This window comes from Cupriavidus consociatus, assembly GCF_017814975.1.
Classification (GTDB): domain Bacteria; phylum Pseudomonadota; class Gammaproteobacteria; order Burkholderiales; family Burkholderiaceae; genus Cupriavidus; species Cupriavidus consociatus.
Genome location: NZ_JAGIQA010000004.1, coordinates 1 through 56309, shown reverse-complemented (window position 1 = coordinate 56309; position 56309 = coordinate 1). Strand labels below are relative to the sequence as shown.

Annotated in this window: 51 protein-coding genes and 1 pseudogene (1 of these 52 running past the window's edge); 24 read left to right on the top strand and 28 right to left on the bottom strand. The window is 67.5% G+C overall.

The window, feature by feature from the left end; genetic code table 11:
• Positions 1 to 337, bottom strand: partial view of a LysR family transcriptional regulator gene (locus J8I82_RS06975; protein ID WP_209755704.1) — the beginning only. The gene continues 623 nt to the left of window position 1, outside the view; the window shows 337 of its 960 coding nt (coding positions 1-337); it begins with the start codon at positions 335 to 337; its stop codon lies beyond the left edge, outside the window.
• A 930-nt stretch (positions 338 to 1267) separates the two neighbouring features.
• Between J8I82_RS06975 and J8I82_RS06970 the strand changes: the two genes are divergently transcribed.
• The 3 genes from J8I82_RS06970 (at position 1268) to J8I82_RS06960 (ending at position 3657) form a co-directional block, all read left to right on the top strand.
• Positions 1268 to 1558 (top strand): transposase, encoded by a 291-nt coding sequence (locus J8I82_RS06970; protein ID WP_158577668.1) that lies wholly within the window; start codon positions 1268 to 1270, stop codon positions 1556 to 1558.
• An 80-nt stretch (positions 1559 to 1638) separates the two neighbouring features.
• Entirely contained in the window at positions 1639 to 2028 is a 390-nt protein-coding gene (locus J8I82_RS06965) for a hypothetical protein (RefSeq protein WP_209755701.1), read from the top strand.
• 471 nt (positions 2029 to 2499) lie between these two features.
• Positions 2500 to 3657: an extracellular catalytic domain type 1 short-chain-length polyhydroxyalkanoate depolymerase gene (locus J8I82_RS06960; protein ID WP_209755699.1), complete on the top strand. Its 1158-nt coding sequence runs from the start codon at positions 2500 to 2502 to the stop codon at positions 3655 to 3657.
• An 83-nt stretch (positions 3658 to 3740) separates the two neighbouring features.
• On the opposite strand, the gene J8I82_RS06955 is transcribed toward J8I82_RS06960, so the two are convergent.
• Positions 3741 to 5051 (bottom strand): MFS transporter, encoded by a 1311-nt coding sequence (locus J8I82_RS06955; protein ID WP_209755697.1) that lies wholly within the window; start codon positions 5049 to 5051, stop codon positions 3741 to 3743.
• Between the two features lie 12 nt (positions 5052 to 5063).
• Here J8I82_RS06955 and J8I82_RS06950 point away from each other — a divergent pair, with 12 nt between their 5' ends.
• From J8I82_RS06950 to J8I82_RS06940, 3 genes are all read left to right on the top strand, one after another.
• The gene (locus tag J8I82_RS06950; RefSeq protein ID WP_209755695.1) at positions 5064 to 5228 is read left to right on the top strand and encodes a hypothetical protein; all 165 of its coding nucleotides are present in this window, start codon (positions 5064 to 5066) and stop codon (positions 5226 to 5228) included.
• A gap of 123 nt (positions 5229 to 5351) precedes the next feature.
• Positions 5352 to 9362 carry a DUF748 domain-containing protein gene (locus tag J8I82_RS06945; protein WP_209755693.1) on the top strand — a complete coding sequence of 1337 codons (4011 nt, stop codon included), beginning with the start codon at positions 5352 to 5354 and terminating at the stop codon, positions 9360 to 9362.
• 93 nt (positions 9363 to 9455) lie between these two features.
• The gene (locus J8I82_RS06940) at positions 9456 to 9650 is read left to right on the top strand and encodes a rubredoxin (protein WP_209755691.1); all 195 of its coding nucleotides are present in this window, start codon (positions 9456 to 9458) and stop codon (positions 9648 to 9650) included.
• Between the two features lie 34 nt (positions 9651 to 9684).
• On the opposite strand, the gene J8I82_RS06935 is transcribed toward J8I82_RS06940, so the two are convergent.
• Entirely contained in the window at positions 9685 to 9849 is a 165-nt protein-coding gene (locus J8I82_RS06935; RefSeq protein WP_209755689.1) for a hypothetical protein, read from the bottom strand.
• A gap of 69 nt (positions 9850 to 9918) precedes the next feature.
• On the bottom strand, positions 9919 to 10098 hold the full coding sequence (locus J8I82_RS06930; RefSeq protein WP_209755687.1) for a hypothetical protein: 180 nt from the start codon (positions 10096 to 10098) through the stop codon (positions 9919 to 9921).
• A 287-nt stretch (positions 10099 to 10385) separates the two neighbouring features.
• Here J8I82_RS06930 and J8I82_RS06925 point away from each other — a divergent pair, with 287 nt between their 5' ends.
• The 6 genes from J8I82_RS06925 to J8I82_RS06900 all read left to right on the top strand — a co-directional run bounded on the left by J8I82_RS06925 (position 10386) and on the right by J8I82_RS06900 (position 16090).
• Complete coding sequence (locus J8I82_RS06925; RefSeq protein ID WP_209755685.1) at positions 10386 to 10889, top strand: hypothetical protein; 504 nt, start codon at positions 10386 to 10388, stop codon at positions 10887 to 10889.
• 318 nt (positions 10890 to 11207) lie between these two features.
• On the top strand, positions 11208 to 12548 hold the full coding sequence (locus J8I82_RS06920; RefSeq protein WP_209755683.1) for a cytochrome c oxidase subunit II: 1341 nt from the start codon (positions 11208 to 11210) through the stop codon (positions 12546 to 12548).
• 10 nt (positions 12549 to 12558) lie between these two features.
• The gene (gene ctaD / locus J8I82_RS06915; protein WP_209755681.1) at positions 12559 to 14316 is read left to right on the top strand and encodes a cytochrome c oxidase subunit I; all 1758 of its coding nucleotides are present in this window, start codon (positions 12559 to 12561) and stop codon (positions 14314 to 14316) included.
• Positions 14313 to 14960, top strand: a complete 648-nt coding sequence (locus J8I82_RS06910; protein ID WP_209755678.1) for a cytochrome c oxidase subunit 3 family protein — start codon at positions 14313 to 14315, stop codon at positions 14958 to 14960. The genes ctaD and J8I82_RS06910 overlap by 4 nt, the downstream gene beginning before the upstream one ends.
• Before the next feature lie 33 nt (positions 14961 to 14993).
• On the top strand, positions 14994 to 15695 hold the full coding sequence (locus J8I82_RS06905) for a heme-copper oxidase subunit III family protein (protein WP_209755676.1): 702 nt from the start codon (positions 14994 to 14996) through the stop codon (positions 15693 to 15695).
• Positions 15696 to 15703: 8 nt separating this feature from the next.
• A complete protein-coding gene (locus J8I82_RS06900) occupies positions 15704 to 16090 on the top strand; it encodes a cytochrome C oxidase subunit IV family protein (protein WP_209755674.1) in 387 nt (128 codons plus the stop codon).
• 88 nt (positions 16091 to 16178) lie between these two features.
• Here J8I82_RS06900 and J8I82_RS06895 read toward each other — a convergent pair whose 3' ends face one another.
• Positions 16179 to 17618 carry an NAD-dependent succinate-semialdehyde dehydrogenase gene (locus J8I82_RS06895; protein ID WP_209755672.1) on the bottom strand — a complete coding sequence of 480 codons (1440 nt, stop codon included), beginning with the start codon at positions 17616 to 17618 and terminating at the stop codon, positions 16179 to 16181.
• Positions 17619 to 17841: 223 nt separating this feature from the next.
• On the bottom strand, positions 17842 to 18624 hold the full coding sequence (locus J8I82_RS06890) for an MHYT domain-containing protein (protein WP_209755670.1): 783 nt from the start codon (positions 18622 to 18624) through the stop codon (positions 17842 to 17844).
• A gap of 364 nt (positions 18625 to 18988) precedes the next feature.
• On the opposite strand from J8I82_RS06890, the gene J8I82_RS06885 reads away from it, so the two are divergent.
• The 4 genes from J8I82_RS06885 (at position 18989) to J8I82_RS06870 (ending at position 23465) form a co-directional block, all read left to right on the top strand.
• Complete coding sequence (locus J8I82_RS06885; RefSeq protein ID WP_209755668.1) at positions 18989 to 20440, top strand: MATE family efflux transporter; 1452 nt, start codon at positions 18989 to 18991, stop codon at positions 20438 to 20440.
• Positions 20441 to 20960: 520 nt separating this feature from the next.
• On the top strand, positions 20961 to 21422 hold the full coding sequence (locus J8I82_RS06880) for a tripartite tricarboxylate transporter TctB family protein (protein WP_209755666.1): 462 nt from the start codon (positions 20961 to 20963) through the stop codon (positions 21420 to 21422).
• Positions 21423 to 21435: 13 nt separating this feature from the next.
• Positions 21436 to 22938, top strand: coding sequence for a tripartite tricarboxylate transporter permease (locus tag J8I82_RS06875; protein WP_209755663.1), 1503 nt, complete (start codon positions 21436 to 21438; stop codon positions 22936 to 22938).
• A gap of 218 nt (positions 22939 to 23156) precedes the next feature.
• The gene (locus J8I82_RS06870; protein ID WP_209755662.1) at positions 23157 to 23465 is read left to right on the top strand and encodes a helix-turn-helix transcriptional regulator; all 309 of its coding nucleotides are present in this window, start codon (positions 23157 to 23159) and stop codon (positions 23463 to 23465) included.
• 3 nt (positions 23466 to 23468) lie between these two features.
• Here the strand turns inward: J8I82_RS06870 and J8I82_RS06865 are convergent, their stop codons facing one another.
• From J8I82_RS06865 to J8I82_RS06825, 9 genes are all read right to left on the bottom strand, one after another.
• On the bottom strand, positions 23469 to 23837 hold the full coding sequence (locus tag J8I82_RS06865; protein ID WP_209755661.1) for a VOC family protein: 369 nt from the start codon (positions 23835 to 23837) through the stop codon (positions 23469 to 23471).
• Positions 23838 to 24035: 198 nt separating this feature from the next.
• Positions 24036 to 24815, bottom strand: coding sequence for a DUF4397 domain-containing protein (locus J8I82_RS06860; protein WP_209755660.1), 780 nt, complete (start codon positions 24813 to 24815; stop codon positions 24036 to 24038).
• A 388-nt stretch (positions 24816 to 25203) separates the two neighbouring features.
• Complete coding sequence (locus tag J8I82_RS06855; RefSeq protein ID WP_209755659.1) at positions 25204 to 26220, bottom strand: diguanylate cyclase; 1017 nt, start codon at positions 26218 to 26220, stop codon at positions 25204 to 25206.
• Positions 26221 to 26284: 64 nt separating this feature from the next.
• Positions 26285 to 27316 (bottom strand): chemotaxis response regulator protein-glutamate methylesterase, encoded by a 1032-nt coding sequence (locus J8I82_RS06850; RefSeq protein ID WP_209755658.1) that lies wholly within the window; start codon positions 27314 to 27316, stop codon positions 26285 to 26287.
• Positions 27313 to 29640: a hybrid sensor histidine kinase/response regulator gene (locus J8I82_RS06845; RefSeq protein WP_209755657.1), complete on the bottom strand. Its 2328-nt coding sequence runs from the start codon at positions 29638 to 29640 to the stop codon at positions 27313 to 27315. The genes J8I82_RS06850 and J8I82_RS06845 overlap by 4 nt, the downstream gene beginning before the upstream one ends.
• The gene (locus tag J8I82_RS06840; protein ID WP_209755656.1) at positions 29637 to 30365 is read right to left on the bottom strand and encodes a chemotaxis protein CheW; all 729 of its coding nucleotides are present in this window, start codon (positions 30363 to 30365) and stop codon (positions 29637 to 29639) included. The genes J8I82_RS06845 and J8I82_RS06840 overlap by 4 nt, the downstream gene beginning before the upstream one ends.
• Positions 30358 to 31632, bottom strand: coding sequence for a CheR family methyltransferase (locus J8I82_RS06835; RefSeq protein WP_209755654.1), 1275 nt, complete (start codon positions 31630 to 31632; stop codon positions 30358 to 30360). The genes J8I82_RS06840 and J8I82_RS06835 overlap by 8 nt, the downstream gene beginning before the upstream one ends.
• A complete protein-coding gene (locus J8I82_RS06830; RefSeq protein ID WP_209755651.1) occupies positions 31629 to 32102 on the bottom strand; it encodes a chemotaxis protein CheW in 474 nt (157 codons plus the stop codon). The genes J8I82_RS06835 and J8I82_RS06830 overlap by 4 nt, the downstream gene beginning before the upstream one ends.
• Before the next feature lie 38 nt (positions 32103 to 32140).
• The gene (locus J8I82_RS06825) at positions 32141 to 33775 is read right to left on the bottom strand and encodes a methyl-accepting chemotaxis protein (RefSeq protein WP_245179512.1); all 1635 of its coding nucleotides are present in this window, start codon (positions 33773 to 33775) and stop codon (positions 32141 to 32143) included.
• A gap of 302 nt (positions 33776 to 34077) precedes the next feature.
• Here J8I82_RS06825 and J8I82_RS06820 point away from each other — a divergent pair, with 302 nt between their 5' ends.
• The 3 genes from J8I82_RS06820 (at position 34078) to J8I82_RS06810 (ending at position 39139) form a co-directional block, all read left to right on the top strand.
• On the top strand, positions 34078 to 35406 hold the full coding sequence (locus J8I82_RS06820; protein WP_209756176.1) for a putative bifunctional diguanylate cyclase/phosphodiesterase: 1329 nt from the start codon (positions 34078 to 34080) through the stop codon (positions 35404 to 35406).
• Positions 35407 to 35690: 284 nt separating this feature from the next.
• Positions 35691 to 38474: a DUF6600 domain-containing protein gene (locus J8I82_RS06815; protein ID WP_209755649.1), complete on the top strand. Its 2784-nt coding sequence runs from the start codon at positions 35691 to 35693 to the stop codon at positions 38472 to 38474.
• A 68-nt stretch (positions 38475 to 38542) separates the two neighbouring features.
• Positions 38543 to 39139, top strand: coding sequence for a J domain-containing protein (locus J8I82_RS06810; RefSeq protein ID WP_209755647.1), 597 nt, complete (start codon positions 38543 to 38545; stop codon positions 39137 to 39139).
• A gap of 17 nt (positions 39140 to 39156) precedes the next feature.
• On the opposite strand, the gene J8I82_RS06805 is transcribed toward J8I82_RS06810, so the two are convergent.
• From J8I82_RS06805 to J8I82_RS06750, 13 genes are all read right to left on the bottom strand, one after another.
• Positions 39157 to 39627: a DUF1801 domain-containing protein gene (locus J8I82_RS06805; RefSeq protein ID WP_209755646.1), complete on the bottom strand. Its 471-nt coding sequence runs from the start codon at positions 39625 to 39627 to the stop codon at positions 39157 to 39159.
• Positions 39628 to 39756: 129 nt separating this feature from the next.
• The gene (locus tag J8I82_RS06800; protein ID WP_209755644.1) at positions 39757 to 40929 is read right to left on the bottom strand and encodes an ABC transporter substrate-binding protein; all 1173 of its coding nucleotides are present in this window, start codon (positions 40927 to 40929) and stop codon (positions 39757 to 39759) included.
• Positions 40930 to 41148: 219 nt separating this feature from the next.
• Positions 41149 to 41856: an ABC transporter ATP-binding protein gene (locus tag J8I82_RS06795; protein WP_209755642.1), complete on the bottom strand. Its 708-nt coding sequence runs from the start codon at positions 41854 to 41856 to the stop codon at positions 41149 to 41151.
• Entirely contained in the window at positions 41843 to 42607 is a 765-nt protein-coding gene (locus tag J8I82_RS06790; RefSeq protein WP_012356559.1) for an ABC transporter ATP-binding protein, read from the bottom strand. Before J8I82_RS06790 ends, J8I82_RS06795 begins: the two co-directional genes overlap by 14 nt.
• Positions 42600 to 43634 (bottom strand): branched-chain amino acid ABC transporter permease, encoded by a 1035-nt coding sequence (locus tag J8I82_RS06785; protein ID WP_209755640.1) that lies wholly within the window; start codon positions 43632 to 43634, stop codon positions 42600 to 42602. The genes J8I82_RS06790 and J8I82_RS06785 overlap by 8 nt, the downstream gene beginning before the upstream one ends.
• Positions 43635 to 43644: 10 nt before the next feature.
• On the bottom strand, positions 43645 to 44508 hold the full coding sequence (locus tag J8I82_RS06780) for a branched-chain amino acid ABC transporter permease (RefSeq protein ID WP_209755638.1): 864 nt from the start codon (positions 44506 to 44508) through the stop codon (positions 43645 to 43647).
• 117 nt (positions 44509 to 44625) lie between these two features.
• Entirely contained in the window at positions 44626 to 44754 is a 129-nt protein-coding gene (locus J8I82_RS39045) for a hypothetical protein (protein ID WP_280906133.1), read from the bottom strand.
• Positions 44755 to 45191: 437 nt separating this feature from the next.
• Complete coding sequence (locus J8I82_RS06775) at positions 45192 to 46184, bottom strand: tripartite tricarboxylate transporter substrate binding protein (protein WP_209756174.1); 993 nt, start codon at positions 46182 to 46184, stop codon at positions 45192 to 45194.
• Positions 46185 to 46285: 101 nt separating this feature from the next.
• Positions 46286 to 49882 carry an indolepyruvate ferredoxin oxidoreductase family protein gene (locus J8I82_RS06770; RefSeq protein WP_209755636.1) on the bottom strand — a complete coding sequence of 1199 codons (3597 nt, stop codon included), beginning with the start codon at positions 49880 to 49882 and terminating at the stop codon, positions 46286 to 46288.
• Between the two features lie 90 nt (positions 49883 to 49972).
• Entirely contained in the window at positions 49973 to 51016 is a 1044-nt protein-coding gene (locus J8I82_RS06765; protein ID WP_209755633.1) for an Ldh family oxidoreductase, read from the bottom strand.
• Positions 51013 to 51717, bottom strand: coding sequence for a GntR family transcriptional regulator (locus J8I82_RS06760; RefSeq protein WP_209755631.1), 705 nt, complete (start codon positions 51715 to 51717; stop codon positions 51013 to 51015). The genes J8I82_RS06765 and J8I82_RS06760 overlap by 4 nt, the downstream gene beginning before the upstream one ends.
• Before the next feature lie 6 nt (positions 51718 to 51723).
• A complete protein-coding gene (locus tag J8I82_RS06755) occupies positions 51724 to 52878 on the bottom strand; it encodes a UxaA family hydrolase (protein WP_209755628.1) in 1155 nt (384 codons plus the stop codon).
• 5 nt (positions 52879 to 52883) lie between these two features.
• Positions 52884 to 53174 carry a UxaA family hydrolase gene (locus J8I82_RS06750; protein ID WP_209755625.1) on the bottom strand — a complete coding sequence of 97 codons (291 nt, stop codon included), beginning with the start codon at positions 53172 to 53174 and terminating at the stop codon, positions 52884 to 52886.
• A 218-nt stretch (positions 53175 to 53392) separates the two neighbouring features.
• Here J8I82_RS06750 and J8I82_RS06745 point away from each other — a divergent pair, with 218 nt between their 5' ends.
• From J8I82_RS06745 to J8I82_RS06725, 5 genes and pseudogenes are all read left to right on the top strand, one after another.
• Positions 53393 to 53854 carry a hypothetical protein gene (locus tag J8I82_RS06745; protein ID WP_209755623.1) on the top strand — a complete coding sequence of 154 codons (462 nt, stop codon included), beginning with the start codon at positions 53393 to 53395 and terminating at the stop codon, positions 53852 to 53854.
• Positions 53844 to 54209, top strand: coding sequence for a hypothetical protein (locus tag J8I82_RS06740; RefSeq protein WP_209755621.1), 366 nt, complete (start codon positions 53844 to 53846; stop codon positions 54207 to 54209). The genes J8I82_RS06745 and J8I82_RS06740 overlap by 11 nt, the downstream gene beginning before the upstream one ends.
• 55 nt (positions 54210 to 54264) lie before the next feature.
• Positions 54265 to 55236, top strand: a complete 972-nt coding sequence (locus J8I82_RS06735) for a zinc-binding dehydrogenase (RefSeq protein WP_209755617.1) — start codon at positions 54265 to 54267, stop codon at positions 55234 to 55236.
• A 26-nt stretch (positions 55237 to 55262) separates the two neighbouring features.
• Positions 55263 to 56057: a TauD/TfdA dioxygenase family protein gene (locus tag J8I82_RS06730; RefSeq protein WP_209756172.1), complete on the top strand. Its 795-nt coding sequence runs from the start codon at positions 55263 to 55265 to the stop codon at positions 56055 to 56057.
• A 91-nt stretch (positions 56058 to 56148) separates the two neighbouring features.
• Positions 56149 to 56309, top strand: a pseudogene (locus tag J8I82_RS06725) (NAD(P)(+) transhydrogenase (Re/Si-specific) subunit alpha); the annotation flags it as partial.

Below are 56309 nucleotides of genomic sequence, written 5' to 3'. Positions count from 1 at the left end.
TAATGACCGGGTCGCCGATCGACGACGAGAAACCGATGGAAATGCGCCTGCCGTCCGCGTGGCGCTGGCTGATGCCCGCTTCGCCCGGGCGCACCAGCTGGTTCCACTTGGCCAGGATCTGGCGCGCGGTCTGCTCCAGGCGCAAGGCGTGGGGCGTCGGTTCGAGCATGCCATTGCGCTTGACGAACAGCGGATCGCCCGTGATTTCGCGCAAGCGTGTCAGGCTGTAAGCGACGGTGGGCACGCGTCCCTGGGTACAGGCGGCGACCGCGTTGAGGTCGCGATACTCCATCACCAGGACGAAGACATGTAATAGCTTGGTGCTGACGTGACGCATTCTGGCTTCTCCCGATGCATGACTCTTTTTTTTTTGGTTTTTTGTCTGTCCGATGCGTACAACGCCGCGCGCAATGGAGCGCGCGGCAAAGCACGAAACGTGCTTATCCGACGGGGCGGCAATCTGCCGCCCATACTGCAAAGCCAGCTTGGAAAATGGCGCCCGTCGCTGTCAGCGCGGCAGACCGGCTCGGCCCGTGCCGTCCGGACAGGACACTTTGGATGACCATGCACGACTCCTAATTTTCCGACTTGCGTCGACAAATTGGCGCAGTGACTCCTCGATCCTTCAGGCCTGATATTTGCCGGCAACGTAGGGGCCGCGCACCGGTTCTCTTCACGGTGGCTGCGGGCTGCCGGGCCGCTTCCTGCTTGCGCCGCGTGGCGCATTGCGAAAGCGTGCGAAATTTAGTTGTGCCGAGGAATCTTAATACATGGTCTGCAAAAGTCCTAGAAACTTGATTTGTTGACAGACTTCTAATTTCGCTTTCATCGCCCTTATCCGGTGCGCTTACCCCGGGTTCCAGCCGCCGCCGGCGCAAGGCGGCGCGCGGTTTGACATGGCTTGCCAGGCCATTGCCACAATGCTGAAACAAAGTGGACTCCAAATTGGCTTAACAAAATATGGCCGTCGACAGCGGCCTCGCCGGCACGGCGGCACAGCCGGTGCGGCCACGGCAAGGCTTGCGGATCTTCTGAAAGACGAGGTGCCGGAAACGCGCGCGCGCCTGCTGCCAGGTGGCTTGCGCCGGCCATTTCCGCGGCGCCGCGAGCCAGTCCGCTCAGATAATTTTCTTAACTCGCCTTGCGAAGACACTGAATTGCCTTTTAGCGCGGCAGTGGGCTAACGTACGCCCAGAGTCGGCACGGTTGGCGGCACGGCCCGCGTTGCCCGCGCCAGCGCCGGCGCCGTTGTGGAGCGGAGAGATTCGTGAACAGACGGTATTCGGAAGAGCAGATCCGCAGCTACCTGGCCGAAGCGGCCAGCGGCGTGCCGGTGCGCGAGCTGTGCGCGCGCTATGGCTTCAGCGATGCCTCGTTCTATGGATGGCGCGCGCGCTACGGGGACCAAAGCCAGAACGATGCCCGCGACGGGCGCAAGCTGCGCGAACTGCAAGAGGAGAATGCGCGGCTCAAGAGTATGCTTGCGGACGCACTGCTCAAGCTTGAGCTGCTGCGCAACCGTACCGGCCGCCGCCAGGGCAACGGCAAGGATCGCTGAAGGCACGGCTGGTTTTCTGCAACGCAATGCCGCGTACCATGGCTGCCGCCATGTGCTGCGCAGGCCCTGGAGTACTGGTTTTGAAGAAGTTTGTTTGCAAGTGCGGCCTGCTGACGGCCGCCATGGTGGTCATTTCCCTGCACGCCACATCGTGGGCAGCGAGTCCTGCCGCATCCGCAGCCGCCGCCGCCGGCGGTACGCCGATGGTGGCGCCGCCGCCGCCGCGGATGCTGGACGAGGGCACCGCCGTGGTCGAAGGCCCCGGTGGCACATTGTCCGCATCGCAGCGTCAGCACTGCCAGGCCTTGCTGGACCAGGTCAATGCGCTGCCGAAGGGTCCCCAGTGGTCAGAAGGCCAGTCGTCAGTGACCACAGCGGACGGCCGCACGCATCCGACACTGGAACGCCAGCCGGATCGCAAGCGGCTGGAAGAGGCGTATCGGCAGGAGTGCACGCAGCAACGTCGCTGAGTGCGCAACCCGGGGCTGGACGCTGGCCAGCCGCTGCGGGGCTTTCATCGATCCCACGGCAACCAGCAGCACGCGCTCGCGCTCGGCATTGCATGACCGTCAGCGCGGCGGCTCAGGCCGCAGGCGCATGCCGGGAGGCGCCGGGGGTGGGGGTCGTCGCGGCTACGCCACAGACGGCATGGAAAAGGCATAGCGAACAGGCTGGGGCGCCGTGATCCGGCATGGCCATCCTGGCGCGAGGGCAATCGACAAGCCAGTATAAAGCGACGACATCGCCGGTCAACTTGCGCGATCTTCATTCTTTCGATCCAAGTGTTCAATATTTTCGCCATGTCAGGCGAGGCCAGAACCGGACCGTGCAGTAGTCTGTGTGCCATATCCGCCTCACGGCCCGTCCATCGCGGTGTGGTATGCTGCAACGCACAACAAAGGCACCCCGGGGGAGATTCCGTCATATGAGCAGGAGTCCTCATGACCAAGAGCCTAGCCGCTGACTGGCACGCACAACTCCGGCGCCTGAGCCGGGTGCAGGCCCGAACTGAAACGCAGGTGAAGTCCTGGCTGCAACGCCTGGATTCACTGAACCCGCTGACACCGTCACGTTCGCAGGACGCGCCGGCCCGGCCACGACGCTCGGCTGTTGCGCCCCTGACGACGCACGCCACGCCGCTCGCGAGGTCACCCGCGAGGTCGCCCGCCATCTCACCCATCGCGCCGGATGAACTTCCCGGTATTTGGCAGGCACACCGGCTGCGCCTGGCGGCGCTGCCCGGCGAACTGGTGCCGCAGCTGTCCTATCACCTCTATATCCCGTCCAAACGCCACCGCGGCCCATTGCCGGTGGTGGTGCTGCTGCATGGTTGCCGGCAGACGCCCGATGCCATCAGCGCCGGCACGCGCATGAACGCGCTGGCCGAACAGGAAGGTTTTATCGTCGCTTACCCGCAACAGCCGCTGCGGCGGCAGGTCCAGCGCTGCTGGCAGTGGTTCGACCTGAGCGCCGCGGAAGGCGGGCGCGAGGCGCAGGCCCTGGCGGCACTGCTCGATGCGCTGGCCGCGCGCCACGATGTGCGCGAGCGCGAGATCTACCTGGCCGGCATGTCCGCCGGTGCGGCCATGGCCGCGGTGGTGGCGCTGCGCTACCCCGGCAAGGTGGCGGCGGTGGCCATGCATTCCGGTGTCGTGATCGGCGCTGCCGATACGCCGCACGCCGGCCTGCACGCCATGCGGCACGGCGCCACGGCCGAGCCGGCGTGGCTGCTCGACGCCGCCGGCGTCACGCCAGGCGGGCCCGAGATGCCGGCGCTGGTGATCCACGGCCTCGCCGACGATGCGGTGCATCCGGTCAACGGCAGGCTGCTGGCGCGCCAGTTTCTCGCGTACAACGAGTTGGAAGACCGGCTTGCTGCTATTCCGGACGCAGCGCCGGACGCGGCGCCGGGTGAAGAACCCGGCCGTTGCCGCGAATACCGCTTCGGCCGCTGGAGCCGCGACCTGGTCGCGCTGGTGGAGGTGGAAGGACTGGACCACGCCTGGAGCGGCGGCGACGCCAGCTACGGCTTCCACAGCGACATCGGCCCCGATGCCAGCGCGATGATGTGGGATTTCCTGCGGCAGCACCGGCGTTGAGCCGCGACCGCGCGCGCATGACGCGCGCATGAAAAAGGGAGGGCAACTGCCCTCCCTTCCATTGCGTATGAGGCCAACGCGCTTCAGCCGCGCGAGCGGTCCTTGACGAACAGCGCCGTCACCATGCCCAGCACGCACAGTGCGACCACGTAGTGCGCGGGTGCCAGCTTGTCCTGCTTGAGCATCAGCGTGACGATCATTGGCGTCAGGCCGCCAAAGATGGCGTACGCCACGTTATACGAGAACGACAGGCCCGAGAATCGCACCTGCGCCGGGAACGCATTGACCAGCACGAACGGCACCGCGCCGATGGTGCCAACCAGGAAGCCCGCCAGCGCATACAGCGGCAGCAGCAGGTCCGGACGGGTGAAGATGGTGGTGTAGAAGGCGTAGGCGGCGACCGCCAGCAGCAATCCGCCGAAGAACAGCGTGCGGCGCGCGCCGATGCGGTCGGCCAGCGCGCCCGACACCACGCAGCCAAGAGTCAGGCATAGCGTGGCGACGCTGTTGGCCACCAGCGCGGTGCGCGCATCGAACCCGTACAGCTTCTGCAGGAAGGTTGGCGTCATCAGGATCACCACGACGATGCCGGCCGACAGCATCCAGGTCAGCAGCATCGACACCGCCACGCTGCCGCCGTGGTCGCGCACCACCGACTTGAGCGGCATTTCCGCCGCCAGCGCCTTGCGCTGCTGCAGCTCGGCAAAGACCGGTGTCTCATGCAGCCAGCGGCGCAGGTACATCGAGGCAATGCCGAACACGCCCCCGATCAGGAATGGCACGCGCCAGCCGTAGTCGGCCAGCTCGGCCGGGGTGAAGACACTGTTGATGCCCGTGGCTACCAGCGAACCCAGCAGGATCCCGGCGGTCAGCCCCGCGGTCAGCGTGCCGCAGGCGTAGCCGACGTGGCGCGCCGGCACATGCTCCGACACGAACACCCAGGCGCCGGGCACTTCGCCGCCGACCGCCGCGCCTTGCAGGATGCGCAGCACCAGCAGCAGCACCGGCGCGGCCAGGCCGATCGAGGCGTAGGTCGGCAGCAGGCCCATCAGCAGCGTCGGCACCGACATCAGCAGGATCGACAGCGTGAACATCTTCTTGCGGCCAAGCAGGTCGCCGAAGTGCGCCATGATGATGCCGCCCAGCGGACGCGCCAGGTAGCCGGCGGCGAAGATGCCGAAGGTCTGCAGCTGGCGCAGCCAGTCCGGCACGGACGGCGGGAAGAACAGCTGGCCGATCACCGTCGCGAAAAAGACGAAGATGATGAAATCGTAGAACTCGAGCGCGCCGCCCAAGGCGGCAAGGGAGAGGGTCTTGTAATCCTGGCCGGTCAGGGCGCGCGCACGGAACTGTGTTGCGCCCGCGCCGGTTGCGGTACTGGTGGTGCTGGACATGAATGGACTCGCATGGAAGAGATCGCATGCGAAGCGCGCAACACGGAATACGTGGAGGATTTGGCCGGAGGATACAGCGCGGGTGAGGCAGGCACGTTGTGGCGGGTAAGCCGCAGGCTTGCGACGAAACGCTTCGCAAAGGCCGTAAAGATACCAGATCGTCAATTCTGGCGTTGACTGCGCAATTCTGATGTCTTTGCTTTGTCTGAATCCGTTGCCATAATGACGACAAAAAAGTGAAATCCGGGGCACAAACAAGCATGCCACGCCGGAATACGGGGTCAGATCTTCTGAGACGACATGGAATTCAAGCAATCCATTCAGGCAGTGGCTGCGACGCCGCGCGGCCGGCTTGCGACCCGCGTTGCCGGCGGCGTGGCTGCCGCGCTCGCGGTGTTCGGGCTGGCGGGCTATTTCGGCGGACCGCCGCTGCTCAAATACCTGATCGAAAAGAACGCGACAGAAGCACTGGGGCGCAAGGTCACGCTGGGCAAGGCGCATGTGCGGCCGTTCGAACTGGCCGCCACGCTGTCTGACCTGACGATCTACGAGCGCGACGGCAAGACCCCTGCGCTGACGCTGGGCGAGGCCGAGGCCAATACTTCGCTGGCATCGCTGTGGCACCTGGCCCCGGTGGTGGACAACCTGCACGTCGACCGCCTTGCCGTGCGCGTGGCGCGCGGCGCCGACGGCCGCATGAGCTTTGCCGATGTCCAGGAAAAGGTCGCGGCAATGCCGCCCAAGCCGGCCGATGCCAAGCCGGCGCGCTTCTCGGTCAACAATATTGCCGTGACCGGCAGCAGCTTCAGCTATGACGACAGGCTGCTCGACACCAGCCTGCGCGTCGACCACCTGACGCTGACGCTGCCGTTCCTGTCCAACCTGCCGCATGACGTCGAGATCGTGACGCGGCCGACGCTGAGCGCGCAGGTCAACGGCACGCCGCTGGCGCTCGACGGCGAGGTGCTGCCCTTCGCCGATTCGCGCCAGACCCGGCTTAATGTCAACTTCGACGGGCTCGACGTGACGCGCTTCATGGCCTTCGCGCCGCCGCTGCGCGATGCCGAGGTCAAGTCCGGCAAGCTCGATACGCGCCTGACGGTGGCGTTCCGCCAGCAGAAGGACACGCAGGAAATGCTGCTGATCGGCACCGCCGCGCTGCGCGATGCGGATATCCGCACGCGCGCGGGCCAGCCGCTGGTGAAGAGCGGCCGGCTGGCGCTGGACATCGCCCGGCTCGAGCCGCTGGCGCACCGGGCCCAGCTGCGCAGCGTGGAAATAGAAGGGCTGGGCGTGCAGGCCGTGCGGCGCGCCGACGGCACGCTGAACCTGGCGACGGCGTTCCTGCCGCAGGGGGCAAGCAAATCGACCGACGGCGTGGCGCCGGCTCCGGCTCCGGCAGCGTCCGCGCCCGCCGCGCCGCCTTCCGCTTCCTCCGCGCAAGCTGCCCCGGCCGCCCCGGCGCCCAAGGACCAGCCCTGGCGCTATGCGGTCGACCGCATCGTGGTGAAGCAGGCCAACCTCGGGTTTGAGGACGCGCTGGCGCCCTCAGGCCCGGGCAAGCTCTCGCTCGGCCCGCTCGACGCCGAGGTCAAGGGTTTTGCCGGCACCGAAGGCGACAAGCCGGCGCGTATCGACGCCACCCTGACCGTGGCCGACGGCCAGACGCTGCACCATACCGGCGACCTGCTGCTGCGCGATGGCACGCTGGCTGGCACGCTGGAAACCACGGGGCTGCGGCCGCAAGGCTTTGCCGCGTGGTGGCCGCGCGAACTGCGTAGCCAGTTCGGCGAGACTGCGGTCAATGCCGAACTGCACTACCGCATGTCGTGGGCGGCGCCGCAGTTCCAGTTCGTACTGGAAAAGTCCCGGCTGGAACTGGCGCCGCTCTATGTCGCCACGCGCGATCCGGTGGTGGTGCCGGCCGCCCCCGCCGCTAGCGCCGCCACGGCGAACGCCGCGAAGGAAGCGGCGACGCAGGCTCCGGCGCGCGCGAGCCGCCGTGCGCGCGAACGCGCCGAGGCCGACCGTGCCGGCGCAAACCTGCCGCTGCTGCGCGCCGAGAAGCTGGTACTCGATGATATCCAGCTAGACCTCGCGCGACAGACCTTTGCGACCAGCCAGGTGACGCTGGCGCAGCCGCAGATCTCGGCCACGCGCGACCACAGCGGCCAACTGCTCGAAATGGCGCGGCTGTGGGCCAGCGAATCGGCGCAGCAGGCTCGCGCCACGCCGCGCAAGGCACCGGCCCCCGCCGCGAATGCCACGAACTCCACGAATGGCGCCAATGGCGCCAATGGCAAGAACGGCAGTGCCGCCGCAGGTGTCTGGCAAGCCAGGATCGGCAAGATCGCCCTCGACGGCGGCAGCGCGCGCGTGGCCGACTACCAGCCGGCCCAAGCCAACCGCGGCCGCCCGGTGATCCACGAGTTCCGCAATATCGAGCTCGGCACCGGCGCCATTGTTTGGCCACTGACGCCGGCGGCGGTGCCGGTGAAGCTGCATGCCGAAGCCGGCCGGCGCGGCGTGATCGGCATCGACGGCACCGTATTGCCCGCCATGCCGGCGAGCCGCCTGCAGCTGGACCTGCGCCAGGTGGAAATGGGGCCGCTGCAGCCGTACCTGGCCGACCGCCTCAACGCGGCATTGCGCAGCGGCACGCTGACCGTCAAGGGCAAGCTCAATGTCGATGCCCCCACCGGCAAGCCGATCGCCGCGCAGTTTGCGGGCAACGTGCTGGCCGGCAACGTGCGCACGGTCGACCGCGTCAGCGGTGAAGATTTCCTGCGCTGGCGCTCGCTTGCGTTGTCAGGCATCGACTTCGCGATGGACGAGAGCAAGGGGCCGATGCGCGTCAGCCTGGGCAATATCGCGCTGTCCGATTTCTACGCGCGCGTGATCCTGAACGCCAACGGCCGCCTGAACCTGCAGGACGTGCTGGCCGCCGGCGCGGCCAAGGGCGAGGCGGCGCCGTCCACCAGCCTGACGCAGGCCAACCCGGCCTCGGCGCCGGCAGCGCCGCCGGTGCAGGCCGGCGACACGCGCACCGCGCAGGTCGAGCAGAAGCCGGGCGGGCCCAAGCCGCAGATCCGCATCGGCGGCGTGTCGGTGAGCCAGGGCAACATCAATTTCTCGGATTTCTTCGTCAAGCCCAACTACACCGCCAACCTGACCGGCATGAAGGGTTCAGTGTCCAAGGTGTCATCCGGCGATCCCGCGCCTGCCGACCTGGTGCTCGACGGCCGCATCGACGATGACGCGCCGGTCACCATCAGCGGCAAGATCAATCCGCTGGGCGAGCAGCTGTTCCTCGACATCGCCGCCAAGGCATCGGGGGTCGAGCTGACGCGGCTGACGCCGTACGCGGCCAAGTACGCCGGCTACCCGATCACCAAGGGCAAGCTGACCGTCGATGTCGCCTACAAGATCGAGAATGGCAAGCTGGATGCGCGCAACCACCTGTTCCTCGACCAGCTTACCTTCGGCGAGCGCGTCGACAGCCCGGACGCGACCAAGCTGCCGGTGCTGCTGGCGGTGTCGCTGCTGAAGGACCGAAATGGCGTGATCGACGTGAACCTGCCAGTCTCGGGCTCGCTGTCGGACCCGGAGTTCAGCATCGGCGGCGTGATCGTGCGCGTGATCGTCAATCTGCTGACCAAGGCGATCACTTCGCCATTCTCGCTGATCGCCTCGGCCTTCGGCGGCAGTGGCGGCGAAGAACTCGGTTATGTCGAATTCGCGCCCGGCACGTCGACGCTGACGCCGGCGGCGAAGGAGAAGATCGGCAAGCTCGGCCAGGCGCTCAATGACCGGCCTTCGCTGCGGCTGGAAATCAGCGGCCGCATCGACCCGGCCACCGACGAGGCTGGCGCGCGCCGCGCGTGGCTGGATGCGCGCGTGGCCGAACAGAAGCGGCGCGACCTGCGCAACAGCGCGCAGGCCGGCACCGAGGCCGGCGATGACGAGTCGGGCGAGCAGGGCGCCGAAATCAAGGTGTCGAAGCAGGAATACCCGAAGTACCTCGAAGAGGTCTACAAGCGCACCTCGATGAAGAAGCCGCGCAATTTCGTCGGCTTTGCCAAGTCGTTGCCGCCGGAGGAAATGGAGAAGCTGCTGATGGCCAACGCCACTGTCTCCGAGGCCGACCTGAAGCGTCTTGCCGAGCAGCGCGCGCTGGTGGTCAAGCAGTCGCTGGAGCGCGAGGGCAAGGTGCCCGAGAGCCGTCTGTTCCTGACCGCGCCCAGGCTCACGGCCGAGGGAATCAAGGACAAGGGGGCGCCGAACCGGGTGGATTTCTCGATCCGGCAGTAGCCGGAGCGGCCGGCGGCGCCGTCACGGCGCCGCCGGCAAAAGACGGTATGATTCGGCCCGGACAATCTGTCATGACCGAATCTGGAGAATGTTTTGCAGGATCAACTTGAAGCGGCCGTTGCCTACAAGACCTGGGTGTGCGTGATCTGCGGCTGGGTCTACGACGAAGAACAAGGCTTGCCCGAAGACGGCATCGCCCCCGGCACGCGCTGGGAAGACATCCCCGACGACTGGCGCTGCCCGGAATGCGACGTCGGCAAGGGCGAGTTCGCGATGATCGAGCTGTAATGCAAGCGGCGCTTTGCAGCGCCGTCATGCCTTACTAGCCATGCCGCCGCAACGGCGGCCGGCACAGACTGGCGTGTTGCCGTTGCGCCGTGCAACGCCGGTAGCGCATCCGATACGGGTGAACGCAACGCCACAGGGCGCGCAGCACGGTAACAAGCAGCAGCGCCGCCATAGTGGCGGCCAGCAGGCCGATCGACATGGCGGCCTCCCCTTTCCCGGATCGTAGGGATCGTTTGGATCGTTGCCAGCCCGGCCTCCCGGGCCGGGATCAGATCAGCATCGGCAGCGCTTCCAGCACCAGCACCGCGACCAGCGCGCCGATCAGCGCCCCCAGGGTCCGGCAACTGATACGCAGGTACTTGGCGGTCACCGGTATCGAACCCATGGCGATCACGCCCACCAGCGCCATCGGAATCAGGAATACAAGATCATGCGCGGTGAAGTGCATGGCGGTCTCCTGTCTCTCTCTTTTGTGATTCCAGTATAGGCAGTGTGTGCCGCGCGCACGGCAGCGCGCATCGGGATTGTCCCGTAGGGCGCACAGCGGGCGCGGGCCACAGGTATCGCCAGCCGCACTCCTGCTCAGCAGGCGTTGCGCCACGCACGCACCCGACGTGTTTTTCGCCATGCGGGCAGCCTCATGGGAACCGCGTGTCCTATGCTGATCAGAGATGCGGGACCCGATGCCTTCCATGTCGAACGTCCCGCCGATTCGAGAGAGAGATGGAGGTGGCTATGGAACTTCACATGCGATCGCACCATTACGTGCGTCGCCTGCCTGACTGGACCGCGGCAGCGGTGTCGGGGCTGGCTGCGGGCGCGCTGCTGCTGGTGCTGGAACTGTTCTGGTCGTCGATGGTGTCGGGCGTCAATCCGTGGGTGGCCACACGCATGATCGCGGCGATCGTGATGGGCCCGGACGAGCTGCAGACATCGCTGTTCAGCATTGCCACGGTGACCGCGGCACTGGTGATCCACTTTATCCTGGGCGCGATACTCGGCATGATCCTGGCAGCGATCATCGCGCCGTTCACGCTGGACTCGAGCCTCGGCATGGCAATGCTTGCCGGCGCCGTGTTCGGGCTGGTCGTCTACTTCTTCAATTTCTATGTGATGACGCGCGCGTTCCCCTGGTTTGTCGAGGTGCGTGGCTGGCATACGTTCATCGGCCACCTGATCTTCGGCATGACGGCGGCAGCGTGCTACTGGAAGCTGGAAAGCAAGGACGTGTCGCACTGAGGTGACGCATTTAGATTTAGCCGCAGCGCTCAGCGGCCGAATCGAGGTTTTTTTAACCCGGGGATCGTGCCCGAACGGCACGGCAAGACGCATGCACGTTTCCAGCGCGCTTTGGCCGCTACGCGGATCCGCGCGCGAACATGGCGGCGGCAGGGAACCGAGGGTTCCTTGCCGCCGCTTTTTCTCGGCGGGCCGCTTGTGCATGGCGGCACGCATTGGCCCGCCATGTCGCCTTGCAGTGACCTGACGGCATGCACTAGTCTTATCTAACCTGCGTGACTTCCGCATCCCTCGCCGCGCGCGAGGAGGAGGGTGGTTATGGCGTTGGCCATTGCACTCGTCGTCATCGTCGTCGCTTCGGTGCTCTTCCATTTCCTGAGCCCGTGGTGGGCGACCCCGCTGGCGTCCAACTGGAAGCAGATGGACGACACGCTGACCATTACCCTCGTCATCACCGGGATATTCTTCGTCGTCATCAACCTGTTCGTCGGCTACATCGTCTGGCGCTACCGGCACAATGCGCCGCATCCCAATGGCGGTACCGGCCACCGCGCCGCTTATGAGCCCGAAAACCCCAAGCTCGAGTGGTGGCTGATCGGCGGCACGACGCTTGGCGTGGTGGCGTTGCTGGCGCCGGGCCTGTTCGTCTACGCCGACTATGTGCGCCCGCCGCGCGAGGCGATGGTGCTGGAGGTGGTTGGCCAGCAATGGTCGTGGGCGTTCCGCTTTCCCGGCAAGAGCGGCGAGCTGGGTGCCACCGACCCGCGCTTCATCACCGGTGCCAATCCGCTGGGACTTGACCCGGACGACCCGCGCGGACAGGACAACATCGTCATCGTGGGGCCGGAGGTACACCTGCCGCTGAACAAGCCGGTGAAAGTGCTGCTGCGCTCCAAGGACGTGCTGCATGACTTCTACGTGCCGCAGTTCCGCGCGCGCATGAACATGGTGCCGGGCATGGTGACGTCGTTCTGGTTCACACCGACGCAAACGGGACGCTTTGAAGTCCTGTGCGCGCAGTTGTGCGGCGTGGGGCACTACAACATGCGCGGCATCGTGGTGGTGGACGAACCCGCCGCGTACGAAGCCTGGCTGGCGAAGCAGCAGACCTTTGCGATGGCGCTGGCGAAGGCCGCGGCCCCGCCGGCGGCGATGGCCGCCGCAGCGCCGGGCGCCGCCGGCGACGCCGGCATGGTGGAAAAGGGCCGCGCGCTGGCGCAAAGCAAGGGCTGCACCGCGTGCCACAGCATCGACGGCAATCCCAGCGTGGGCCCGACCTGGAAGGGCCTGTACGGCAAGACCGAGTCCTTTGCCGACGGCAGCAGCGCGCCGGTCGACGACGCCTTCCTGCACAAGGAGATCACGGACCCGCAAGCGCGCCTAGTGAAGGGCTTCGGTCCGGTGATGCCCAAGCTGCCGATGAGCGAGGACGAGACCACTGCGCTGATTGCATATATCAAGTCGGCAGGGACCACCGGTGCCCCTGCACCGGAGGCCGCGGCGCCAGGCGCGCCCGCTGCCGCCACCAGTGCCGCCACGACCGCAGCAGCCGGCACGGCCGCGCCCGCGCCATCCCCTGGCGCTGCCTCAGGCACCTATACGACCTCGACCGCGGTGGCCGTGCCGCCTGGCGCGGCGCCCGCGCCGCCACGCAAGTGAGGAGACCCGCATGGCTTACGCCGACGATGCCGCCCATCACGCGCCGCAGAGCTTCTGGACCCGCTATGTCTGGAGCCAGGACCACAAGGTGATCGCCGTGCAGTACACCATCGTGGCGATCGTGGTCGGGCTGGTGGGCGTGGCGTTGTCCAACCTGATGCGGATGCAGCTGGGTTTCCCGGGGCGCTTCGAGTTTATCGACGTCAACCGCTACTACCAGTTCGTCACCATGCACGGAATGATCATGGTGATCTACCTGCTGACCGCGCTGTTCCTGGGCGGTTTCGGCAACTACCTGATCCCGCTGATGGTAGGCGCGCGCGACATGGTGTTTCCCTTCCTCAACATGCTCAGCTTCTGGGTCTACCTGCTGTCGGTGATCGTGCTGCTGGCCAGTTTCTTCGTGCCGGGCGGGCCCACCGGCGCGGGCTGGACGCTGTACCCGCCGCAGGCCATCCTGCCCGGCACGCCGGGGCATGACTGGGGCATCATCCTGATGCTGGTGTCGCTGGCGATCTTTATCGTCGCGGCGACGATGGGCGGCCTGAACTACGTCACCACCGTGCTGCAGGCACGCACCGAGGGCATGACGCTGCTGCGCATGCCGCTGTCGGTGTGGGGCATCTTCATGGCCACCATCCTGGCGCTGCTGGCGTTCCCGGCGCTGTTCGTGTCCGCGGTGATGATGCTGCTGGACAAGACCCTGGGCACCAGCTTTTTCATGCCCGCGATGGTGTCGATGGGCCAGCAGCTCAACTACAAGGGCGGCAGCCCGCTGCTGTTCCAGCACCTGTTCTGGTTCTTCGGCCACCCCGAGGTGTATATCGTCGCGCTGCCGGCCTTCGGCATCGTCTCCGACCTGGTCAGCGTGCATGCGCGCAAGAGCATCTTCGGCTATCGCACCATGGTGTGGGCGATCCTGGCGATCGGCGTGCTGTCGGTGGTGGTGTGGGCGCACCATATGTTCGTCAGCGGCATGAATCCGTACTTCGGCTTCTTCTTTGCCACCACCACGCTGATCATCGCCGTGCCCACCGCGATCAAGGTCTACAACTGGGTCATCACGCTATGGCGCGGCGACATCCATTTCTCGGTGCCGATGCTGTTCGCGATCGCATTCATCAGCACCTTTGTCATCGGCGGGCTGACCGGGCTGTTCCTGGGCAATGTCAGCGTGGATATCCCGCTGTCGAACACGTACTTCGTGGTGGCGCACTTTCACATGGTGATGGGCGTGTCGCCGATCCTGGTGGTGTTCGGCGGCATCTACCACTGGTATCCCAAGGTGACGGGCCGCATGCTCAATGACACCATGGGCCGCGTGCATTTCTGGATCACCTTCATCGGCACCTACGCCATCTTCTTCCCGATGCACTATCTCGGCGTGCTGGGCATGCCCCGGCGCTACTACGCATGGGAGAACTATGCCTTCATCCCCGAATCCGCGCATGTGATGAACATGTACATCTCGGTGGCGGCCTTCGTGGTCGCCACGGCACAGCTGCTCTTTGTCTATAACCTGGTGTGGAGCCTGCGCCGTGGCCAGAAGACCGACGGCAACCCGTGGCGCGCGGCCTCGCTGGAGTGGCAGACGCCGCAGACGCCGCCGGTGCACGGCAACTGGGGCCCGCACCTGCCGGTGGTGTACCGCTGGGCCTATGCCTACAGCGTGCCGGGTGCGCCGGAGGACTTCATCGCGCAGAACGCGCCGCCCGAAGCGGGCGGGTCGGAGCCTGAACCCCACGCCAGACGCGGAGCCGTAGCATGAACGCCGACGCCGTCTACAAGGTCAGCCGCGACGACTTCGGCGGCAATCCCTCCGGCGAGAATGCCGCGCACCGCCACCCGCAGCGGCGGTCGCCGGCAAGCATCGGCCTGTGGGTGTTCATGGGCGTGGTCACATCGCTGTTTGCGCTGTTCCTGACCGCTTATGCGCTGCGCATGGACAGCCCGGACTGGCACCGCATCGCGCTGCCGTGGCAGGTGTGGCTGTCCACGGCACTGCTGGCCGCCGGCAGCGTGGCGATGGAGGTGGCGTCGCGCGCGGCGCGCCGCGGCAGCATGGGCGTGGCCCGGCTGGCGCTGCGGCTGGGCGGCCTCGGCGCGGCCGCCTTCGTGGTTTCGCAGCTGTGGGCATGGCAGGCGCTGGGCGCGATGCAGGTCATGCCGGCGGGCAATCCCGCGGGCAGCTTCTTCTACCTGCTGACGGCCATGCACGGCCTGCACGTGCTGGGCGGGCTTGTGGGCTGGGGCTTCGCGGTTGCCGCGCGCGGCAGTGGCGAAAGGGCCGTGCTGCGCATGCGGCTGTGCGCACGTTACTGGCATTTCCTGCTGGCGGTATGGGTGGTGCTGCTGGCGGCGCTGGGCTGGCTCACGCCCGAGCTGGTGCGCTATCTCTGCGGCACGGCCTAGACGGGCACGCACGCAGAAGAGGAGGTGAGCGGCATGTCAACGCAACTGTCTTCACCATCGGCCACGCCTCCTGCGGCCTCGCCGCCAGGCGGCATGCGCGGCCTGCTGGCGGACTGGTCGTCGGACCAGCAGGCCTTCAAGGTGTCGTGGGGCAAGACCATGATGTGGATCTTCCTGCTGTCCGACACCTTTGTCTTCAGCTGCTTCCTGACCGGCTATATGTCGGTGCGCATGGCGACCACGGTGCCGTGGCCGAATCCCAGCGAGGTGTTCGCGCTGCACGTAGGCGGCGCCGATATTCCGTTGCTGCTGATTGCCATCATGACCTTCGTGCTGATTACCAGCAGCGGCACCATGGCGATGGCGGTCAACTTCGCCTACCGGCGCGCGCGCCGGGAATGCGCGCTGCTGATGCTGGTGACCGCGCTGTTCGGCATGCTGTTCGTCGGCATGCAGGCGTTCGAATGGACCAAGCTGATCGTCGACGAGGGCGTGCGGCCATGGAGCAACCCGATGGGCGCGGCGCAGTTCGGCTCGACTTTCTTCATGATCACCGGCTTTCACGGCCTGCACGTGTCGTGCGGCGTGATCTACCTGCTGGTGGTGGCCACGCGTGTACTGCGCGGGCGCTACGAAGCCACCGGCAACTACCAGATCGTCGAGATCGCCGGGTTGTACTGGCACTTCGTTGACCTGGTCTGGGTATTCATCTTTGCGTTGTTCTATCTCTGGTGAGGGCGGCCATGGCATCGACTCCCGCATCCCCCGCAGGCTCTACGACGCCCACGCCGCCGGCCGCGCACGAGCCCGGCCATGCCGGCGCGCATAGCGGCCAGCAGCATCCCATCGGGCTGTACCTGAAGATCTGGCTGTTGCTGTTCGTGCTGTCGACGCTGTCCTACCTGGTCGACTATTTCCATGTCACCGGCTACCTGCGCTGGACGCTGATCCTGGTGTTCATGGCGCTGAAGGCGGGGCTGATCGTGGCGGTGTTCATGCATATGGCATGGGAACGCATGGCGCTGATCTGCGCCATCCTGGTCCCGCCGCTGTGCCTGCTGGTGCTGGTCTGGCTGATGGCGGAAGAAGCGAACTATACGTTCCTGACGCGCGGCATCTTCTTCCGCTGACGGGGAGGGCGCCGCCGGCTCCCGGGAGGAAGCCGGCGGCAGGCCGCCTCAGTGGCTGTTGCCGCCGTGCTGTTACCGCCCTTTGGCTTCAGACCTGGGTGATGAACTTGGTCACCAGGTAGCCGTCGAACGTCTCCAGGCCACCCTCGCTGCCGATGCCCGAGTCCTTGATGCCGCCGAACGGCGTCTCGGCCAGCGCCATGCCGAAGTGGTTGATGTTGACCATGCCCGCTTCCAGCCCGTTGGAAACCTCAGTCGCCGTCTTCAGCGAATTGGTGAACACATAGGAGGCCAGGCCGAAGGGCAGGCTGTTGGCGCGGCGCAGCACCTCGGCGGTGTCCTTGAAGCGCGTGACCGGCGCCACCGGGCCGAACGGCTCGTCGGTCATCAGGCGCGAATCGTCGGGCAGGTCGGTCACCACGGTCGGCGCGAAGAAATAGCCCTTGTCGTTGCCGAGGGCGCTGATGCGCGAGCCACCGGCCACCACCTTGCCGCCGCGCTGGCTGGCATCGTCCAGGAACTGCTCCATCGACAGCACGCGGCGTTCATGCGCCAGCGGGCCCATCTGGGTGCCGTCGTCCAGGCCGTTGCCGACCTTGATCGAGCCGATCACCTCGGTGAAGCGCGCCAGGAACTTGTCATAGGCTTTTTCCTGGACGTAGAAGCGCGTCGGCGACACGCACACCTGGCCGGCATTGCGCAGCTTGAAGCGCGCCAGCATCTCGGCGGCGGGCTCGATGTCGGCGTCGTCGAACACCAGCACCGGCGAATGTCCGCCCAGTTCCATGGTCACGCGCTTCATGTGCGCGCCGGCCAGCGCTGCCAGCTGCTTGCCCACCGGCACCGAGCCGGTGAACGAGATCTTGCGCACGATCGGCGATTCGATCAGGTAGGTCGATACTTCGCTGGGCACGCCCCAGACGATGTTCAGGACCCCCGGCGGCAGGCCGGCGTCATGGAACAGCTGGGCCAGCGCCACCACCGCGCTGGGCGAGTCCTCCGGACCCTTCAGGATCAGCGTGCAGCCCGCGCCTACCGCGGCGACGATCTTGCGGATCGCCTGGTTGAACGGAAAGTTCCACGGCGTAAACGCGGCGCAGACCCCGATCGGTTCGCGCACCACAATCTGCCGCACATTGGGCTGGCGCGGCGGAATCACGCGGCCGTAGATGCGCCGGCATTCCTCGGCGTGCCAGTCGGCATGCTCGGCGCAGACCATGATCTCGCCGATGGCTTCGGCCAGCGGCTTGCCCTGGTCCAGCGTGATATTGCGGCCGATCTCCTTCGCGCGCTCGCGGGCCAGCTCGCCCACGCGGCGCAGGATCTTGCCGCGTTCCAGCGGCGAGGACTTCTTCCACGTCTCGAACGCGCGCTGCGCCGCGGCGAGCGCGCGGTCCAGGTCGGCGCGGCTTGCGTGCGGCAGCTTGCCCAGCACTTCCTCGGTGGCCGGATTGATGACGTCCTGCTCGCGCCTGTCGCCTCCCTTGATGAATTCACCGTCGATATAGAGGGCGAGATCCTGGTACATGCGTGTTCTCCTTGGTGGCGTTCGATGGGCGAAGGTCAAGGCCGCGGCGGCGGGCAATCCCGCGGCCGCGGCCGTCAGTGAAAAACGCAAGCTTACCGCGACTGCGGCGATCATGCAGTGGACGCTGCGCCCGGGAGCGGGCGCAGCAGGGACGAAAGTGCGGCACCCGTCCTTCGCCAACGCCAAGGAGGATGCGGGCTGGAACGGGCCGCGCCCGCGGTCCTCAGGCCAGGTCGCGCGGGCGGGCCGCCGCGGGGGCGCCGGTGCGGGTGGCTTCCACCACCAGGATCACCAGCAGCGTGATCAGCGTCAGGCCGAACACCGCATAGCCGATGCTGTCGCCCTCGATGGCGAACAGGCTGGGCGCATAGGTGGGGCTGGTGCAGACCATGGTGCCGGCGGACATGCCGGTGTAGTGCATGCCGCAGACCGCCACGCCCATCACCACCGCCGCGGCCAGCTGCTTGCCGCGCGTCTTCACCGTGGTGGCCAGCCACAGCGCCACCACCGACACCACGACGGCAATCACCGCCGACAGTGCGATCACGCCCAGGTCCCAGTCGAAGCGCGTATTGGAGCGAATCGCCGCCATGCCGGTGTAGTGCATCGCCACCACGCCCAGCCCGGTCAGCACGCCGCCCTTCACCACATTGTCGGTGCGGCTGCCGCGCGGGCGCGAGGCCAGCGCCAGGCCGGCGCCGACCAGCAGCATGACCGCGGCCAGCGAAGCCAGCGTCATGAACAGGCCGAACTCGCGGTGCGTCGGCGTCTGGTACGCGACCATGCCGATAAAATGCATCGACCAGACCGCACCGCCACCCAGCGCCACGCTGGCGCACAGCAGCCGGTCAACATCAAGCCGCCCGTCGGGCAGCCGTATGCGCCGCGACCAGCGCAGGCCCACGTAGGCACCGCAAACCGAGATCAGGAACGACAGGACCACCATGGGCCAGTCATAGGCGAACGGCACCACGGTGCCGGGAACGGGCTGGAAACCGACAAACATGACCCTATCTCCTCGAAGGTACCGCGACTGAGAGCGCGCGTACGCCGGTACGCGCGGTTTGCTGCCGGACTGACTTGCGGGAGAGAAAACTGCCGGCGGCGCATGCAGCCTCTATGGGCCGATCCGTGACGCGCCAGCAAGGCGCACCGCCTGCGCGAGGCGCTGCCCCGCGCCGAGTATGCGGCAGCGACCGTCGCACCGGAATAACTCATTCAGGTAGAAGTGCAGGGCTGCGCGTTTCGGCACGCGCTTGTGACACCTGCTTCGCGGCGATAGACTGCCCGGATTGCCAGCCGCTCCGCTCCTACCCTATCGCCGGTGCCCGTGCGCAGCGCATGCTGCTTGCCGCACCGCGCCAGACCTCATGAAGCCAGACGCCAGACTGACCACAGGCCCGATCGGCCGCACGCTGCTGCTGTTCTCGCTGCCGGTGCTCGGCAGCAATATCCTGCAATCGCTGAACGCCTCGATCAACTCGGTCTGGGTCGGGCGCTTCCTCGGCGAAGCCGCGCTGACGGCGACCTCCAACGCCAACATCATCCTGTTCTTCCTGCTGGGCGTGGTGTTCGGCATCAGCATGGCCAACACCATCATGATCGGCCAGGCCGTGGGCGCGCGCGACCTGGACGAGGCGCGGCGCGTGGTCGGGACCAGCACTACGTTCTTCGTGGCGCTGTCGGTGCTGGCATCGGTGCTCGGCTTTGCCTATACGCCCGACATCCTGGCGGCGATGCATACGCCGGAAGATGCCGCGCCGCTCGCGGTGAGCTACCTGCGCATCATCTTCCTCGCGCTGCCGTTCATGTACTTCTACAACTTCGTGATGATGACTCTGCGCGGCGCGGGGGATTCGCGTACGCCGTTCTGGTTCATGTTGTTGTCGGTGGTGCTGGACGTGGCGCTTAACCCGGTGCTGATCTTCGGTGCCGGACCGCTGCCGGCGATGGGGATTGCCGGGTCGGCGCTGGCGACGCTGATTGCGCAGCTGGCCAGCCTGGCGGCGATGATGGTGCTGCTCTATCGGCGTCGCCATTTCCTGCTGCTGCACCGCGGCCAGCTTGCGCTGCTGCGCCCGGATCCGGCGATCCTGCGTGCGCTGGCATTGAAGGGATTGCCGATGGGTTTGCAGATGGTGGTGATCTCGTCGTCGGCGATCGTGATGATGGCGCTGGTCAATGCTTATGGCTCGCAGACGACAGCGGCCTATGGGGTGGCGTCGCAGCTATGGACGTATGTGCAGATGCCGGCGTTGGCGGTGGGCGCCAGCGTGTCGTCCATGGTCGCGCAGAACGTCGGGGCCGGGCTGTGGCAACGGGTGTCGCGTATCACGCGCGTGGGGCTGCTTTTCAATGTTGCGATGACGGGAGCGCTGGTCGGATTGATTTACCTGTTCAACCGGAATTCGCTCGGCATCTTTCTTGGCGGCGACAGCGTCGCGATTGGCATCGCCCAGCATATCAATGTAGTGGTGCTGTGGTCGTTCATTCTGTTTGGCTTCACGATCGTGATCTTTGGTACGGTGCGTGCTACGGGCGCGGTAATGGCGCCACTGGTGATTTTGTTCTTGTCGATGTGGGCGATCAGGTTGCCGTTTGCCTGGCTGCTTGGCGAGCGTATCGGCGCGGATGCGATCTGGTGGAGCTTTCCTGTGGGTTCGTTAGTGTCGTTGGTGCTGGCGGTGGGGTATTACCAATCGGGCGGCTGGCGGCGTAGCCATATTCTTCCTGCTGGTGGGCATCCTGGGGAGGCGGTGGGGCAGGCGCCGGATACGAGTATGGGGACGCCTTGTGAGGATGTTGTTGAGCAGGTTCGGTGAGGTTTTTTTTAGTTCTGTGCTGCGGCTGGACCTATCCGCATATCAAATATCCGGCAGATGCCAAGCCGCAGCGCCAAGGAAAATAATCCCCCTGAAAGCCATTCGAAAGATCAACCTGTCATCCTGCCACCGCTGGCACTCCCTCCCAGCACACGCGCTCGCACAATCTAGCGCGTCTTAACGGCCGCGCCTTGCCCTGATGCAAGCGCGCGCGCCGTCTTATTCGGCAGGCCAAAAGTATCCTCATACCGCCTGCGCCGGCCACCATTTCCCCTACAAAAAGCAACGCGAACAAATACATCACATCGTGATGTATTCAACAACTTATTCCATCAAAAAACCCCTTATTTCAAGGTGCATCGGTAAATACCCGTAAACCAGGACAAATGAAAGGGCGCTGAAAGATCACCTCTTTAAGGTTCGTTCCAACGGTCGGGAACCATGCCCCTGGCATGCCGCGTTGCGCCAGAGCCCGCGCACGTCCCCTCCACGCATTTCATGAACTTTGAGGAGAATCGTTTTGCGCATACGCAGCCAAAAGGACTTTGCCTCCGGCCTGATGTTTATCCTGGTCGGTCTGGGCTTTTCCTGGGTCGCACGCGGCTATTCCATGGGAACGGCGGCGAAGATGGGACCCGGATATTTCCCCTTCCTGCTGGGCCTGGTGCTCGCCGTGCTGGGCGCGGTCGTGCTGCTGGGCTCGCTCTCGTCCAGGGGCGAGGAAGACCACCTTGCCCGCTGGGACCTGAAGACCCTGCTGTGGATCCTGGGTTCGGTCGTGCTGTTCGGCCTGCTGCTCAAGCCGCTCGGCATGGTGCTGTCGGTATTCGTGCTGGTGCTGGTGTCCTCGATGGCGAGCCACGAGTTCAGCTGGAAGGGCGCGTTGCTTAACGGCGTAGTGCTGGTGCTGATCAGCCTCGGTGCCTTCGTCTATGGCATCAACCTGCAGATGCCGGTTTGGCCGGCTTTCCTGGCCACCTGAGGAGTCGCACACCATGGAATTGTTTGACCATCTTGCGCTGGGCTTTTCCACGGCCTTGTCGCTGCAGAACCTGGCCTACGCCTTCCTCGGCTGCGTGCTGGGTACCCTGATCGGCGTGCTGCCGGGCCTGGGGCCGCTGGCCACCATCGCCATGCTGCTGCCGATCACCTACACGCTGCCGCCGGTGGCCGCGCTGATCATGCTGGCCGGCATCTACTACGGCGCGCAGTACGGCGGTTCGACCACCGCCATCCTGGTGAACCTGCCGGGCGAATCGTCGTCGGTGGTGACAACCATTGATGGCTACCAGATGGCAAGACGAGGGCGAGCGGGCGTGGCACTGGCCACCGCCGGGCTGGGTTCGTTCTTCGCCGGTTGCGTTGCCACGCTGATCCTGGCCGCGTTTGCCACGCCGTTGTCGGAAATCGCGTTCAAGTTCGGTCCCGCCGAGTACTTCTCGCTGATGGTGCTGGGCCTGATCGGTGCCGTGGTGCTGGCGTCGGGCTCGCTGCCCAAGGCGATCTCGATGATCGTGCTGGGCCTGCTGCTGGGCCTGATCGGCACCGACGTGAATTCGGGCGCCGCACGCTTCTCGTTCGACGTGCCGGAACTGACGGACGGTATCGACTTCGTGGCTCTGGCCATGGGCATGTTCGGCTTCGCGGAAATCATTGCCAACCTGGAGCAGAAGGAAGCCCGCGAGACCTTCACCAACAAGGTCACCAACCTGTTCCCGACGAGGGACGACTTCAGGCGCATGATTCCCGCGGTGCTGCGCGGCACGGCGCTGGGCTCGGCGCTGGGCATCCTGCCGGGCGGCGGTGCGGCGCTGGCATCGTTCGCGGCCTACTCGCTGGAGAAGAAGACCTCCAGGTTTGCGCACGAGTTCGGCAAGGGCGCGATCGAAGGCGTGGCGGGTCCGGAATCGGCCAACAATGCCGCGGCGCAGACCTCGTTCATCCCGCTGCTGACGCTGGGCATTCCGCCCAATGCGGTGATGGCGCTGATGGTTGGCGCAATGACGATCCACAACATCCAGCCCGGTCCGCAGGTGATGACCAGCAACCCGTCGCTGTTCTGGGGCCTGATCGCCTCGATGTGGATCGGCAACCTGATGCTGATCATCCTGAACCTGCCGATGATCGGTATCTGGGTGAAGCTGCTGACCGTGCCGTATCGCTTCCTGTACCCGGCCATCCTGACGTTTTGCTGCATTGGCGTCTACTCGGTCAACAACCAGACCTTCGACGTGTTCATGGCTGCCGGCTTCGGCATCATCGGCTACCTGTTCCTGAAGCTCAAGTGCGAGCCCGCGCCGCTGCTGCTGGGCTTCGTGCTGGGGCCGATGATGGAGGAGAACTTCCGCCGCTCGCTGCTGCTGTCGCGTGGTGACTTCAGCGTGTTCGTGACGCGCCCGCTGTCGGTCGGCCTGCTGATCGCGGCTGCCGCACTGGTGGCGGTGGTGGCCCTGCCGTCGATCAAGGCCAAGCGCGAAGAGGCGTTCCAGGAAGAATAGCGCCGCACATGCTCCCCGGGAATGCGCCGTCGGAACGGTTCATCCCGGGCGGCGCATCACAACGCAAGCGTTTCGGGGTGCCTTTGTGCACCCCGTTCTTCATTGGCGCTGGCCGCGCGGCCCGCCATCACGACAAGAGAGTGCCCGACTGCGGCAGCAGTCATGGGCTGCGCATGATGATCATGTTTCCCGCACCATCGGGTGCGCCGACTGCGCCCATGAAACCGCCAACCCTTGACCGTTTCTTTTCACGTATCTACGTCCTCAAGCTCGTGCAGTCGAGTCCTTCGACGGTGCTGAGCCTGGTCGAACGCCTGCGCGAACGGGGCATCGACAAGAACATCCGCTCGCTGCGGCCGGTGTTGCGCAGCCTGATGATGGCGCGTGCCATTACCGCCGAGCTGGTCGAAGGCAGCGGCCGCGTGTACTGCATCACGGAGCGCGGGCGTGCCGAACTGGAGCAGTACATCTCGCACCTTGCGGTGCTGAAGGCTGAGTTGGCGCCGGACGAGAGCGAGCAGGCCTGAACGTCATTCCCTGGTGAAGATCTCCAGGAAATGCTTGCTCGGATCCTCGAAATAGATCCGGCGGCCGCCATCGTCGGTGCTGACCTCTTCTGGGCGGCGGCGGTATGGGTCAGCCCAGTACATCAGGTTGCGCGCACGTATGCGGGCAAAGCTCTGGTCGAACTCGGCGTCGCTGAGCAGGAAGGCATAGTGCTGCAGGGCAACATCGCCTTCGGCGTCCATGAAGTCCAGGGTGACGCTGTTGTCGAGCCGGACGGCGAGAAATGGCCCGAACGGCACTGCCGCGGGGCGCCCCAGAATCTCGCAGAGGAAGTCCGCCGACACCTTCTTGTCATGGGAAAACACGATGGTGTGATTGAGCTGGATAGCCATGTCCGCAATCTCCCAAAGCTGTGTGCAGGGACCAGCGCGTCGGCGTGCCGTGACGGATATGGACGCCACGCGCGTCCCACGTCGATAGCGTACAGGTTTTGGCGCCTCAATGTCGCCTGAAAAAAAACAGGCCGGTCCAATGGACCGGCCTGCGGCGCCTGTCCGTGCGCCTGGCACGACAGGATCATGCTTGTCGCGTTATTGCGATACCAGCTCCAGGCCGGCTTGCGACTCGTCATCGCCGCGTGCCACCAGCACCTTGATCTTGTTCGGCACGGTCGCGCCGATGCCGTCAGTCGGAATGGTGGAGATCAGCCAGTCGGCGTTGTTGGCCAGCGTCAGCGTGCCCGAATCAAAGATCACGGTCTTGGTGCCCGCAGTGGTAATACGCAGGCGATAGGTGCCGCCGTCCATGTCGACCGAGTCCGACCCGGAAGCCGGCGAGGCCTGCTTGTAGCCCACGTTGCTGAAGTTCGGGCCGACCGAATTGAGGTCGATCGCCGGCATGGTCAGATAGAAGTCGACGTTCTGCGCATTGAACGACGCATTCAGCGTGCGCACGCGCGCCTTGTTCGACAGCAGGCCCTTTTCGAACGGATCGTCGATCTGCAGCACTTCGGCGCCGGTCGAGCCCGGCAGTGCGACCACGGTGTACTTGTGGCCGGTGGCGGCCACAATGGTGGCGCGGCCGAGTTCGGTCTGCGTGCCGGTAGTGTTGAACGAGATCAGCTGGTTGCCGGTTTCGACGTTGAAGTAGGTCGAGACGAACTTGTACGGCTTGTTGGTGAAGCTGGTCAGCACGCCGTTCTGGCGGATGTCGACGTTGGGGCCGCCGGTGATCGCATGGATCGCGCGGATGCTCGGCTTGCTCAGGCCGATGCGATCGTCGATACCGTCATCGCCGCCGCCACAGGCCGACAGGACTGCCGTTGCGGCCAGCATGAGGCCGAGGATAAGACTGGTCTTGGATCGGAACATGGGTCACCTCTTACCGTTGGAATCAGAGACGAGCTGGCCCATGCCGCGGGCGGGGTTGCCGGTAGCGTGGCCAGTTGGCCGTCTGCACTGTGCAGGCGCGGCGAGCGCGCGTGCCATGGATGCAGCTGCCGTGATGCAACGATAGGTATGAAGGTAGGTAGGAGACAGGCGCGCGGCTCCGAATTCCCTGTCGGAGGAATCCCACAGGCACAGTGCCCACAATGCGTCCGAAATACGGCAACGCGTGACCGGGTATAGATTGGCGGCGGTTGGCCCGACGCGCCGACTTGTGCGGGCCAGCGGCAATTACTGTGTAACCGGTTGTTGCAACCGGTATGTCGCCGCCATTGACGCCGTCATTAAGGCAAAGGTTTTGGCGCGATCGGGCTCATCCCTGAGGCAGAGACATCATGACCTGGTTGCGCCCGTTGCGCTTGGCCTGGTACAGCCCCGCATCAGCGACTTCCACCAGCCGGCTCGACGGCTCGCCGGCCTGCGGCACCAGCAGCGCGCCGCCGATGCTGACGGTCACGCAGCGGCTGGTGGGCGAGCCGCTGTGGGCGATGGCAAGGTCCTGCACCGCGCGCCGCACTTTCTCGGCGAGCAGCCGCACGCCGCCGGGCGAGGTGCCCGGCAGCACCATCGCGAACTCTTCGCCGCCGAAGCGCGCGGGCAGGTCCGACGCTCGCGTGCAGTTGTCCTTGATTACCGCGGCCACGCGCCGCAGCACGTCGTCGCCGGCGACGTGGCCGTAGGTATCGTTGTAGGCCTTGAAGGCGTCGACATCGATCATCACCAGCGCCAGCTGCGTCTGCTCGCGCTGCGCGCGGCGCCATTCCGCGCCAAGGTATTCGTCGAAGTAGCGGCGGTTGGACAGCCCGGTGAGGCCGTCCGAGTTGGTCAGCCGCTGCAGTTCCAGGTTGGTCTCGAGCAGCTGCTGCTGGCTTTGCCGCAGCGCGCGGTAGGCTTCGTCGCGCTGCAGCAGGTTCAGGTACGAGCGCGAGTGGTAGCGGATGCGCGCGATCAGCTCGATGCTGTCGGGCAGCTTGACCAGGTAGTCATTGGCGCCGGCGCCGAAAGCCGCGCTCTTCATCGACGCCTCTTCCTTGGTCGACAGCACGATGATCGGGATATCGCGCGTGGCGGCGTTCTCGCGGTAATGGCGGACCAGCGTCAGGCCGTCGACGCCCGGCATGACCAGGTCCTGCAGGATCACCGTGGGTCTGGTGCGCTGCGCCACGGCGACGGCTTCGTCGGGCTGCGAGCAATAGTGGAAATCGATGTCGGGCTCGGTGGACAGCGCGCGGCGTACCGCTTCGCCGACCATGGCCTGGTCGTCCACCAGCAGCACCATGACCTGGTAGTCCGATGCGTTAGAGGCGAGGGCAGGGTGTTGCGAGTTCATGCTGTCATCCTGGGGTGTTGCGCTTCCGGGCCTGGCCCGGACGTGTTCTGCAGTATGGCGGTGCTCACGGCAGCGGTGCGGCCATGCCGGTGCGGCCGCATGCCTGCACCAGCCGTGGCGCGATGCGGTTCAGCGGCAGGATCTCGGCCGCCGCGCCGAGTGCGGCCGCCGCCTTCGGCATGCCGTACACGGCGCTGGTGGCGCGGTCTTGTGCGATGGTCAGGAAGCCGCGGTCGTGCATCGCCTTCAGGCCGAGCGCGCCGTCGCGGCCCATGCCGGTCAGCAGCACGCCGACCACGTCGCCGCGCCAGTGTTCGACCACGCTTTCAAAAAAAACATCGATGGAGGGCCGGTACAGGTAGTCGCACGGTTGTTCGGTATAGACCATGTGCGTCGGGCTGGCCAGGCGCAGGTGGTCATTGGTGCCGGCCAGCAGCACCGTGCCGGCCTGCGGCGTGTCGCCGGCGCGGGCGATGCGCACCGGCAGCGCGCATTGTCCGTCAAGCCATTCGGCCATGCCCGCGGCGAAGGCCTCGTCGACGTGTTGCACGGCCACTACCGCCGCGCCGAAGTCGGCCGGCAGCGCGCCCAGCAGTGCCGCCAGCGCAGCGGGGCCGCCGGCGGAGGCGCCGATCGCCACCAGGCGCGGCGCGGCCACGGCGCGCGGCGCGGCCCGCAGATTGTGCTGCGGGGCCACGCGGCCAGCCAGCAGCCGGCCGATATTGCGCATCTTGCGCAGCAGCGGGCCGGCAGCGAGCTGTGCGTCGGCTTCGGTCAGCGTGGGCGTATCGACCGCGTCGATGGCGCCGTATCCCATCGCGTCGAACACCTGCGCCGCATTGCGGCCGAGATCCATGGTGACCACCACGATCGCGCAGGGCGTGGCCGCCATGATCCGGCGTGTGGCTTCCACGCCGTCCATCACCGGCATCAGCAGATCCATCAGGATCAGGTCCGGCGTGCGGGCCGCGGCCATCTGCACGGCCTGTTCGCCGTCGACGGCGACCCAGGCGAGCTCGAAGGCCGGGTCCAGCGCGATGGCCCGGCGCAGCGCGGCGACGGCGAGCGGGGAGTCGTTGACGATGCCGACTTTCATGAACGTGCCTCACCGATCAGGTCCTGCACCGCGTCGAGCAGCGCGGCGTCGTGGAAACTGCCCTTCGCCAGATAATAGTCCGCGCCGGCTTCCAGGCCGCGCTGGCGGTCCTGCTCGCGGTCCTTGTACGAGACCACCATCACCGGCAGCTGGCGCAGCGCGGCGTCATGGCGGATCCGGCTCACCAGTTCGATGCCGTCCATGCGCGGCATGTCGATATCGGTGATGACCAGGTCGAAGGGCTCGGCGCGCAGCACGTTCCAGCCGTCCATGCCATCGACCGCCACCGCGACATCGTAGCCGCGACCGGCCAGCAGCTTGCGCTGCAGCTCGCGCACGGTGAGCGAATCGTCGACCACCAGCACGCGCCGCGCGCGCGACTGCACGCTGGCTTGGGCAGCGTGGCGCACGACTTCGATGCGGCCTTCGGAGACCAGCTTCTCGACCGAGCGCAGCAGGTCTTCCACGTCGAAGATCAGTACCGGCGTGCCGTCGTCTGTCAGGCTGCCGGCGGCGATGTCCTTCACCTTGCCCAGCGCGGCGGGCAGGGGCTGCACCACCAGCAGCCGCTCGCCCAGCATGCGGTCGACCGCGATGCCGTAGGTGCGCTCGCCCTCGCCGACGATGATCACCTGCACGTCGTTGTGCTCGTGCGCAAGGCTCTCCGGCCGCTGCATCACCTGCGCCGCGCTGACCAGGCCGATGGCGCGGCCCTCATGGCGGAAATGCTGGTGGCCTTCGGTCTGTTCGATCTGCGCGCGCGCGACCGCGGCGGCGCGCAGCACGTGTCCGAGCGGGAAGGCATAGGCCTCGCCCGCGACTTCCACCAGCAGCGTGCGCACCACCGACAGCGTCAGCGGCAGCTCGAGGTGGAAGTGCAGGCCCTGCCCGGGCTGCTGCGTCAGGCGCAGGTTGCCGCGCACGCGCCGCACCATTTCCTGGACCGCGTCCAGGCCTACGCCGCGCCCGGACACTTCCGACACCTTGTCGCGCAGGCTGAAGCCGGGCAGCAGCAGGAAGTCGAGCAGTTCCGCCTGCGACAACCGCCCCGCGGTCTCTTCCGAGGCCAGGTTGCGCCGCACGATCCCGCGCCGCAATGCGTCCAGGTTGACGCCGGCGCCGTCGTCGAAGATTTCGATCACCAGCCGGCCGGCGTTGTGGCGGGCCTGCAGCGTGACCCGGCCTTCGGCCGGCTTGCCCTGTGCCTGGCGCACCGCGGGCGGCTCGATGCCGTGGTCCACCGCGTTGCGCAGCAAGTGCGCGAGCGGGGCGTCGAGCGCTTCCAGGATGTCGCGGTCGACCTGCGTGCCGGCGCCGACCAGCTCCAGGTGCACGGACTTGCCGAGCGCGCGTCCCAGGTCGCGGACCATGCGCGCGTAGCCGGTCAGCCCATCCGCCAGCGGGCGCATGCGCGAGCCCAGCGCGCTGTCGTAGAGCCGGCGCGCCAGGCGCGTGGCGCGGTGGTCGTACTGGTCGAATTCATCAGCCCGCCGCGACAGCTCGCCATATCCGTCGTCGAGCAGTTGCCGCAATTCGGCCAGCGCCGTGCGCGCGCCGGCGTTGTCCGCGAGGGTATCCTGCAGCGCGTCCTGCAGCGCATCGGCGGCGCGCAGCGCGCGCGCCTGCTGGCGCCTGGCCTTCTGCAGCGACTGGCCGAATGGCCGCAGCCAGTGCGATTCGACCATGGCCTCGCCGGATAGGGCCAGCAACTGGTCGAGGGCATCGGCGTTGACGCGCAGCATGCGCTCCTGCGGCTCGCCGGAAACGGTTGGCTGTGGCCCCGCTGCCTGGGGCTGCGGGATGGGGGCGGCTGGCGCTGGTTGTACAGCAGGTGCATCGTCTGCCGGCCCTGTCGGGGGTGCGGCCAGCCGATGCGCGAGCGGATGCGCCGGCAAAGCCGCGGAGTGCGGCAAGGCCAGGTCGCCATCCAGCGTGCCCAGCCGCTGCACCACCGCATCGATCTCGGCGCGGCCGGCACCATCGGCCCAGCCTGGATCGCCGCCGGGCGGATGGCCGAGGCGCAGCAGCAGGTCGGTGCCCTGCAGCAGCGCATCGATATGCACGGCCGTCAGCGGCATGCCGCCTTGCGCGGCAACCAGGCAGTCTTCCATCGCGTGCGCCATGCGCACGCCGGCGTCGAGCCCGACGATGCGTGCCGCGCCCTTGAGCGAATGCGCCGCGCGCATGCACGCCTCCAGGTGCTCGGCGGCGGCCGGGTTGCGCTCCAGCGCCAGCAGTCCGGCGTTGAGGATTTCGGCCTGCGATTCGGCTTCGAGCGCGAACAGCTCGAGCAGCGAGGCGTCGCGCAACTGTTCGGGGTTCATGCCAGGCTCCGTGCCAGTGCCTGGCGCAGCAGGGCCGCGTCGAGCAGGCCGATGCTGCGGCCCTGGTCCATGAACAGCGCCTGCGTATAGCGTGCCGACGCGCGGCCCAGCGTGGCCGGCAGCGGCTGCAATGCGGCTCCGGGCATGCGCACCACGCCGGAAACTTCGGCCACCGGCAGCGCAAGCGCGGCGCGGCCCTGTCCCAGGATCAGGAAGCGGCTGCCATCCGCCTCGACGGCGTCGCCGCTGGCGGGCGGCGTGGGCGTGGAGCTGCCAGAGCCGAACAGCCGTGCCAGCGACAGGCACACCAGCAGGTTGCCGCGCACGGCCGCCAGGCCCAGCACGGCGGCATCGCGGCGGTGCGGCAGCGAATGCACCGGACACGGCGCAGTGACTTCGCCCAGTGCCGCGGTCGGCAACGCCAGCCATTCTTCGCCGATGCGGAAGACCAGGCAAGACAGCGCGGTCCCGTGCCCGGCATACGGGTCGTCTGCTTCCACGGCGAGGGTTGCCGCGTCGGGCAGTGCATCGGCGACCTGGTCCAGCTGCTGCGCATCCAGCAGCCTGGCCGCGGCCTGCGCGTACGTCGGACAGTTGCGGCAGTGCGCATGCTCGGCCAGCGCCGGGCAGGAGCCGTCGCCGCGCACGCCGATGCGGCGCCAGCAATCGTCCACCGCCACGGTGGCCGCGCAGGTTCCGCGGAAGATGCCTTGCGGTTCAGCCATGGTGCTTGCCGATGTGGCGCTGCGCGCGCTGGCGCAGGCGCATGGCGCCGTCGTGGTCGCCCTCTGTGTCGAGCAGCGCGGCCAGGTGGTACAGGCTTTCCTGGTGCGCCGGGTCCAGGTACAGCGCCTTGCGGTAGGCGGCATGCGCCTGCGCGGTGCGGCCGGCGGCGTCGTGCAACACGCCCTGCATGCACCAGGCACCGGCGGCGCCGGCATCGGCGCCGATACGGTCGAGCAGTGCCTGGCAGGCGGCGGCAGCGGCCTCCAGTTCGCCACGGTCGGCCATGCCGGCGATGCGGGCCAGTTCGCTGGCGTGCGCATGGCCGGGCATGACGGGAGCGGCCGGCGCGCCGGCCGCGGGGACTGGCCGCACGGGCATCGGCCTGGCCGGCACCGGCGAGCGCGGCAGGCGCGGCGGCGCAGCCATCCTTGCCACCTGCGGCGGGTGCGCGACAGCAGCCAGTGTGGCGCGCGGCGAGGGTTGGCGGAAGGCAAAGGTCAGCGGCAGGCCGAGCGGCACCAGCCCCTGTGCGCTCATCAGGCTGGCCTCGGCCGGGCCGACGAAAAGCAGGCCGTCGGCCATCGTCAGCCGCGCCAGCGTCTGCACCGCGCGCCGCTGGTCGGGCGCATCGAAATAGATCAGCAGGTTGCGGCAGAACACGAAATCATAGGGCGGTTCGCCGGCAAGCAGGTTGGGATCGACCAGGTTGCCCTGCAGCAGCCGCACCTGTGCACGCACACGCGGGTCCAGCGCGTAGCCGGCGGGGCCCGCGGTGAAATAGCGGTCGCGGAAATCCAGCGGGCCGCCGCGGAAGGCGTTGGCGCCATACGTGCCCTGGCGCGCGCGCGCCAGCGCACGGGCGCTGATGTCGACGGCGTCGATGCGGAAGCGCGCCGCCGGCACGCCCGCATCGAGCAGGGCCATGGCGATCGAATAGGGTTCTTCGCCGGTGGAGCAAGGCAGGCTCAGCACGCGCAGCATGCGCGTGCCGTCGGCCAAGGCGCGCTCGGCGGCAAAGCGGCCCAGCGCCAGCAGCGCTTCGCGATGCCGGAAGAACCAGGTCTCGGGCACCACCACTGCCTCGATCAGCGCCTGGAACTCGCCGGCGGTGCCGTGCAGCAGGTTCCAGTACGCCTGCGTATCCGCCGCCTGCACTGCCTCGCTGCGCTCGCGCACCGCGCGTTGCACCGCGCCGCTGCCAATGGCATCGGCATCCAGGCCGATGCGGGCCTTGAGCAGGGCCTCGATGTGCGTGGCAGTGCTCATGCTGGATCTCCGGACGTGTCGGCGAACAGCATCGCATGGATTTCGTCTGGCAGCAGGGCGTCGACGCGCACCCACTGCACCAGTCCGCGCGCGTCATGGCGCACCGGCCCCAGGTATCGCGGGCTGGCGCCCGCGATACCGCCATCGACGAAGGATTCGGCCGGGCAGCGCAGCATCTGCGTGGCGGACTCGAGCCGCAGGCCGAGCAGCCGCGGCGCCGCGGTGCCGCGATGGCGGTAATGGACCAGCACCGTGCGCGTGCTGGTGCGCAGCGCCGCCGGCACGCCGGTGGCCAGCGCAGGCAGGTCTATCACCGGCACCGGCTGGCCGCGGCGCTCCATCATGCCGGCCACCCAGGCGGGCGCGCCGGGCACCTGCTTCAGGCGCGTCAGCGGCAGCACCTCGGCGACCTCGGCCGCATCCAGGGCGTAGTGGTCGGCGCCAAGGCAGAACAGCAGGAAGAGCTTCATGGTCGCTAGGCGGGGGCTAGGCGGGCCGGCGCGGCCGCCTAGACCTTGAAGCGCGAAACGCCGCTGCGCAGGTCGTTGGCGACCAGCGTCAGCTCGTCGATGGCCTGGCCTGACTGGCGCAGCGATTCGACCGTCTGCTGGGCGGCTTCCGACAGCTGCATCAGCGCCTGGTTGATCTGCTCGGCGCCGCCGGCCTGCGCCTGCATGCCCTCGCTGACCATCACCACGCGCGGCGCCAGCGATTGCACCTGCGCGATGATCTGCGACAGCTGGTCGCCCACCTGCGTCACCTCCGACATGCCGCGGCGCACTTCCTCCGAGAACTTGTCCATGCCCATCACGCCGGCGGCAACGGCCGACTGGATCTCGCGCACCATCTGCTCGATGTCGTAGGTGGCCACTGCGGTCTGGTCGGCGAGGCGGCGGATCTCGGTGGCCACCACCGAGAAGCCGCGGCCGTACTCGCCGGCCTTCTCGGCTTCGATCGCGGCATTGAGCGACAGCAGGTTGGTCTGGTCGGCCACCTTGGCGATGGTGGTCACCACCTGATTGATATTGCCGGCCTTCTCGTTCAGCGTCGCGAGCTTGCCGTTGACCGAGCCGGCGGCTTCCATCACGTGCTGCATGGTGCCTTCCATGCGCGACAGGCCCACTTGTCCGGTGCCGGCCAGCCCGGCCGCCTGCTCGGCGGCGCTGGATACCTCATGGATGGTGCGCACCAGGTCGCGCGCAGTGGCCGAGATCTCGCGCGAGGTGGCGCCGATCTGCGTGGTGGTGGCGGCGGTCTCGGTGGCGGTAGCCTGCTGCTGGCGCGCGGTGGCGGCGATCTCGTTGACCGAGGTGGTGACCTGGATCGCGGTGCGCTGCGCCTGGCCCACCAGCGAGGTCAGCTCGCCGGTCATCTGGTTGAAGCCTTCCTCGACCTCGTGGAACTCGTCCTTGCGGCGCAGCGCCATGCGCAGGCGCAGGTCGCCGCCGCGGATGCCGGCGAGCAGGCCGACGATCGACTGCATCGGCACGGTGATCGCGCGCAGCAGCAGGTAGCCGCACACCACGGCCACCACCAACGCGGCGATCAGCGCGGCCTCGATGCCGATCTTGGCGGCGTTGACCGCGTCGTCGATGCCGCGCGCGGCGCGCGCATTGACCGCGCTGTTGTCGTCGACCAGGTGCTGGGCCGCCTTGCGCGCGGCGATCCAGCGATCGTGCACGGTGCCGCGCAGCGCCGCGACCGCGGCCGCGCCGTTCCAGTCGCCGGGCTGGGCCAGCACCTGCGCGGCCTGTTCATACTGGGCGCGCAGGTCGCGGTAAGCCTGGAACGCGACGCGGTCCTCGCTGCGCGTGATCGAGGACTCGTACTGCTGCTCCAGCTTGTCCAGGCGCGCCGCCGCGTCCTTGCCCTGCTCCTGGAAACCGCGGCGCTCGGCATCGTTCGAGGCATTGATGGTCTGCCAGGCAAGCACGTAGCGTTCGCCCCAGACCCCGCGGATACCGGTGCTGTAGTTCAGCCCGGGCAGCGCGTCATGCAGCATCAGCGCGGTTTCGCGCTCGATTGCATTCATCCGCGTATAGGCGACCACGCCCATCAGGGCCATGACCAGCAGGATCATGGAAAAGCTGGCCAGGATTCGGTGGCGGATGGTCCAAGCGTTCACGGTGAAGGTCCCGGTCATGTTCTTGTTCAGGAGGAGCAGCGGCGATGGGGCGCAAGACTACCCGGGGCGGCCGTTGCTCGCATCGCCGCGTCCAGGGCGGATCTCCGGCGGCGTGGCGGCTGGCACGGCCCTGGTGCGCGGTAGGGTACTGTAAGCCGGAAGCCGATTCAACGCGCAACAGCACGGCAGGCTCGCCAGCGTTGCATCGCCGCATTGGGCTTACGGCTGCCGGCGGGAACTTCTTGATTTTTTCCGAGTTTTCGTCACACTTGCTAAATTGCTAGCGGGTAACAATGTCGACAATTACAGATGGGGCAGGGATGGTGGCCAAGTCCGGCGCGAAGGCGGCTGGCGCCTCGCCAGGCTCGGATCTCGATCCGCTGACCGGCGTTGACAATCGCCAGGGGTTTCTGAAGCGGCTGGAGGCGCGCCTGCAGGCTGAGGCGGTGCCTCGCTGCGCGTTGCTGCTGATCGGCATCGACGATTTTCGTGCCTTCAATGATATGCACGGGCATGCAGAGGGCGACGTCATTCTGCAGCGTGTGGCCCGGCGCCTGCGCGATGCATCGCCGCGCGATGCCACCATTGGCCGAGTCGGCAGCGATGAGTTCGGCGTGCTGCTGCCTTCCATCTCCGATCCCACGCTGGTCCGGCACGTCGGCGCGGCGATCCTGTCAATGCTGTCTTCCCCGCATGAGCACGCCGGCCGCCGCCACCATGTGCTGGCCAGCATCGGCGCGTGCGTGATTCCCGCCGCCGGTGAACTGGGCTCCGACGTACTCGCCGCCGCCAGCCTGGCGCTGGCCCGTGCCAAGCACGATGGCGGCCGCACCATCCGCTTCTTCAAGCCGCAGATGCGCTCGGACGTGACCGCGCGCCTGTCGCTGGTCCAGGCCCTGCACGAAGCCTACGCGCAGCGCCAGTTCGAGCTGCTGTACCAGCCGCAGGTCGACCTGCGCGACGGCCGCATCCGCGGCGCCGAGGCGCTGATGCGCTGGCGTCATCCGACCCGCGGCCTGATCGTGCCGGCACTGTTTATCGACGCGCTGGCTGCCAGCAGCATTGCCAGCGACGTCGGCATGTGGCTGCTGCAGACCGCGTGCGCGCAGGCGCGCGCGTGGTCGTTGGCGTTTCCGCAGCCGCCGCGCGTCGCCATCAACCTGTTCGCCGCGCAACTGTCCGAAAGCCGCCTTCTGACCGAGGTGCGCCACGTGCTGCGCGCGCTGGAGCTGGCGCCGGATCGCCTGGAGATCGAGATCACCGAGACCATCGCGCTGCAGCAGGGCGACGAGGTTGCGGACCAGCTGCAGGCGCTGCGCCGCGACGGCGTGACGCTGACCTGCGACGATTTCGGCACCGGCTATGCCTCGCTGAGCTTCCTCAAGTCGTTCCCGGTCGACCGGCTCAAGATCGACCAGTCCTTTATCCGCAATGTCACCCAGGATCCGGTCGACGCCGCGATCGTGCGCTCGGTGATCAACGTGGGCAAGAGCCTGCGTATCGGCGTGGTCGCAGAGGGCGTCGAGACCACCGAGCAGCGGGACTTCCTGCTGGCCAACGACTGCCACGAGGCCCAGGGCTACCTGTACGGGCGGCCGATGCCGGCCGACCGGCTGACCGAACTGCTGCGCCAGCAGCAACGTGGGTAGCCGCCGCCCGGCCGCGCCCCCTCGCGGGGATTTGCCGGCCGGACTTGTCCAAGAGTTGTTTCCACCTTTGACGGCCGCCGCGCCGTTGCGCACCTCCTGGCGGGCGCCATCTGCCCGCCCGCCCGCGCCGCGCCTGCCTCGTGCCAGTTCGCCCCGCGCGCGCCCTTGCCGCATGGCGAAATACAAGCTTACAAAGTGCGACGGCCCGGCCATGCCGCCGGCGGTCCCGGCAATGTATGGTGACAATTGGATGGCGCGCCGCCATTGGCCTTCCCCCTGAGTCCATGCCAGATTCCGTTCTCCCCCAAGATCCCCGCCCGGCTGCTGGTCCCCGCCGGCTCGCCCTGACCGCGCTCGCCGCCGCGTCGGCCCTGGCAGTGGCGGCTGCTGCACTGGCCCAGGTGCCGGCGCCCGGCCAGCCCTACCTGGATGCGCCCATGGTCGATGCCCCGGTCGCGCAGGCCGACCCGTCCGCCCGCATCGCCACGCTCACCGCGGTCGACGGCAACCTGAGCTTTGCGCCGGCGGGCTCGGACCAGTGGGCAGCTACCGGCGTGAACCGCCCGGTCACTACCGGTGACCGCCTGTGGATGGATGCCGGCGGCCGCGCCGAGCTGCATGCCGGCACCGTCGCCATGCGCATGGGCGGCGCCACCGCGGCCAGCATCCTGAACCTGGACGACGACACCACGCAGGTCAAGCTGACGCAGGGCACGCTGCAGGTGCGCGTGCGCGCGCTGCCGCAGGACCAGACCGTCGAGATCGATACCCCCAACCTGGCCTTCGTGCCGCGCGAACCGGGCGACTACCGGCTTGACGTGGCCCCGGACGGCAGCACCACCACGGTGACGATGCGGCATGGCAGCGCCGTGGTCTATGGCGACAGCCGCTCGATCGAACTGCAGCGCGGCGATCGCATGCGCTTTGCCGGCACCGACCTGGCCGACGCCGGCGGCGGTCCCGTGGCCGAAGACAGCTTCGACCGCTGGACCGCGGCACGCGACGCGCGCGAAGACGCATCGCCGTCGGCGCGCTACTTGCCGCGCGAAATGCCCGGCTACGCGGCGCTGGACGACTACGGCGACTGGCAGGAAGAACCTGCCTACGGGGCGGTCTGGTTCCCGCGCGTCGTCAGCGCTGGCTGGGCACCCTACAGCGTCGGCCACTGGGCGTGGATCGCGCCGTGGGGCTGGACCTGGATCGACGATGCCCCATGGGGCTTCGCCCCGTCGCACTACGGGCGCTGGGCCTATGTGGGCACGCGCTGGGGCTGGGTGCCGGGTCCGCGGGTGCGGCCGTGCTACTCGCCGGCCGTGGTCGCCTTTGTCGGTGGCGGGGGTGGCGGACACGGCTGGAGCAGCGTGCACGTGGGCGGCGGTCCCGGCGTGGCGTGGTACCCGCTGGGTCCGCGCGACGCCTACCGGCCGGCGTACCGCGCCAGTCCCACCTATGTCGCGCGCATCAACCGCGTCACCGTCAACAACTTCGTGATGGGCGACCGGGGGCGGCCCGCGCCGTATGCCAACCGCAACGTGCCTGGCGCTATCACCGGCATGCCGGCGCGCAATTTCGTCGAGGGACGTCCGGTGCGCGGCATGCACCGGGCCGAATGGCGCAACCTGCCGGCCGGCGAGGCACGTGGTGGCCCGCCGGTGGCGCCGGTCAAGAGCAGCCTGGTCGGCGCCGCGCCCGTGCGGCAGCTGCCGCCGCAAGCGCGCCCCGGCTTCGAGCGCCAGGCGATCGCGGCGCACCCGCCGGGACGGCCGGCCACCGATGACCTGGCTCGACGCTTCGCCCGCGAGGGCGGTGTCGTCCCGGGGGCGGGCCCGGTATGGCGCGGCAGCTCTGAGCCACGGCCGGGACGCCCCGGGCGCCCGGGGCGCGAGGCGCAGACCATGCCGGACGTGCGCATGAGCCAGGCAGCCCTGGCCGCGCGCGAGCAGCAGCCGCGCGGCGGTCGCCCGGACCCGGCTCAGGGTCCGGACGGCTGGCGCGGCAATGGCCGTGGGCAGGGCTCGCGTCCCGACGACGGGCGCGGTTTTGCCGGCCAGCCCGATGCGCAACGCCAGGCGCAGGCCATGCAGCGCGAACAGCAGCAGGCGCGCGAACTGCAGCGGCAGCAACAGGAAACGATGGAGCGTCGCCAGCAAGAACAGTCGCGCCAGTGGCAGGGCCAGCAAGGCCGCGAACAGCAGCAGGCGCGCGAACTGCAGCGCCAGCAGCAGGAAGCGATGGAGCGCCGCCAGCAGGACCAGCAGCGGGACCAGCAGCGCGCGCAGCAACGCCAGTGGGCAGACGGGCAGGATCGCCCCGATCCGGCGCGGCAGTCGCAGGAAATGCAGCGCCAGCGCTTCGAGCAGCAACGCCAGATGCAGGAGGCGCAGCAGCGCCAGGCCCAGGACGCCCAGCAGCGCCAGATGCAGGAAGGCCGCCAGCGCCAGGCGCACGAGGCCCAGCGTCAGCAGATGGAGCAGCAGCGCCAGGCTCAGGACGCGCAACGCCAGCAGATGGAGCAGCAGCGGCAGGCGCACGACGCCCAGCGCCAGCAGATGGACCAGCAGCGCCAGGCCGCCGAGCAGCAGCGTCAGCAGGTGGAGCGTCAGCGCCAGATGGCCGAGCAGCAGCGGCAGGGACAGGAGATGCAGCGCCAGCGTTTCGAGCAGCAACGTCAGATGCAAGAGGCACAGCAGCGCCAGGCGCAGGAAGCCCAGCAGCGGCAGGCGCAGGCCGCCCAGCGTCAGCAGATGGAACAGCAGCGCCAGATGCAGGAACAGCACCGGCAGGCGCAGGAACAGCAGCGGCAGATGCAGGAGCAGCAACGCCAGCAGGCCATGCAGCGCCAGCAGGCAGAGCAGCAGCAACGCGCCGCGCAGGCGCAGCAGCGGCAGATGCAGGAGCAGCAGCGGGCAATGCAGGAGCAGCAGCGCCACCAGCAGGAGCAGCAGCAGCGTCAGATGCAGGACCGCCAGCGCCAGCAGATGGAGCAGCAGCGCCAGCAACAGCAGCGCGCCGAGCACGACCGTGGGCAGATGGAGGCACGTAACCGCGACGGCGACCGGCGCCAGTAGCCGCAACGCCCCCGATGGGCCGGCGCGCCGTGCTAGCATGAACGCCTGCCCAGCAGCGCCATCGCCCCATGACGACCCTCTACGCAACTTTAGGCGTGCAAGCCGACGCCACCCTTGACGAGATCAAGCTGGCGTACCGGCGCGCCGCCATGAAATGGCACCCGGACCGTAACCTCGGCCGCGAGGCCGAGGCGCATGCGGCCTTCCAGGAAATCCGCGACGCCTACGCGATCCTGTCTGACGCTGAACAGCGCCAGATCTACGACGAAGTATTCGAGCGCGAGATGCAGCGCTGGCAAGCGGAGCAGGAGGCACAGGAAGAGCAGGAACGCGCCGCCCAGCGCGAGGCTCAGCGCGCGGCGCAGGAACAGTACGAGAAGATGGTCACCATCGCCATGCGCTTTGCCGATGACGGCCACAACCGCGATGTCCTGTTTGGCGTGCTGCTCGGCCGGGATTGCGAGGCGGAGCTGGCGGCTCGCATTGCCGACAGCGTTTCGGCATTGCAGGCCTCGCGTCAGGCCAGTGCGGCTGCCGCGCAAGCGCCCCAGCCGGCAGCAGCGGCGGCAGCAGCGGCGTCAGGCCACGACACCCCCGAGCGCCACAGGCGCCATCCCGGCGCCTTCGATTCATTCTGGCACGGCCTGTTCGGCGTTCGCTCGTAGCCGCGCGCCGAAGGGCGTCATGGGCTCCAGCCAGGCATTGCCGACGCCTGCCGGATCCAGCTCCCCAGCTGTTCCTCGTCGATGTCGTCCTGCTCGTAAATATCGAGATAGCGGGTGTCCGCATCCTTGGACTCGCCGGGCGGCATGGGCTTCAGCGCTGCGCCGCGGAAGAACGCCACCTTGATGTATTTGGTGAAGCAATGGAAGCTGAGGAACCAGCCCTGGCCCTCGACGCCATAGAAGGGCGAGTTCCAGCGCACTGCCTTGCGCACCTCGGGGACATGGCGCACGATCAGCGCGTCGAGGCGGCGGCCGACATCGCTTTTCCAGCCCGGCATGGCGGCGATGTAGGCCTGCACCGGGGCATCGCCGTCCGCCTTGGCGATCTGGGGATTGCCACCGGAAAGCAAGCGGGGCTTTCCGGCGCTGTCCATGGCAGCGGCCTTGCGTGCGACTTTCGCCGTCTTCCCTGGTGTCTGGCTGGCCATCGGCTTTTCTCCAACTGAGACGCGTAAGCCGGATCCTATCGGTTGCCCGCCAAAAGAAAAAGCCCGGCAAGGCCGCGTGGCCCGCCGGGCTTTTCAGGCCAGCTTCTTTGGCCAGCCTGTCTGGATACCTTACTTGGCCAGCTCGGACAGGCGCACCTGCGAGATCTTGCCGTTCTGCACCCAGCCCACCACGGTATCGGCCATCGAGCCGCCCTTGGCGTCGATGCCGTCGACTTCGTTGGGATTGACTTCCCTGGCCAGCCCCTTCACCGCGTCGGGCATCTTGGCGCGGATCGCCGCGGCATCGCCGGTGGTGCCCGCCAGCTTCATGGCGCCGGCCAGCGCGTAGACCATGGTGTAGTTCAGCGACATCTCGGTGGTCGCATCGCGACCGTCATGCAGCTTTTTGTACTTGGCATTGAACGCCTGCGCCGCCGGGCGGTTGTCGTTGACCAGCGGCAGCACGCCGATCGAGCCCTCCAGCATCGACAGCCCGTTGGTGACCTTGGCCATCTCGTCCATCTTGGCCTGGTCCATCACGATAAAGCCGCCCTTGAAGCCCAGTTCGCGCGCCTGCTTGACCACCAGCGCGGTCGGCTCGGACGGGCCGCCGACGAACATCACGTCCGGCTTCTCGCTGATGGCGCGCGACACGCCGCTGTAGAAGTCGGTGGCCTTGGTGTACGACATCGGGTTGTTGGCCACCACCTTGCCGCCGGCCGATTCCCAGGCCGGCACGAAGGCCTGCACCCAGGCCTTGGCATAGTCGTGGTCGGCCGGCGTCAGCGCCACGTTCTTGCCATAGCGCTTCATCTGCGCCTTGATGAACGGCTCGATATAGCCGGTATAGGCCGGCGGGATGCGGATAGTCAGCTTGTTGCCGGCATCGGTGATGCGCGGCACGCTGGAATAGGCCATCACCAGGAATTTCTCCTGCTCGTTGAAGGCCTGCAGCGCGAAGATGCCGCCCGAATGCGGCACGAAGATCGCCGCAGTCTTGTGCTGCTGCACCAGCCGGCGGCCGTTGATGGCGGCTTCGGCGGGCGAGTACTTGTCGTCCAGCGCGACCACTTCCAGCTTGACCTTCTTGCCCTTGACTTCCAGCCCGGCGGCGTTGATTTCATCCACCGCCATCTGCACGCCCGACAGCACGTTCTTGCCATACAGCGCGGCGCCGCCGGACAGCGGGCCGGTATAGCCGATCTTGACGACTTCCTGCGCCAGCGCGGCGCCCGAAGCCAGCATCGCCGCCACGGCGGTGGCGGCCAGCGGGAAGATACGGCGCATGATGTTGCTTTGCATTGCTATGTCTCCTGGATGTACTGCGCTTGTCTGGTCTGCGGCCGGTGATTGACCGCTTGTTTTCTCCCCTCTCCCGCTTGCGGGAGAGGGGCAGGGGGTGAGGGCAGGACGTTGCTATGCCAACGCGTCAACTTCGTTGCCACGGCAGCCTTCACCCCAACCCTCTCCCGCAAGCGGGAGAGGGAGCACACAGTCGGACTTGGCGGAGGCTTGCGAGCCTTAACCGCCGATATACGCCCTCCGAATCCCCTCATCCCTCAGCAACGTATCCCTGTCCCCCTCCATCACGATCTTTCCGCTCTCGATCACATACGCGCGATGGGCGATTCCCAGCGCCGCGTAGGCGTTCTGCTCGGCCAGCAACACCGTGGTCCCCGCGCGGTTGATGCGCTGGATGATCTCGAACATCTGCTTGACCACCAGCGGCGCCAGCCCCAGCGACGGCTCGTCCAGCAGCAGCGCGCGCGGCCGGCTCATCAGTGCGCGCCCCAGCGCCACCATCTGCTGCTGCCCGCCGGATAGCGAGCCTGCGGGGTCGTCCTTTTTCTGCCGCAGGATCGGGAAGAGTTCGTAGACCTCCTCCAGCGTCTTGCGAATGCCCGCCCCGTCGCGCCGATGCACATACGCGCCCAGCACCAGGTTCTTTTCCACGCTCATCGCCGGAAAGAGCTTGCGGCCTTCCGGGCAATGCACCAGCCCGGCTTGCACGATCTGCGACGGTTTCATGCCAGACAGCTCGCGCCCGTCGAAGCGCATGCTGCCGCCGCTGATGCGGTGGATCGCGCTCATCGCCAGGAAGATCGAACTCTTGCCGGCACCGTTGGCGCCCAGCAGCACCACCAGCTCGCCGGCGCCGGCGTGCAGCGTGATGTTGTCGAGGGCACGGAAGCTGCCGTACGACAGCGAGACGCGTTCAAGCTGCAACATGGTCGGCTCCCAGGTAGGCCTCGATGACATGCGGATCCTGCTGGATCTGCGCGGGCGTGCCTTCGGCGATCTTTTCGCCGTAGTTCAGCACCATGATCTTGTCGGCCAGCCGCATGATCATGTCCATCTTGTGTTCGATCAGGCAGACGGTCTTGCCATGGCGCACCATCTTGCGGATCAGCTCGGCCAGGCCGACGGTTTCTTCCGGATTCACGCCGCCCGCCGGCTCGTCCAGCAGCAGCAGTTCCGGATCCGTCGCCAGCGCCAGCGCGAAGGCCACGCGCTTGCGCGCTTCCTGCGTGATATCGGCGGCGACTTCATGCGCCAGGTGCGACAGGCCGACGAAGTCGAGCGCGGCTTCGGCCTTGTCGCGGCACAAACGCTCTTCCTCGCGCAGCCGGCGCGTGTTGAACAGTACGTCGCCCAGCCCGGAGCGCGTGCGCAGCCGGTGGCCCACGATCAGGTTGTCCAGCACCGTGGCGCGGTCGAACAGTGCGGTCGCCTGGAAGGTGCGCGCCACGCCGAGGCGCGCGATCTGGTCGGCGCGCAGGCCGGCCACGTCCTGGCCCTTGAACAGGATCTGCCCGGAAGAGGGCGCGTGCGTGCCCGCGACCAGGTTGAAGAAGGTGGTCTTGCCGGCGCCGTTGGGACCGATGATGGCGTTGATGTGGCCCTGCTCGAAGGTCACCGACACATCGTGCACCGCGGTCAGGCCGCCGAATTTCTTGGTCAGGTTGCGGATCTCAAGCATGGTCGGCTCCGGCGCGGGTGGTCGGGACAGCGTTATTGCCGGCAGCGGGTTGCACAGGGCGAGCGGGTACAGGGCGGCGCGCGGCGGCGGCCTTGCGCGCCTGCTTCTTCAGCCAGGAACCCACGATGCCGTCCGGCACGAAGATGATCAGCAGGATCAGCACCGGGCCGAACACCAGCATGCGGTAGTCCTGCATGAACTGCAGCGATTGCGTGATCCACGGCACCAGCACCGCGCCGAGCAGCGGCCCGAAGATGGTGCCGATGCCGCCTACCAGCATCGACATCACCATGTCGAAGGTCAGGTCGGTGCGGGCGATGTCCGGTCCCAGGAAGCGCACCTGGCCGGCGTACAGCGCGCCGGCAAAGCCGGCGTAACCCACCGACAGCACGAACGACAGCACCTTGGTGCGCATCAGGTTGATGCCCAGCGCTTCCGCCAGCGCATCGCTGTTGCGCACGGCCATGAAGCTGCGGCCCAGCAGCGAGGTGACGATGCGGTGCATCAGGAACGTACCCACAGCCAGGAAAAACAGCACCAGGTAGTACTGCGCCTGCACGCTGTCGAACGCGAGGGGTCCGATCGCCGCCGGCACCGGGATGCCGATCAGCCCCACGGTGCCGTGCGTCAGGCTTTCCCACTTCTCGATCACCAGGTAGATGATGTAGCCGATGCACATGGTGAAGATCGAGAAGTAATGTCCCTTCAGCCGCAGCGACACCACGCCGACCACGTAGCCCAGCACCATGCAGACCACGCCGGCCAGCACGAAGGCGAGCCAGAATGGCACCTGGTGGTCCACGGTCAGGATGCCCAGCGTGTAGGCGCCGATGGCCATGAAGCCGCCGTGCGCGAGGTTGAGCTGGCCGGTGTAGCCGGTGATCAGGTTGAGTCCGAGCGTGGCGATGGCGTAGATGAAGGCCAGCGTCATCACGGTCAGGTAGTAGCTGTTGGGCGTGACCAGCGGGAACCCGATGGCCAGGGCCAGCAGCAGCATCCAGCCGGTTTTTCCTTGCAGTGCTTTCATGTCGTACTCCTCAGGCTGCCTTGCCGGCAAACAGGCCCTGCGGCCGGATCGAGAGGATCACCACCAGCAGCACGAAGGCGATGATGTCCTTGTAGTCGGTGGAAACGTAGAAGCCGCCGAAGCTCTCGGCCATGCCGATGATCAGCCCGCCGACGATGGCGCCGGGGATGCTGCCCATGCCGCCCAGGATGATGATGACGAAGGCCTTGGTGATCACCAGGTTGCCCATGCTCGGGTAGACCAGGTTGATCGGCGCGTACAGCGTGGCGGCGATCGCGGCCAGTGCGCCCGAGATGGCAAAGACCAGCAGCGTGACGCGCGTCGCATCGATGCCGACCAGCGCGGCGCCGTCGCGGTTCTGCGCCATCGCCATGATGGTGGCGCCGGTCATGGTGCGCGTGAGGAACAGGTGCAGCAGCACCATCAGCGCAAACGCGGCGCCGATGATCAGCAGGCGCTGCAGCGGCGCGGTCAGGCCGAAGACGTCGACGATCTGCCCGTACGGCGTCGGCATGCGGTGGAAGTCAGCGCCCCACAGCGCCTGCGCGCCGGCCTCCAGGAACAGCAGGATGCCGATGGCCGCGATCATGTCGTGCAGCTCGGGCGAGTTGCGCAGCGGATGGAACACCAGCCGGTCGGCCAGCATCGACAGCACTGCCACCACCAGCGCGGCGCCGACCATTGCCAGCCAGTAGTTCACGCCCAGCGCCGTCATCAGGTAGTACGACACATAGGCACCGGCCATGTAGAACGCGCCGTGCGCGAAATTGGGCACGTGCAGGATGCCGTAGACGAGGGTCAGGCCAAGCGCCACCAGGCTGTAGACGCCGCCAAGCGTCAGGCCGTTGAGTATCTGTTGCAGGAACAATGCCACGGGGTTACCTCATGCGGTTCGCGATTCGGAAATCCAGGCACGCGCTGGCAAGACGCCGCGCGTGATCCCTCGCGGCAGCGCCGGGCGCTGCCACGCAAGAATTCGGGGCGTGTGGGATCAGGTGCGCGGCGTGCGCGCGGGATCGCGGGCACCGGCGCCTGGCTGGCGCGGGCCTGTCAGCGTGGCCGGGGTCGCGCCGTGGCGGTCACGGGGCGGATGGGCGGACGCGGGGTGCGGATACTGCATGGGCTGTCTCCTGTGCGATGCGGCAACGTGGCCGCCCGGCTTGCCGGGCCGCTGTGCCATCGGCAGCAGCGCAAGCCCGGGGACGAGGTGTCGGGAGTATTCCCGCACGGTCGTTCGTTTTCACCGACTTTTGCATAGGCTTCGCGGCATCGTCAAGGAAACCGGCTGACAATTCCGCACAGCGAAATAGCGACAGGGAAACCTTCGGGAAAGCCCCAATCGGTACGGCGCCGGACGCGTAGCACCGATTGCGGAGGCAGGCATGATGGGGGAATGCGAGGGGTGCGGCTCGCGGCGTGTCGCGGTCGTGGCGACTCGGCGCAGCCGTGGATGTCCTTGCCGGACGATGGCGGGGCAGCGCCGACGCGGCAACCGGCCTGACCCCGCCCAGTCCGGTCGCCGCTGCCTTGCTGCAACGTGAGATCGACGGTGGCCGCTTACTCCAGGCGGAACCCGGTCTGCTTGATCGCCAGCGCCCACTTCCTCTGCTCTGCGGCCATGAAGGACGCGAACTGATCCGGCGAGCCCGGCGCGGCCGGGTCATAGCCCTTGCTGGCCAGCTGCTGGCGCACGCCGGGAGCGTTCAGCGCCTTGTCGATTTCCTTGCCGAGCAGCGCAATGATGTCCTTGGGCGTGCCGGCAGGCGCCACCAGGCCATACCATTCGCTGGCCTCGATGCCGGGAAAGCCGGCCTCCGCCATGGTCGGCACGTCGGGGAACAGCGGCAGGCGCTGCTTGCTCGCCACGGCAATGGCCTTGAGCTGGCCGCCCTTGACGAATGGCATCACTGCCGGCACGCCGTGGAACATCATGTGGATATGCCCGCCTACCATGTCGGTCAGCGCCTGCGGGCCACCCTTGTAGGGGGCGTGCACGACGTTGACCTGGGCGGTTTCCTTGAACACCTCGCTGACCACGTTCTGCTGCGTGCCCGGTCCGACCGAGGCATAGCTGAGCTTGCCGGGCTCCGCCCTGGCGCGCGCCACCAGTTCCTTGACGGAGCCGGCCACCGACGGGTTGACCACCAGCATGTAGGGTGAGCTCGCCATCAGTCCCAGCGGCGCGAAGTCCTTGTCCAGGTCGAACGGCAGGTTCTTGTGCAGGCTGGCATTGATTGCCATCGGCGCGCTGGCGACCAGCAGCGTGTAGCCGTCGGGTGCCGCCTTCGCGCCCATGCCGGCGCCGATATTGCCGGTGGCGCCGGGGCGGTTGTCGACGATCACCTGCTGGCCCAGGCTGGCGCTCATCTTCTCGGCCACCGTGCGCGTGACGGCGTCGACACCGCCGCCCGCGGGCCAGGGCACGATGATGCGGATCGGGCGGTTGGGATATCCGCCCTGTGCCAGCGCACCGGTGGCGCAGGCGGCGAATGAGGTAGCAAGCGCGATCGCACCCAGGGCACGGCCAAAGCGGTTCAGTACGGTCTTCATCATCGTTGTCTCCTCGCTGTCTCTGTGGCGGATCCACGGCCGCAGCGGCCGGGACCCGTTCGCTGTCTTCAGTCTGTGGTCGATGCCGTGTGTGAGCTTGCCTATGCCGCCGCGCTGGTCCTGGCCGGAGCCTGCGCGTCGCCCGCGTGCCACTGCGCCATCAACCGCTCCCAGCGGGTGCGGGTGGCGGCCAGGTTGCGCGCCTTGACGTGGCCGTAGCCGCGGATCTCCTGCGGCAGCCGCGCGATTTCCAGTGCCAGTTCGAGGTTGTGCGCGGAAAGTGCCGGCAGCAAGGCTTCGATGCTGCGGCGGTACTCGCCGATCAGCGCGCGTTCCTGCTTGCGTTCCTGCGTGTAGCCGAAGGGATCGAGCGGCGTGCCGCGCAGGCCCCTGAGGCGGGCCAGCACGCCGAAGGCATGGCGCATCCATGGGCCGTAAGCCCCCTTGACCGGTTCGCCGTCCTTGTTCCTGCGCGCCAGCAGCGGCGGCGCGAGGTGGTGCACCAGGCGTACCTTGCCTTCGAACATCGACGCGATCTGCTCGCGGAAGGCGGCGCCGGTGTGCAGGCGCGCCACCTCATATTCGTCTTTATAGGCCATTAGTTTGAACAGTGAGCGGGCCACGGCTTCGCTGAGGCGGGTGCCGCCGACCAGCGATTCCGCTGCGCGTACGCGGCTGACGAACGACTCGTATTGCGCCGCGTAAGCCCCGTTCTGGTAGCCGGCCAGGAACTCGGCATGCTTGCGCACCAGTTCCTCCAGCGGCACCTTGCGCACGAACTGGATCACCTGCGAGCCGGCCGGCTGCGACGGCAGCTTCGACTGCAGTTGCGACGGCAGTTGCGAAATATCGTGCGCGCACACGCGCCCCCATTCGAACGCCGCCTTGTTGCTGTCCACCTGCACGCCATTGAGCTCGATGGCCCGCATCAGCGCCGCGTGCGACAGCGGCACCTTGCCTTGCTGCCAGGCATGGCCGAGCAGCAGCAAGTTGGCGAAGATCGACTGGCCCAGCAACTGCTTCGCGACCTGCTCGGCGTCAAAGCTCGCCAACTGGCCTGTGCCGACGGCGCGCGCGATGCGCGCCACCGCCTCGCCGGCCTGCGGATCCCAGTCGGGGTTGCGCATGAAGGCCGCGGTCGGGGTGAGATGGCTGTTCAGCACCACATAGGTCCGTGCGGGCGACATCGCTGCCAGCGAAGCCTTGCTGGCAGCGACCACGGTGTCGCAGGCGATCACCAGGTCGGCCATGCCGAGGTCGACGCGGCTGGCGTGCAGCGCGTCAGGGCTGGCGGCGATCTGGATATGGCTCCAGGTGGCGCCACCCATCTGCGCCATGCCGGTCGCATCCTGCGTGATCACGCCCTTGCCCTCCAGGTGGGCGGCCATGCCGAGCACGCCGCCGATGGTGACGATGCCGGTGCCGCCGATGCCCGCCACCACGATGCGCCGCGGCTTGCTGGCATCCGGCAGCGCGGGCATCGGGATCGCCGGCGGCGTGGCCTTGCCGCCGGCCGCGCCAGCAGGCTTTTTCAGCCGGCCGCCTTCGACCGTGACAAAGCTCGGGCAGAAGCCCTTGGTGCAGGAGAAGTCCTTGTTGCAGGTGTCTTGGTTGACCTTGCGCTTGCGCCCGAAATCGGTTTCCACCGGCTGGACCGCCAGGCAATTGCTCTGCACCGAGCAGTCGCCGCAGCCTTCGCAAACCAGCTCGTTGATGACCACGCGCCGCGCCGGGTCGGCCATGGTGCCGCGCTTGCGCTCGCGGCGCTTCTTGGTGGCGCAGGCCTGGTCGTAGATGATCACGGTCACGCCGGCGACCTCGCGCAGTTCGCGCTGCACGGTGTCCAGCTCGTCGCGGTGGCGCACGGTGACGCCGGCGGCGAGGTTGCCGGCACCCTTGTACTTGCCCGGCTCATCCGTCACCACCACGATCTGGCGCGCGCCCTCGGCGGCCAGTTCGCGCGTCATCGCCGGCACGTCGAGCTGGCCGTCGACCGGCTGGCCGCCGGTCATGGCCACCGCGCTGTTGAACAGGATCTTGTAGGTCAGGTTCACGCCGGCGTGGATCGACTGGCGCACCGCCAGCAGGCCGGAGTGGTTGTAGGTGCCGTCGCCCAGGTTGGCGAACATGTGCGCGCGCTTGCTGAAGGGCGCCTGGCCCATCCAGTGCACGCCTTCTCCGCCCATCTGCGACCACGAGGTGGTGGACCGGTCCATCCACACCACCATGCCGTGGCAGCCGATGCCGGCGGTCGCCACCGAGCCCTCCGGCACGAGCGTGCTGGTGTTGTGCGGGCAGCCGGGGCAGAACCAGGGCAGGCGGTCGGTCGCGCGGCTGTCGCCCTGCGCGCTGGCCTGTTCGCCGGCGGCGATCTCCTGCAGGCGCCGGTCCATGCGCGCGGCCACGTCGGCTGGCACGCCAAGTGCCTTCAGCCGCAGCGCGATGGCCTTGGCCACCAGCGCCGGCGACAGGTCGGCCTTGGCGCGCAGCAGCCAGTCTTCGGCGGGCTTGCGGTGGCTCCACTCGCCGCCATTGCCAGCGGTGCCGTCCGCGTGGTGATACTTGCCGAACACGGCGGGGCGCGCCGCAGCCGGGTAGTGATAGAGCTCGTCCTTGAGTTGCTGCTCGATCACGGGCCGCTTTTCCTCGACCACCAGCACCTCGCGCAGGCCGCGCGCGAAATCGCGCACGCTGTCCGGCTCCAGCGGCCACACCACGCTGACCTTGTGCAGGCGGACGCCGAGGGCGCGGCAGGTGGCATCGTCCAGCCCCAGGTCCAGCAGTGCCTGGCGCGTGTCGCTGTAGGCCTTGCCGCTGGCGATGATGCCCAGGCGATCATCGGGACCCTCGATCACATTGCGGTTGAGGCGGTTGGCACGCACATAGGCCAGCGCCGCCGGCCACTTGAACTCCATCATGCGCGCCTCGGCCGCGAGCGGGTCATCGGGCCAGCGGATATGCAGGCCGCCGTGCGGTTGCGTGAAATCCTCCGGCAGCACGATGCGCACGCGGTCGGCGTCGGTGACCACAGAAGCGCCCGATTCCACCACTTCCTGCACCGTCTTCATGCCCGACCACAGCCCGCTGAAGCGGCTCATGGCAAAGGCATGCACCCCCAGGTCGAGGATGTCCTGCACGTTCGCCGGGAAGAACACCGGCAGCCCGCACGCCATGAAGGTGTGGTCGCTCTGGTGCGCCAGCGTGCTGCTCTTGGACACGTGGTCGTCGCCCGCCAGCGCGATCACGCCGCCCAGCGGCGCGGTGCCGGCCAGGTTGGCATGCTTGAGCGCATCGCCGCTGCGGTCCACGCCGGGGCCTTTGCCATACCAGATGCCGAACACGCCATCGAACTTCTTGCTGGCGGCGTCGAACTCCAGCTGCTGCGAGCCCCAGACCGCGGTGACACCGAGTTCTTCATTGACGCCGGGCTTGAACACCACGTCGCTGTCGGCCAGGTGCCGGCGCGCCTGCCACAGCGCCTGGTCATAGCTGCCCAGCGGCGAGCCACGATAGCCGGAGATGAAGCCGGCGGTGCTGTGGCCGGCTGCGGCATCGCGCCGGCGCTGCAGCAGCGGCAGGCGCACCAGGGCCTGTACGCCGCTCATATAGGCACGGCCGGACTCCAGCGCGTATTTGTCATCGATCGACACAGCGGCCAGCGCCTGGCGGGCCGCATCGGGGGACATGGGGGCATTCATATTGGCGGTTTTTCAGGCTAGCAGGGTTGAACGGGGCCAGCCGGTGTGCGCGTGGCACCCGGATCTGTGGCTAAACGGGAAGGAAACCGGCTACCCGGGCAGGGGGATGCCCAGCGCCCGGCCGAGCGTGTCCAGCTCCCGCACGACGGCGTCAGGCAAGGCGATGCCATGCTGGCGCCCTTCGCGCTCGAGCACGTCGCCGCGATAGCCGGGCAGGCGCGCCTCGGCGCCGCCGGCGGCAAGGTAGTTGCCGGTCCATTGCGCCATGTAGTCGGCAAAAAGCTGCTGGCCGGCGAAGGCCTCGGGTTTGACCAGCCAGGCGAAGCCCCCCTGGCGGCCGACTGCGCCGGCACCGGAGACAGTATTGCGGTCCGGCGACAGCGAGTCGGCGGTGGCGGCCATGGCGCCGGCCAGGCACTCCACCATCATGGCGATGCCGATGCCCTTGTGTCCGCCCATGGGCAGCAGCGAGCCCTCCAGCGCGCGCCGGGCATCGGTGGTGGGCTGGCCGTCGGCGTCGAGCGCCCAGCCTGCCGGGATGGCTTTGCCTTCGCGCGCGGCCAGCAGGATATGGCCGCGCGCGGCGACGCTGCAGGCCACGTCGAACACGATCGGCGCCGCGTCCGGCAGCGGGCAGCCGAAAGCGATGGGGTTGTGGCCCAGCGCCGGGCGGGCAAAGCCTTCCATGCCCAGCACCGGCGGGGTGCGCTGCCCGACCATGCAGAAGGCGCCGGCCTCGGCGGCCTGCAGCGCCGGCAGGCCCAGCGCGCCCAGGTGGCCACACGACTGCACCGCGACCAGCACGCTGGCGCTGTGCTCGAGCGCCTGCAGGCCGAGCTGCACCGCGTGCGGTGCAGCCACCTGGCCCATGGCGCCATCGGCATCGAGCACGATCCCGCCGGGGAAGGCGCGGTGCGACATCTGCGGACGCGGGTTGAAGTCGCCCGCGCGCAGGCGGTCGACGTAGGACGGCACCCGCGTCAGGCCATGGGTCCTGTAGCCACGCAGTTCGCTGCGCACCAGCGCGGCGGCTGCCTGGTGGGCATGGCCGGACGCCACGCCGCATGCTTCGAAGATGGCCGCGGTCCAGTGCGTGAGCTGGTCTGCAGTACGTCGGATGGGACGGGTCGTCATGCTGATTTCTCCCTGACAATCATCAGGCGCTCCGAGAACGGGGCGGCATAGATCGACTGGTAGTAGAGCGGCTGGTCGCGCAGCGTGTAGCCGCGCAGTTCCATGATGAAGGCCGGCGCGTCGGCCTCCAGTCCGATCTCTCGCGCCGCCGTGGCGGAAGCCGGCCCGAAGCGGATCCACTGGTCCACGCGCAGCGTCGGCAGCGACAGGCGCTGGCCGATCAGCTCGCGCAGGTTTTTCTCCAGCGCCTCGCGGTCCAGGCCGCCCAGCTGGGCGAAGTCTTCCTCGCGCAGCCAGAACTCGCTGTACAGGTCCAGGCGCCCGCCCACGCTGATGACGCGTTCGATGCGCACATAGCCATCGCCGCCAAGGAATTCCGACCACGGCCCCTGGCGCTTGATGCGCTTGACCGAGCGGGCGTGCACATAGGACGGCAGCTCGTTGCCCTGCTCGTCGCGAAAGCGCAGGTAGCGCACGTCCGCCGGCGCCACCCGGGTGCCCGAGACAAAGGTGCCGCGGCCCTGCTCGCGCGTGATCAGCCCCGAGTGCGTCAGCCGGGCCAGCGCCTTCTGCACCGTGCCCACGCTGACCCCGTGGAAGGTGGCCAGCTCGCCCTCGGAGGGCAGCCGGTCGCCTTCGCGCAGGGCGCCGGACTCGATGGAGCGGATGATGGCGTCGGAGACGCTGCTAAGTTTGGTCATGGTTGTTCACAGGCTCAGGGCGAATCGACTGATCGCGGTCTCCCGGATATCGAGCACCTCGCTGGTCAGCCGCGTGCCGGACGCGACATCGATCGCATAGCCGTACAGCTGCTCGCCGAGGTCTGAGATCTTGTCCCCGTGCTGCAGGACGCCGCTGACGTCGAAGTCAATGTTGTCGGCCATGGTGTGCAGGGTATTGACGTTGCCGCACACCTTGACCGTCGGTGCCACCATGCTGCCGATCGGATTGCCCACCCCCGTGCCGAAGAAGGTCAGCTGGCATCCGCCGGCAGCCAGCGCAGTGAGATTTTCCACTGCCGCGGCCGGTGCGTCCATGAAATGCAGCCCCTTCTTCTGCGGCGCCTCGCCGTAGCGCAGCACGCCTACCAGCGGGCTGGTGCCGGCCTTGGCCATCGCGCCCAGCGCCTTTTCCTCGACCGTGGTCAGGCCGCCGCGCTTGTTGTCGGGCGAGGGCTGGTCCTCGCGCATGTCCACGCCGCGCGAGATCGCCAGGTTTTCCATGTTGCGCACCGCGGTGACGAAGGCCTCGCGCACGCGGCCATCGGCGGCGCGCTCGGCAAACAGGTGCTCGGCGCCGATGAATTCGGAGGTCTCGGAGATGATGACGGTGCCGCCCTCGGCGATGACCATGTCCGCCATGCGGCCGATCACGGGGTTGCAGCTCAGCCCGGAGGTGGTGTCCGAGCCGCCGCACTCCACGCCGAGCACCAGCGACGACACCGGGCACGGCACGCGCCGCGCCCGCGACGCTGCCAGCGACAGCCGCGCGGCCTTGCGCGTGCCGTCGGCAATGCATGCGACCGTGCCATCGGGCTGCAGGTGCACGCGTTCGACCGGCTTGCCGGTGGTGCGGATGCGGCGCGCGACTTCTTCGGTCGACGACTCTTCCAGGCCGACCAGCAGCACCGCCGCGATATTCGGATTGCGGCCCAGCCCGGCGATCGACTCGAAGGCGAAGTCCAGGTCGGCGCCGAACTGCCCGCGCACGAACAGCGTCGTCACGGGGATGCAGCCGCCCACCGTGCGCGCGATGGTCCGGGTCACCGGGTTGCAGTTGTCCATCACGGAAACCACAGCGACCCAGTTGCGCACGCCGACCGCGCCGTTCTCGCGCGGGTATCCGAGGAAGGTTGTTGCCATCTGCTTTACCCCTTGTGCAGGTCGCCGCGGGCACGCGCCGACTCGATGTTGTGGACATGCATGTGTTCGCCGGCGCGCGCCGCGTGGCTGGCGCGGCCGATGACCTGGCCGTACTTCACGATGGTGGCGCCCGCCTCCGTGTCGGCGATGCAGATCTTGTGGCCGAACGGCACGTCCTGCAGCAGCACCAGCCTGCCGGCGCGCTCGCCTTCCAGCAGGCAGGCTTCGCCGGCGTTGCCGGCGTCCAGCAGGGTGGCCACATTGTCGGCCGGGTTCAGTACGATGGCTCGCGGCATTGATCAACTCCTGTATAGGTGTTGAGGCCAACTGTAGGGAACGCTGCGGCGTATGGTCAAGAAGAAGTGCGGGATCTACGAGAAAACCACTACTCCACCCATGTAAGTCCTATATAGAAGTTTGTTGACACCGGCACGGCTGCTGTCTATCGTCATGACAACGGCGGCAATGTCGGCGCCGGCTAATCGGCACAGCGAACCCACGGGAGAGGGCAGGCATGAAGGTTCGGTCACACCAGGAGAAGATCGGGAGGCTGCAGGCACTGCGTGCGCGGCTCGATCCGCAGCAGGATTTCGGCCTCTGGTTCTGGGCCGGCATGACCGCGGGCACCCATGCCGTGAACGCGGCACTGCACCACGCGGGCGTCACGCTGGATGAGGACAGGTTCCCCACGCAGCCGGGCGTCTACCTGGTGCCGCAGCCCGATGGCAGCCTCAGGCCGGCGTTCGGTCCGCTGGGCGACGTACTCCATGTCGGCCGGCCGAAAGTCGAAGCACCGGTGCCGGCCGACATCGCCGCAATGATGGCGGCGATGGAGGAGATCGAGCATTACCGCGATCCCTGCCTGCGTGAAGGGCTTGAACCCACCCCGGCCATCGCCGGAGTCTGCGATGCGGCGCTGCGCCGCTGCCTGGCCCTGCTGGCGGTGCGCCTGGAAGGAGCAAGGGATGGACATTGAACGCCACATGGCGATGGCGCTCGGCATCGAGGCCTCGCTGCAGAAGTGCACCAGCGCTGACTACGAGATGCTGATCGAGGGCGCGATGCTGGCCGGCACGCACTGGCTCAACGCGCTGCTGCACAAGCTCGGGACCACGCCGCCGCAGGCGGACGTGTTTCACAGCTACCTGCTGACCGTCAATGAATTCCGCCGGCTGGCGGTGGCGGCGGAAAGGCCGTTGCATGCGCTGGCCGCGATCGAAGACAGCCGCGTGCCGTTCGTGCGCGGCAACCACCCCGGCGGCGAAGCGGCCGCCGAGCGCGCGCTGGAACTGCTGTCGCTGATCCGCGCGACGGCGCTGGGCAGCACGTAGAGCAGCACAGGATCAATGGCATGCAACACATTGCGAGACGGGAAAGGAGACAACAGTGAAGGCAGTCCGCGTAGTGCCGGGCCCGGAGGGCGGCACGGTCGAAGTGCAGGATATCCCGGTGCCCGTGGCGGGGGCGGGGCAGGTGCTGGTCAGGGTGCGCGCCGCCGGCCTGAACCGGGGCGAGATCAACCAGGCGAAAGAATTGCGCTCGGGAAATACCATCACCGCTGGTGTCGAGTTTGCCGGCGAGGTGGCCGACGTTGGCGCGGGCGTCAGCGGCTGGCGCAAGGGCGACCGGGTGATGGGCCATGGCCGCGGCTGCCAGGCCGAGTTCGTCGTGGCCGACCCGCTGGCGCTGATGCCGGTGCCGCACGGGCTGTCGTGGCTCGATGCCGCGGCGTTTCCCAATGTCTTCATCACCGCGCATGATGCCCTGGTCACCAACGGCCGGCTGGTGGCGGGCGAATCGGTGCTGGTCAACGGCGCCTCGGGCGGCGTGGCGATGGCGGCGATCCAGATCGCCTCGCTGATGGGCGCGCGCCCCGTGATCGCGTCGTCGCGCTCGGCGGCCAAGCTCGACAAGATCAGCCAGTTTGGCGTGGACGTGGGCATCGATGCGTCGCGCGACGACCAGGTCGAGGCGGTCATGGAAGCCACCGCCAACAAGGGCGTCGACATCATCATCGACACGGTCGGCGGCCCGGTGTTCGCAGCCAATATGCAAAGCCTGGCGGTCAAGGGCCGGCTGGTGAACATCGCGCGGCTGGGCTCAGCAACCGCGCAGATCGACCTGACGCAGCTCTGGCTCAAGCGCCTGCAGCTGATCGGCGTGACCTTCCGCACGCGCACCGAACAGGAGCGGCTGGAGTGCATCCAGGCGTGCGCGCGCGACATGCTGCCATTCCTGCGCGCCGGACGCGTGCGCCTGCCGGTCGATCGCACCTTTGCCATGACCGATATCGCCGCCGCGCATGCATACATGAAGCAAGAGCAGCACGTGGGCAAGATCGTGCTGCTTGCAGACTGATTCCACAGAAAAGACGAGGAGACATGATGACCATCCAGATCCAGGCACTGACCGGCTCCGTCGGTGCCGCCGTGACCGGCGTCGACCTGAACCAGCCCCTCGACGACGCCAGCTTCGACGTCCTGCACCGTGCATTCCTGGAATACGGTGTGCTGGTATTCCGCGGCCAGCACCTGCAGCCCTCGGCCCAGGTCGCCTTCGCGCGGCGCTGGGGCAAGCCGGTGCAGGGCAACCCGTTGCTCAAGGGCCTGACCGAATTCCCGGAGCTGGCCCAGGTAACCAAGATTCCCAAGGAGACCGCATCGACCGAAGCCTGGCATTCGGACTCGATCTACACCGAGGTGCCCCCCAAGATCTCGATCCTGTCGGCGGTCACCATCCCGGTGGGCGGCGATACCATGTGGTGCAACCAGTACCTGTCTTACGACCGGCTGTCGCCGGCGATGCAGCGCATGATCGAAGGGCTGCGCTGCCGCTTCTCCGGCGCGCGGCTGGCGAAAATGACCGGTTCCGACAAAATTCCCACCGCCATGCATCCGATCGTGCGCACCCACCCGGAAACCGGCCGCAAGGCGCTGTACGTGGGCCACCCGGACACCGCGCAGTGCATCGAGGGCATGACCGCGGCGGAGAGCCGGCCGCTGCTCGACTTCCTCTACGAGCATTCGGTCTCGCCCGACAACGTCTATCGCCATATGTGGCAGCAGGGCGATGTGGTGATGTGGGACAACCGCTGCACCATGCACTACGCCGTGCACGACTACGGCAATGCCGATCGGGTACTGAACCGCGTGACGCTGGAAGGCGAAGTGCCACGCTGAGCCCTCTCGCCACCGACCGGCGCCGCCATGCGGCGTCCGGCACCAAGGGTTCCCGTCCGGACGCCGGACGGGGCCAATCCGGAGAATGATGATGCTGATAGGGATCCCGACGGAGTCACGGGCGGGGGAGGCGCGTGTTGCCGCGACGCCGGAGACCGTAAAGAAGTACGTGGCGCAGGGCCACAAGGTCATCGTCCAGGCCGGCGCCGGCGTACGCGCCAGCCAGCCCGATGGCGCGTATGAAGCGGTCGG

Bases quoted from the DNA above. Each gene is read 5' to 3' on its own strand.
- J8I82_RS06960 (WP_209755699.1), top strand. From the start codon at position 2,500: ATGACCAAGAGCCTAGCCGCTGACTGGCACGCACAACTCCGGCGCCTG.
- J8I82_RS06955 (WP_209755697.1), bottom strand. From the start codon at position 5,051: ATGTCCAGCACCACCAGTACCGCAACCGGCGCGGGCGCAACACAGTTC.
- J8I82_RS06950 (WP_209755695.1), top strand. From the start codon at position 5,064: ATGGAAGAGATCGCATGCGAAGCGCGCAACACGGAATACGTGGAGGAT.
- J8I82_RS06945 (WP_209755693.1), top strand. From the start codon at position 5,352: ATGGAATTCAAGCAATCCATTCAGGCAGTGGCTGCGACGCCGCGCGGC.
- J8I82_RS06935 (WP_209755689.1), bottom strand. From the start codon at position 9,849: ATGTCGATCGGCCTGCTGGCCGCCACTATGGCGGCGCTGCTGCTTGTT.
- J8I82_RS06930 (WP_209755687.1), bottom strand. From the start codon at position 10,098: ATGCACTTCACCGCGCATGATCTTGTATTCCTGATTCCGATGGCGCTG.
- J8I82_RS06925 (WP_209755685.1), top strand. From the start codon at position 10,386: ATGGAACTTCACATGCGATCGCACCATTACGTGCGTCGCCTGCCTGAC.
- J8I82_RS06920 (WP_209755683.1), top strand. From the start codon at position 11,208: ATGGCGTTGGCCATTGCACTCGTCGTCATCGTCGTCGCTTCGGTGCTC.
- ctaD (WP_209755681.1), top strand. From the start codon at position 12,559: ATGGCTTACGCCGACGATGCCGCCCATCACGCGCCGCAGAGCTTCTGG.
- J8I82_RS06910 (WP_209755678.1), top strand. From the start codon at position 14,313: ATGAACGCCGACGCCGTCTACAAGGTCAGCCGCGACGACTTCGGCGGC.
- J8I82_RS06905 (WP_209755676.1), top strand. From the start codon at position 14,994: ATGTCAACGCAACTGTCTTCACCATCGGCCACGCCTCCTGCGGCCTCG.
- J8I82_RS06900 (WP_209755674.1), top strand. From the start codon at position 15,704: ATGGCATCGACTCCCGCATCCCCCGCAGGCTCTACGACGCCCACGCCG.
- J8I82_RS06895 (WP_209755672.1), bottom strand. From the start codon at position 17,618: ATGTACCAGGATCTCGCCCTCTATATCGACGGTGAATTCATCAAGGGA.
- J8I82_RS06890 (WP_209755670.1), bottom strand. From the start codon at position 18,624: ATGTTTGTCGGTTTCCAGCCCGTTCCCGGCACCGTGGTGCCGTTCGCC.
- J8I82_RS06885 (WP_209755668.1), top strand. From the start codon at position 18,989: ATGAAGCCAGACGCCAGACTGACCACAGGCCCGATCGGCCGCACGCTG.
- J8I82_RS06875 (WP_209755663.1), top strand. From the start codon at position 21,436: ATGGAATTGTTTGACCATCTTGCGCTGGGCTTTTCCACGGCCTTGTCG.
- J8I82_RS06870 (WP_209755662.1), top strand. From the start codon at position 23,157: ATGAAACCGCCAACCCTTGACCGTTTCTTTTCACGTATCTACGTCCTC.
- J8I82_RS06865 (WP_209755661.1), bottom strand. From the start codon at position 23,837: ATGGCTATCCAGCTCAATCACACCATCGTGTTTTCCCATGACAAGAAG.
- J8I82_RS06860 (WP_209755660.1), bottom strand. From the start codon at position 24,815: ATGTTCCGATCCAAGACCAGTCTTATCCTCGGCCTCATGCTGGCCGCA.
- J8I82_RS06855 (WP_209755659.1), bottom strand. From the start codon at position 26,220: ATGAACTCGCAACACCCTGCCCTCGCCTCTAACGCATCGGACTACCAG.
- J8I82_RS06850 (WP_209755658.1), bottom strand. From the start codon at position 27,316: ATGAAAGTCGGCATCGTCAACGACTCCCCGCTCGCCGTCGCCGCGCTG.
- J8I82_RS06845 (WP_209755657.1), bottom strand. From the start codon at position 29,640: ATGAACCCCGAACAGTTGCGCGACGCCTCGCTGCTCGAGCTGTTCGCG.
- J8I82_RS06840 (WP_209755656.1), bottom strand. From the start codon at position 30,365: ATGGCTGAACCGCAAGGCATCTTCCGCGGAACCTGCGCGGCCACCGTG.
- J8I82_RS06835 (WP_209755654.1), bottom strand. From the start codon at position 31,632: ATGAGCACTGCCACGCACATCGAGGCCCTGCTCAAGGCCCGCATCGGC.
- J8I82_RS06830 (WP_209755651.1), bottom strand. From the start codon at position 32,102: ATGAAGCTCTTCCTGCTGTTCTGCCTTGGCGCCGACCACTACGCCCTG.
- J8I82_RS06825 (WP_245179512.1), bottom strand. From the start codon at position 33,775: ATGACCGGGACCTTCACCGTGAACGCTTGGACCATCCGCCACCGAATC.
- J8I82_RS06820 (WP_209756176.1), top strand. From the start codon at position 34,078: ATGGTGGCCAAGTCCGGCGCGAAGGCGGCTGGCGCCTCGCCAGGCTCG.
- J8I82_RS06815 (WP_209755649.1), top strand. From the start codon at position 35,691: ATGCCAGATTCCGTTCTCCCCCAAGATCCCCGCCCGGCTGCTGGTCCC.
- J8I82_RS06810 (WP_209755647.1), top strand. From the start codon at position 38,543: ATGACGACCCTCTACGCAACTTTAGGCGTGCAAGCCGACGCCACCCTT.
- J8I82_RS06805 (WP_209755646.1), bottom strand. From the start codon at position 39,627: ATGGCCAGCCAGACACCAGGGAAGACGGCGAAAGTCGCACGCAAGGCC.
- J8I82_RS06800 (WP_209755644.1), bottom strand. From the start codon at position 40,929: ATGCAAAGCAACATCATGCGCCGTATCTTCCCGCTGGCCGCCACCGCC.
- J8I82_RS06795 (WP_209755642.1), bottom strand. From the start codon at position 41,856: ATGTTGCAGCTTGAACGCGTCTCGCTGTCGTACGGCAGCTTCCGTGCC.
- J8I82_RS06790 (WP_012356559.1), bottom strand. From the start codon at position 42,607: ATGCTTGAGATCCGCAACCTGACCAAGAAATTCGGCGGCCTGACCGCG.
- J8I82_RS06785 (WP_209755640.1), bottom strand. From the start codon at position 43,634: ATGAAAGCACTGCAAGGAAAAACCGGCTGGATGCTGCTGCTGGCCCTG.
- J8I82_RS39045 (WP_280906133.1), bottom strand. From the start codon at position 44,754: ATGCAGTATCCGCACCCCGCGTCCGCCCATCCGCCCCGTGACCGCCAC.
- J8I82_RS06775 (WP_209756174.1), bottom strand. From the start codon at position 46,184: ATGAAGACCGTACTGAACCGCTTTGGCCGTGCCCTGGGTGCGATCGCG.
- J8I82_RS06770 (WP_209755636.1), bottom strand. From the start codon at position 49,882: ATGAATGCCCCCATGTCCCCCGATGCGGCCCGCCAGGCGCTGGCCGCT.
- J8I82_RS06765 (WP_209755633.1), bottom strand. From the start codon at position 51,016: ATGACGACCCGTCCCATCCGACGTACTGCAGACCAGCTCACGCACTGG.
- J8I82_RS06760 (WP_209755631.1), bottom strand. From the start codon at position 51,717: ATGACCAAACTTAGCAGCGTCTCCGACGCCATCATCCGCTCCATCGAG.
- J8I82_RS06755 (WP_209755628.1), bottom strand. From the start codon at position 52,878: ATGGCAACAACCTTCCTCGGATACCCGCGCGAGAACGGCGCGGTCGGC.
- J8I82_RS06750 (WP_209755625.1), bottom strand. From the start codon at position 53,174: ATGCCGCGAGCCATCGTACTGAACCCGGCCGACAATGTGGCCACCCTG.
- J8I82_RS06745 (WP_209755623.1), top strand. From the start codon at position 53,393: ATGAAGGTTCGGTCACACCAGGAGAAGATCGGGAGGCTGCAGGCACTG.
- J8I82_RS06740 (WP_209755621.1), top strand. From the start codon at position 53,844: ATGGACATTGAACGCCACATGGCGATGGCGCTCGGCATCGAGGCCTCG.
- J8I82_RS06730 (WP_209756172.1), top strand. From the start codon at position 55,263: ATGACCATCCAGATCCAGGCACTGACCGGCTCCGTCGGTGCCGCCGTG.